This window comes from Rummeliibacillus sp. SL167 (assembly GCF_007896505.1).
GTDB lineage: Bacteria > Bacillota > Bacilli > Bacillales_A > Planococcaceae > Rummeliibacillus > Rummeliibacillus suwonensis.
Map to the genome: position 1 here is coordinate 871,119 of NZ_VCBM01000001.1, position 57,671 is coordinate 928,789.

Consider the following 57,671-nt stretch of genomic DNA (forward strand, 5'->3'; position numbering starts at 1 on the left):
CCTAAGGGAAATATGCTTCGAAAAATCAATGAACTTGTAGATTTTACTTTTATCCTCGAAGAACTAAAAACAAAATATTGTCTTGATAATGGTCGCAATGCTGAGTCACCCATTCGCATGTTCAAATATCTATTGCTTAAATCCATTTTTGATTTATCAGATGTAGATGTAGTAGAACGTTCTAAATATGATATGTCGTTTAAATATTTCCTCGATATGGCTCCAGAAGATTCTGTGATTGACCCAAGTTCTCTAACAAAATTCCGAAAACTCCGTCTTCCAGATGAGGGTTTATTAGATATGCTAATTGGGAAAACAGTTGAGATTGCATTGGAAAAAGAACTCATTAAAAGTAAATCCATCATCGTGGATGCCACACATACGAAAGCACGTTATCATCAAAAATCACCGAAAGAATTTTTACAAGAAAAATCCAAAACTGTTCGAAAAGCTGTCTATCAAATCGATGAATCGATGAAAGTGAAATTTCCACCGAAAACTCCTTCTAACGAAGTGAAGGAGGAATTGGATTATTGCCGTCAAGTTATTACTGTTATTGAAACAGAACCACACATAGCTGAGATTCCTGCCGTTAAGGAAAAATTAAATGTGCTAAAGGAAGTAGTAGAAGATTACACAGAACAACTTAGCTATTCCAATGATCCAGATGCACGTGTTGGACACAAAACTGCTGACTCTTCTTTCTTTGGCTACAAAACGCATATTGCGATGAGTGATGAACGAATTATTACAGCTGCTATTGTGACAACAGGAGAAAAAAGTGATGGAAAATACCTACAAGAGTTAATTGAAAAAAGCCAAGAAACAGGGATGAAAGTGGAGACAGTCATTGGAGACACAGCTTATTCTGAAAAAGATAATATCCGCTATGCAAAGGAAAATAATTTTGAATTAGTATCAAAGTTAAACCCACAAATTACACAAGGCGCTCGAACGAAAGAAGAAGAATTTGAATTTAATAAAGATGCAGGGATGTATGTTTGTAGAGCTGGTCATATGGCCATTCGGAAAGCACGAACAAATAAGAAAAACGTAGGAAAAAATCAAAGACAAACTTATTATTTTGATATTGAAAAATGTAAAGTTTGTCCTTACAGTGAAGGTTGTTTTAAAGAAGGGTCAAAAAGTAAGACTTATTCTACGACAATCAAATCAACGGAACACAAAGACCAGGAAGTATTTCAAGAAACCGATGAATTTAAAAGAAAAGCAAAATCTCGCTATAAAATTGAAGCGAAAAATAGTGAACTCAAACATAGACATGGGTATGATACAGCATCATCATCAGGTCTATTTGGCATGGAGATTCAAGGAGCTACAGCGATATTTGTAGTCAACCTCAAGCGAATACTAAAACTTCTGAGCGAAAAAGAGTAAAAAAGAGAGGAAGAAAAAGGCAAATTATCGTCCAAATAAGACGGCAATTTGCCTTTTTTGTATTGAATTTCATTTACACAACTAAAAAACGTAATTTTTTCAGTGCCCTCACAAAAAGCACAGAGTACATTTGTTCTGTGCTTTTTTATGTAGGATGCAACTTGAGCTTCTTTAACGACTGCTCTATTTTTTTTCTTGAAGCAATGCACGAATATCCTTTAGTACGTCTTCAGTTGTTTCAACTGCTGCCTCTTCAACAATTTCTTCTTGTTTCTTTTTGAAATGTAGTTTTGAAATTAATCGGATGAAGATGAATATAGAAAATGCAATGATAAAAAAGTCAAATGTATTTTGAATGAAATTACCATACATAATGCCGTGATAATGTAAACTTTTAAAATCTACTTTCCCTATTAAAAGCCCTATAATAGGCATAATGATATCTGCTACCAATGAAGAAACAATTTTACCAAAAGCACTTCCAATAACAACCCCGACTGCTAGGTCCACAACATTTCCCTTCAAAGCGAATTTTTTAAAATCTTCCCACATATGTAATTACCTCCTAAACATATTAATTTTCACTATAAATAAGGTATATTTATAAAATACTTATCCATAGTAGCAAAAATTTTCAATACATACTAGATACAAAAGGTAGAAAGTAGGTTATTTTATCTTTTCATGTTAACATAAGTAATTAGTGGTAAGGAAAGTTGAATTATAGAATTGGGGTTTTTATATGAATAAAGTTTTTGTGGCAATCCTACTTGCAACTGCTTTAGCGGCAATAGAGGGAACGATTGTATCGACAGCCATTCCAAGCATTACGGCTGACCTATCTGGCGTTGAACTAATTAGTTGGATCTATTCTGCTTATCTATTAACATCGGCGATTTCTGCCATTATTTTTGGAAAGCTAGCTGATTTATTGGGGCGAAAAAAAATAATCATAGCTGGGATTACGATTTTCTTAATCGGTTCGTTATTATGCGGTATGGCCACATCAATGGGACTTCTCATCGTTTATAGGGCAATTCAAGGTATAGGAGCAGGCTCTATTTTGCCTATTACTTTAACAATGGTTGGAGAGCTTTTTAAAACAGAAAAGGAACGAGCAAAAGGGCAAGGCTATATTAGTATGGTTTGGGGAGTTTCAGGTGTTATAGGTCCTCTCATTGGAGGATTTATCGTGGATCAGTTAACTTGGCATTTCATATTTTTATTGAATATACCTTTTGGGATTGGGACCATCATTTTAATCGCTAAATATTATCAAGAGGAAAAAATCATTTTATCACGAAAAATCGATTATTTAGGCGCGTCTTTTTTTTCAATTGGTATGATGGCATTGCTTTACTCACTTATAGAGGGAAGTAATACTCAGCAATGGACAACCATTACACAATGTATACTCTATATAACTGCCATTGTATTTCTTGGTATCTTTATCTTTGTTGAAAATAGGACAGATGAACCAATTATTCCACTCACATTATTTAAAAATAAACGGTTGAATGTCATAAATGGTTTAACTTTATTTTGTATGGCGATTGTTATCGGTATTTCAGCATACTTACCGATCTATGCGCAATCTGTATTAGGAAAAAATGCAACAGAGGCGGGACTCATGCTCACTCCTCTTTCTGTTATGTGGACGGTTGGCGCCATTTTATCCAGTCAATTAGTTGGGTGGATAACAAATAAAAGGATCATCCAAATCGGGACCATCTTGTTGGTCATTTCAACGACGATGTTAATGTTTTTATCTTCTACCACAAGTCCGCTCTTTGTATTTCTTGCTACGGGAATTTTAGGAACAGGAATGGGTTTTATCGCACCAATGCTTATTATTGCAGTCCAAGCATCTTCTACAGAAGAACAATTAGGTACAGCTATTGGGCTAAATTCTTTTATCAATACGTTTAGTCAATCGATTGGTGCAGCTATTTTCGGCGTATTGTTTAATATCACAACGAGTCATCCATTAAAAGAAATCGATGCAGAATCTATTAATCTAAATGGTTCATTTGATCATACTTTGTTTTCTGCTCAACAAATTCATCGGATTATCGAAATTATAGCTGGAGGAATACGTTCTGTTTATACTGGTTCATTTGTTTTCGCGGTTATTGCATTCATATTAGCGATATTTATTTCAATAAAACAATCTGAAGAAAACGAATGAGATAGAACTGTCCGAAAAGTGGATGAAGTGCAATTCAACGTTGATTTGAATTGTACTTTTTTGTTTTTAATGATCAATTATGGATACAGTCGGATGTTTTCTTCTTTTATCCCGCGTTAACGGGCAGTAAGACTCCTACCTCTCAAGGTTTAGAGAAAAACGAGAAAGATAGGTGGGAGATCAACTGCCGCATGCGCCCGATTGGTTTGGGACAACAAGATGTTGGTCACTCAGGTGTTGTCACAGGACGTGGCGCTTTTAACCTGAGTTCCTCTATTTCAGTGGGGGATGAAGAAAACCCCCACTGATGGAAGCTTTACTTTATTGGCTGCTTTTTATAAAAATGCGAACGTTTTAGAATATATCATTTTAATATTGAGCAGCGAAAAACAATTAGTCCTCGAAAATACATACATTTTTTCGTGCAGTGTTGTTGATGTAGCGAAGCAAATCTAGAGTTCTTCACAAAAAAGCTTGAGCTGAATCCCCAAAGAAGGGGTTTAATGACAGCGTCTAAAAGCATTGTGTCCTGTGACACGGCTTTGTACCTGACATCATTGAGATAAATTGAAACCAATCTCTATTGAAATCCTCAACCAAAGTGAAATAGCTAAATCTGAATATTAAAAATGATGTGTGTTAAATTGTTCGTATTTATAAGCTGAAATATATTTATGAAATAGCTCCGCTTTCAAAAATACAAGAAAAATAGGCTTCTGAAAATATTTTGTTACGTTTAACAGAAAAGAAAATGTTGCTAACATAATTGTGTAAAAACTAGTTAAATTATGTCAGATGGAAATTTCGAAATTAAATTAATTAATTCATTTTTCTAAAAATTTAATTTTAAACAAAAAATAGAAAAAGTCTAACTTATACGGGATAAAAACGTATACAAACAGTATTCAAAATTCGAAATTAGTTGACAATTCTAAAAATACTGTTGACTTCGATGGAAATACGTACTATGATAGCAACAATTTAATAAATGTTTTTTAGGCGAGTAGCTGATAAACATTTTATTGTAATTTACAGAAAGAAGTGAGAGTGTGGGGGAGCAGTTAATTTTTCTTGATGGAAATTTAGTGAAAAGGGAAGACGCTAAAGTTTCTGTTTATGATCATGGTTTTTTATATGGCGATGGTGTTTTTGAGGGAATTCGTTCATACAATGGCAATGTCTTTCACTTACAAGAACATTTAGTTCGCTTGTACGAATCAGCAAAGTCAATTTTACTTACCATTCCTTACACGATTGAGGAAATGACCGAAATTGTGAAGGATACCTTAAAAGCAAATAAATTACGCAGTGCATACATTCGTATGATTGTATCTCGTGGTGTAGGAAATTTGGGAATCGATCCATCAACATGCAAAAGAGGAGCAAGTGTCATTGTTATTGCAGAACCACTTGCATTATTCCCAGCTGAATTATACGAAACAGGTATTTCAATTATCTCTGCATCAAGCAGACGGAATCGATCTGACGTGTTAAGTCCTAAAACAAAAACATTAAATTATTTAAATAATATACTTGTAAAGCTTGAAGCGACACAGGCTGGTGTTTCTGAGGCATTGATGATGAATGATGAAGGGTATGTAGCAGAAGGTTCTGGGGATAATATCTTTATCGTCAAAGGTAAAAAATTGATAACACCACCAGGATATATTGGTGCGTTAGAAGGTATTACTCGTAATGCTATTTTAGATGTTGCGAAAAAACGCGGATATATTGCTGAAGAGGGCGTATTTACAAGACATGATGTTTATGTTGCAGATGAAGTTTTTTTAACAGGAACAGCTGCCGAAGTCATCTCAGTAGTAAATGTTGACGGCCGAGTAATTGGTGACGGAAAACCAGGAAAGGTAACAAAAGATATTTTAGAAGGTTTCCGTGAAATCGTTGAAAAAGAAGGCGTCAAAGTATACGAAGAAGAAGCTACAGTAAAATAAGGGGCGTTTCATAATGAGAAGTGACATGATTAAGAGAGGAGTCGATCGAGCTCCACACCGCAGTTTATTATACGCTGCTGGTGTTAAAACGAAAGATTTAGATAAACCATTTATCGGAGTTTGTAACTCATATATTGATATCATTCCAGGGCACGTTCATCTTCAAAAATTTGGTGAAGTGGTTAAACAAGCAATTCGTGAGGCAGGTGGCATTCCATTTGAATTCAATACCATTGGTGTTGATGATGGTATTGCGATGGGACATATCGGAATGCGTTATTCGTTGCCGAGTCGTGAGCTAATCGCGGATTCAGCAGAGACAGTTATTAATGCGCATTGGTTCGATGGCGTTTTTTATATTCCTAACTGTGATAAAATCACACCAGGAATGTTAATGGCAGCTGTTCGAACGAATGTACCTTCCGTATTTGTTTCCGGTGGTCCTATGGAAGCTGGCCATTTATCTACAGGTGAACAGTTATCGCTCACTTCTGTTTTTGAAGGTGTTGGTTCCTATAAAAGTGGATTGATGACTGCGGAAAAATTAAAAGAAATTGAAGAAAGTGCATGCCCAACTTGTGGCTCATGTTCAGGAATGTTCACAGCGAACTCTATGAACTCATTGATGGAAATGCTCGGAATGGCTTTACCAGGTAATGGTACAATTGTTGCTACATCGGAAGAAAGATATGAACTGGTGAAAGAAGCAGCAAAACATTTAATACGAATGGTTAAAGAGGATATTAAACCTCGTGATATTATTACAAAAGAAACAATTGATGATGCATTTGCACTCGATATGGCGATGGGCGGTTCAACAAACACCGTTTTACATACACTAGCTATTGCAAATGAAGCAGAAATTGACTATAACATCGAAGATATCAACGAGGTTGCCAAGCGTGTTCCTTATCTAGCTAAGATAATGCCAGCATCAAGTTATTCTATGAATGATGTTCATCTTGCTGGTGGTATTAGTGCTATTATCAATGAGTTGTGTAAGATTCCGGGTGCTATTCATAAAGATCGCATAACGGTTTCAGGAAAAACCATCGAGGAACAAGTGAAGGGACATGAAATTACGAATACAGAAGTTATTCGTACAAAAGACAATCCTTATAGTCCGGTAGGTGGTTTGTCCGTCTTGTTTGGTAACATTGCTCCAGATGGGGCAGTTATTAAAGTAGGGGCAGTTGACCCATCCATTCGTGATTTTACTGGAGAAGCAATTGTATTTGATTCTCAAGAGGAAGCACAAGCAAGAATTGATGATGGTACTGTTCAAAAAGGACATGTCGTGGTTATACGATATGAAGGTCCAAAAGGTGGACCGGGAATGCCAGAAATGCTTGCACCTACCTCTGCGATTATGGGACGTGGTTTAGGGAAGGACGTCGCATTGATCACAGATGGTCGTTTCTCGGGAGCTTCTCGTGGTATTTCAATCGGTCATATTTCCCCAGAAGCTGCTGAAGGCGGTCCAATAGCATTAGTTGAAAATGGTGATAAGATAGCCATTGATCTAACGAAAAGGACAATAGAATTACTTGTCCCAGCTGAAGTTTTAGCTGAAAGAAGAGCAAATTTAAAACCATTTGAACCAAAGATTAAAAAAGGTTATTTAGCTCGTTATTCAAAATTAGTGACTTCCGCTTCTACAGGTGGAGTTATGAAAATATAATTTCAAATCCAATAAACAATAAAACGTTGATGAGGTTAAAGGTATTAGAACTTTGTATTTACAGAGAATCGGGTTGCTGAGAACCGATGATACAACTAATACTGACATCCCCTCGGAGTGAACTACTAAACGCTAACGCAATTAGGTAGTTTCGGGCGCATACTTTTGTGCTCGTTAAGCAAAGAATAGATTGTTCTATTCATGAGGTAGTCATTTTTTGACTATAAAAATAGGGTGGTACCATGGAAGCTTTTTTCATCCCTACGCAAAGGTCTTCTTTTGCGTGGATGAAAAAGCTTTTTTTATTAATAAAAATCAAATTTCCTAGGGAGGAGTTCAATGATGAATGCACAAGTTCCGCTAAAGAAACAACAACCTGCGACTGATCAAGAAGTTGATCATGAATGTAAAGCCAGTAAAACGGGTGCTGAGATTTTTGTCGAATCGTTACAAAACCAAGGCGTTGAAATAATATTTGGATACCCAGGTGGAGCCGTCTTACCTTTGTATGATGCGCTTTACCGTAATCCGGTTAAGCATATTCTTGCTCGTCATGAACAAGGTGCTATTCACGCAGCAGAAGGTTATGCACGAGTATCAGGTAAAACAGGGGTAGTCATTGCTACTTCTGGTCCAGGAGCTACTAATTTAGTTACTGGAATAACTGATGCTATGATGGATTCTTTACCACTCGTTGTCTTTACTGGTCAAGTTGCAACAACTGTTGTTGGTACGGATGCTTTCCAAGAAGCAGATATTGTCGGAATCACGCAACCAATTACAAAACATAATTATCAAGTAAAAAATGTTCAGGACTTACCACGAATCATCAAAGAAGCTTTTCATATAGCTTCAACAGGTCGTAAAGGTCCAGTTGTCGTTGATATTCCGAAAAATATTGCAAATGCTATTTTCGATTCGAATGCAGTAGAAGAAGCAACAATCAACTTACCGGGATATCAACCAACATTGCATCCAAATTATTTGCAAATAAAAAAAGCCGTATCATTACTCAGTGAAGCAAAGCAACCACTTCTATTAGTAGGTGCTGGTGTTTTAGCAGCTGATGCTTCAAAAGAATTAACTGAATTTGTGGAAAAATACAATTTCCCAGTAGTGAATACACTATTAGGACTTGGTAGCATTGATGGAAATCATGAACTTTTCCTTGGAATGGCTGGTATGCATGGAACATTTACAGCCAATATGGCTATTAATAATTGCGATGTACTTCTAAACATTGGTTCTCGATTTGATGATCGCTTAACCGGTAACCTAAAGAAATTTGCACCAAATGCAAAAGTCATTCACATCGATATTGATCCGGCTGAAATCGGTAAAAACGTACCGACTGAAATTCCAATTGTAGCTGATGCTAAAGAAGCACTACTCGCATTATTAGAGCAAACATTTGAGGTACAGGATTTAACACTTTGGCATGAATATTTACATGAATGCCAGGAAGAGTATCCACTTTGGTATGATGATGATGGCGATGGGACGATCTATCCTCAATATGCAGTTGAAACAATCCATCGTTTAACGAATGGTGAAGCAACTATTGTGACGGATGTTGGTCAACATCAAATGTGGACAGCACAATACTATCCATTTAAAAAAGATCATCATTGGGTAACATCCGGTGGTTTAGGAACGATGGGCTTTGGTTTCCCAGCAGCCATTGGTGCACAATTTGCTCATCCTGATGAAAAGGTTATAGCCATCGTTGGTGATGCAGGGTTCCAAATGACCATGCAAGAACTCGCATTATTGAAAGAATTCAAATTGCCAGTAAAAATTTTCATCTTAAATAACAGTTGCTTAGGAATGGTTCGCCAATGGCAAGAAACATTCTATGAAGAACGTTATTCCTCTTCATTGGTACCAGTACAACCAGACTTCGTCAAACTTGCTGATTCTTATGGAATCAAAGGCTACAAAGTAGAAAAAGTGGACGACATGGAAGCTGTATTCAAAGAAGCGATCGAATCAGATGAACCTGTTTTGGTAGACTGCCGAGTGAAAGAACTAACATTAGTAAATCCAATGGTAGCACCAGGAAAAGGACTATCTGAAATGATTGGAGTGAAAAAAGGATGAAAAGAGTAATTACTGTTACCGTTATAAACCAAAGTGGTGTTTTAAACCGTGTTACAGGTCTATTAATGAAACGTCAATTCAATATAGAAAGCATCACTGTTGGTCATACCGAGCAACAAGGTGTTTCAAAAATGACGTTCATCGTCAATGTTGAAGATGAAGCAAAAATTGAACAGCTTGTAAAGCAGTTATCCAAACAAATTGACGTTATCAAAGTTAACGATATTACGGATAAATCTATCGTTATGAGAGAACTGGCACTTATTAAAGTAGTGGCTCCACCGAATTTGCGTGCCGAAATCAATTCAATTGTTGATCCTTTCCGCGGTTCCATCATTGATATGGGAAAAAATGTTGTCACTTATCAAATCGTTGGTAATCCAGAAAAGATCGATGCATTTATCGAATTGATTCGGCCGTATGGCATCAAAGAACTGACTCGTACAGGTGTAACTGCATTTGTACGTGATGCTCAATTGAAGCCATCACCGCAACTTTCGATTTTACAATAAAAATAAAAAAACTAAAAAACCCAGGGGGAATTTAAAATGGCAAAATTGTATTATAACCAAGACATCGATGAAAAGGTATTAGAAGGTAAAAAAATCGCAATCATCGGATACGGTTCACAAGGTCATGCACATGCGCAAAACTTAAAAGAATCTGGTTACGATGTAGTAGTTGGTATCCGTCCAGGAAAATCAGCTGAAAGAGCAAAAAATGATGGACTTCCTGTAAAAACTGTTAAAGAAGCAGCCGCTGAAGCTGATATCATCATGATCTTACTTCCAGATGAAAAACAAAAAGCAGTTTATGAAGAAGAAATTGCCCCAGGTCTTGAAGCTGGAAACGCATTAGTATTTGCCCATGGTTTTAACATTCACTTTAAACAAATCGTACCGCCAGCAGATGTAGATGTATTCTTAGTAGCACCAAAAGGTCCAGGACATTTAGTACGTCGCACATATGTTTCTGGTGCTGGTGTTCCTGCATTAGTCGGTGTTTATCAAGATCCAACTGGTCAAGCAAAGGCACTTGGTTTGGCTTATGCAAAAGGTATTGGTGGAGCTCGCGCAGGTGTTCTTGAAACAACATTTAGAGAAGAAACAGAAACAGATCTATTTGGAGAACAAGCAGTACTTTGTGGTGGTGTAACTCACTTAATTAAAGCTGGCTTTGAAACATTAGTTGAAGCAGGTTATGAACCAGAAAGTGCTTACTTCGAATGTCTTCACGAAATGAAACTAATCGTTGATTTGATCTACGAAGGAGGTTTCTCTAACATGCGTTACTCTATCTCTGATACTGCTGAATGGGGCGATTATGTATCAGGTCCACGTGTGATCACTGAAGATGTAAAAGCAAACATGAAGGCTGTTTTAACGGATATCCAAAACGGTAAGTTTGCGAAAGAATGGATCCAAGAAAATGAAACAGGTCGTCCAAAATACAATGCGATCAAAAAGGCTGAAGCTGAACATCCAATTGAAAAAGTGGGCGAAGAATTACGTGCAATGATGCCATTTGTAGGTAAAAAATTGAACAAAGAAACTGTTGGTACAAAAGCATAATCTTGACTCAACCCTGATAAATGAATGTCTTATTCTATAACTTAAAGAAGCAGCTTCCACTGCTTCTTTAAGTAAATTATGCGGAAAATATAATGAATATTAGTATGTATAGGTTTATGAATTAGAAGCAGTTTAGTATCTGAGGAGGAGTTACTGTGGAGAAAAAAGTTACCGTTTTACCTGGTGATGGGATTGGACCTGAAGTTGTTGCTTCTGCGGTTAAAGTGCTACAAGCTATCGGCAAAAAATTCCACCATACGTTTCATATTGCATATGCTACGATTGGAGGTGCTGCCATCGATCAGCATGGGGATCCACTTCCACAAGAAACAATTGAATTATGTGAAGAAAGTGATGCCGTTCTTTTAGGGGCAGTTGGTGGTCCAAAATGGGATCATAATCCAGCTGAGCTAAGACCTGAAAAAGGATTATTACGTATTCGCAAGCATTTTGATTTGTTTTCAAATTTGCGTCCCGTTCAGGCTATTCCATCACTCATAAAATCTTCTCCTCTGAAAGATGATTTAGTAAAAGAAGTTGATTTGCTGATCGTACGTGAATTGACAGGTGGCTTATATTTTGGTGAGCCACGTAAGCGTACAAACGAAGAAGCAATAGATTCATTAGTATACAGTCGTCTTGAAATTGAACGCATTGTTGAAAATGCATTTGAATTAGCTCGCGTTCGAAGAGGAAAACTAACATCTGTGGATAAAGCGAATGTCCTTGAAACATCACGTTTGTGGAGACAAATCGTTGATGAGAAAAAAGCACAATATCCAGATGTAGAAGTTGAACATAGTTTAGTTGACTCAACAGCTATGAAGCTGATTACAAATCCGGGAGCCTATGATGTTCTTGTCACAGAAAATATGTTTGGAGATATTTTAAGTGATGAGGCCTCTGTTATAACAGGATCTTTAGGAGTCCTTCCTTCTGCAAGTATTCGCTCTGATAATTTCGGATTATATGAACCAGTTCATGGTTCAGCACCTGAAATCGCAGGAAAAGGTATTGCTAATCCAGCTGCGACCATTTTATCAGTTGCTATGATGCTACGTTATTCATTTGGCTTAAAAGAAGAAGCAACAGAAATCGAACATGCGGTTAATGCCGCCTTTAATGATGGTTTCTTCACATCAGATTTAGCGACTTCTGGAAACCAAGCTTTAACCACAGATGAATGGACAGAAAAAGTTTTAAATAAAATAGATCCTAGCTTTGTGTCAGACAGTATTATAACTACTTATATTTAGAAAAGAAAATAGGTGAAGAATAATGGGGAAAAATATTATAGAAAAAGTATGGGACCAACATGTAGTATATCACGAAGATGGAAAACCAGATTTACTCTACATCGATCTTCATTTGCTTCATGAAGTAACGTCTCCACAAGCTTTTGAGGGGCTTCGCCTAAACCATCGAAACGTTCGTCGACCAGATCTTTGTTTTGCCACAATGGATCATAACGTACCTACAAAAAACTTACCGATCATTAATGACCCAATTGCCAAGACACAAATTAATACATTAGCCAAAAACTGTGAAGAATTTGGTGTTCCATTAGCAGATATGGGGCATCCAGATCAAGGAATCGTACATGTTATTGGTCCACAACTTGGTTTAACTCAACCAGGCAAAACGATTGTATGTGGTGATTCCCATACATCAACTCATGGTGCTTTCGGTGCCATTGCATTTGGTATCGGTACTAGTGAAGTGGAACATGTATTATCAACGCAAACACTTTGGCAAAGTAAACCAAAGACGATGCAAATTCACGTAAAAGGTGAGCTTGGCTTTGGCGTAACGGCTAAAGATATCATTCTTGCTATTATCGCGAAATTTGGTATTGATGTAGGTACTGGACATATTGTTGAATTTACGGGTGATGCGATCCATAAATTATCAATGGAGGAACGTATGACAATTTGTAATATGTCCATTGAAGCGGGAGCAAAAGCTGGTTTAATAAGCCCTGATGAGATTACTGTTGACTACATTAAAGGACGCAAGTATGCACCACAAGGAGACAAATTTGAGGAAGCTAAAAAATACTGGTTATCACTTGCTTCTGATCCAGATGCGACCTATAATAAAACGCTTGTGATTGAAACATCAGAAATTGAACCGTTTGTAACATGGGGTACGAATCCTTCAATGGGAAGCGGTGTGTCAAAAACAGTTCCTTATGCTTCCAATTACACAGAAGAATCAGATAAACAGGCATTGAAAAAAGCATTAACATATATGGATTTACAAGAAGGTACACCATTAACGGATATTGAAATCCAACATGTCTTTATCGGATCTTGTACAAATTCACGTTTACATGATTTGCGTGCCGCAGCTAATGTTATTAAAGGAAAGCATGTTCATCCAAATGTTCGTGCGATTGTCGTTCCAGGCTCTCATTCAGTGAAAAAGCTAGCTGAAGAGGAAGGAATCGATAAAATATTCAAGGATGCTGGTTTTGAATGGCGTGAATCAGGATGTAGTATGTGTCTTGCAATGAATGAGGATGTTGTACCAGCTGGTGAACGATGTGCTTCAACATCGAACCGTAATTTCGAAGGACGTCAAGGTACAGGGGCAAGAACCCATCTTGTAAGCCCTCCGATGGCTGCAGCTGCCGCAATTGCTGGTCACTTTGTAGATGTTCGCGAAATCATGAATGTACCTGTGTGATGGAGGTGTAAAATATGGAACCTATTAATATCGTAAAAAGTGTCGTCACACCCTTAAATCGCAAAAATGTCGACACGGACCAAATTATTTCAAAAGAATTTTTAAAACGGATTGAACGAACAGGTTTTGGTCAGTTTGTCTTTTACCACTGGCGTTTCGATCAAGACGGGCAGCCAATAGAAGATTTTGTTTTAAACCAACCTAAGTATAAGGGCTCTAAAATCTTAGTGGCTCATGAAAATTTTGGTTGTGGATCATCTCGTGAACATGCTCCATGGGCCATTTTAGACTATGGTTTCAACGTGGTTGTTGCACCAAGTTTTGCGGATATTTTTCATAATAACTGCTTCAAAAATGGTATTTTGCCTATTGAATTGAAAGTATCGGAAATTGAAGAATTATTAGCAAAAGGTGAACAATCAGTATTGGAGGCAGAAGTAAATCTTCAAAACCAAACGTTAACAGCTGATGGGAAAGTTTATCATTTTGAAATAAATCCTTATTATAAGGAAATGCTTTTAAACGGTTGGGATGAAATTGCATTAACCTTTAAATATGAAGATTATATTAAAGATTATGAAAAAAAGCGTGTACAATTTAGTTAACAAGATCCAACAAATAATAGCTATTTAGGAGACTAAGAAATTAGTTTTCCTAAATAGTTTTTTTGCTTTGAGGGATAAACATATAGGTAGCCACTATATAAATGGTTTTTCATATATTTCCATTTTGCTATGTTGTTGCATTATGGAAAACTAAAACTTATCTATGGTAACATGGGAATGAAACAGTTACAGATGATGCGAGCAGTGAAAATCATGTATAGTCGGTTACACTATGAATGTTTAAAGGTTATGGAGTATTACAATTGTCATCGCATATTAACAGATCGTAAGAACTCATTTCAAGGGGGAAATAAAAATTTGGAAGAAAGTAGGAGCCATTGTATATATCCCACTTTATCCCGCTTTAACGGGCAGTATAAAATATCATTTCAAGATTCAAGTAAACTTTTTTGAGCGATTGCTCCAACTGGTACATAAAAAGTTTTTTAATAGATGAATCAATTTCATAATGCAAAATTTAGATGGAAAACACGAACATTTCGAATCAACATGAACATTAATATTCAGAAGTTTTTGTTCCGCTCCAGACGGCGCTTTCCACGGGCTTGGCTTCAATCTCCTCGTCACTACGTTCCTGCGGGGCTTTCAGCTCAAGCTTTTCCCGTAGGACTTTGAATAAACTTCCTGAACTAACACCGCACGAAGAAAGTGCATGCATTTTCGAGGAGTCGCCGTCTTCCGCTCCACAACTATCAAAATTAGTTATTCTTAAATGTTCATATTTTTTAAAAAGAAAATGATTTATGAAATTGATTCAGATGAATAATATAATAAAAAATGCTCACTCTAAGAGGTGTATTTTAAGTGGATGACTATTTATGACATGACTCATTATAGCTTTAAAGAAAAGGGGAGGAGATTATGAATTCGATTCTTTTCTATGATGGCGACTGTGGATTTTGCCAAAAATCTGTACAGTTCGTTTTAAAATATGAAAGAAAGCCTACTTTGATATTTGCATCATTGCAGGGAGAGATAGCAGCAACATTATTGTCTCCAAATTTAACACAAAATCTCGACTCCGTTGTTGTTTATCACAACGGAAAAATATTAACAGAATCTAACGCAGTATTGTTTATTGTAAAAAAATTAAAATTTCCTTTTTTCTTGTTCTTTCTTTTAAAAATAGTTCCGGTTTCTATACGTGATCATTGTTATCAAATTATTTCTAAAAATCGTCATAAATTCACAAAATCGAGAAAAAATTGTGAAATTCCTAAAGAAAATACTCGTAAACGCTTTCTAGATTGATGGTCATTCAAAAAAATTATAACAAAGTATAATTTTAATGTTATTTACTTATGTATCTTTTTCGATTATTATTATGTGTGGAGAAAAGTAGCTCATATAAAGCCTTTTCATTAGTTAATTTAGAGGGGGAACCAAACAATGGCAAACAACAACTTGCATAACAGTCGTTCTTCATTCGAAGTTAACGGTAAAACTTACAACTTTTATCGTTTAGCTGCAATTGAAGAAGCTGGCATCGCAAAAGTTTCACGCCTTCCTTATTCAATTAAGGTATTACTTGAATCTGTATTACGTCAATATGACGGCTATGTCATCAAAGAAGAACATGTGGATAACCTAGCCAATTGGGGTAAAGATGTAATTGGCAAAGCTGAAGTACCTTTTAAACCATCTCGCGTAGTTTTACAAGACTTCACTGGTGTACCAGTAGTTGTTGACTTAACATCACTACGTACAGCAATGAAAGAAATGGGTGGAGATCCAAATGAAATCAACCCAGCTATCCCAGTCGATCTTGTTATTGACCACTCAGTGCAAGTAGACAAATACGGTAGTGCTTCTGCATTACAAGCAAATATGGACCTTGAATTTGAACGTAACGCTGAACGTTACAACTTCTTAAAATGGGCACAAACTGCTTATGATAACTTCCGTGCTGTCCCACCAGCAACTGGTATCGTTCACCAAGTAAACTTGGAATACTTAGCTCCAGTTGTTCATGTTAACGAAGGCACTGATGGCACATTCGAAACATTCCCAGACTCAGTTGTAGGTACTGACTCACATACTACAATGATCAACGGTCTTGGTGTTCTTGGATGGGGCGTTGGTGGTATTGAAGCTGAAGCTGGTATGCTTGGACAACCTTCATACTTCCCAGTTCCAGAAGTTATTGGTGTAAAACTTGTTGGTAAACTTCCAAGTGGCTCAACTGCTACAGACTTAGCACTTAAAGTGACACAAGAATTACGTAAAAAAGGCGTTGTAGGTAAATTTGTTGAGTTCTTCGGACCTGGCGTACCTGAACTTCCTTTAGCTGACCGTGCAACAATTTCTAACATGGCTCCAGAATATGGCGCAACTTGTGGTTACTTTGCAATTGATAACGTTTCACTCGATTACATGCGTTTGACTGGTCGCGATGAAGAACACATTCAAGTTGTAGAAGCTTACTTAAAAGCTAATAATATGTTCTTTGATCCAGCATTAGAACCAACTTACACAGATGTATTAGAAATTAATTTGGCAGAAATTGAAACAAACCTTTCTGGTCCAAAACGTCCACAAGATTTGATTCCACTTTCTAACATGAAAAAACGCTACCATGAAGTTGTTGTAGCACCATCTGGTGTTCAAGGCTTCGGTTTAACAGAAGATGAATTCACTAAAACAGCAACTGCTAAATTTGCTGACGGTGACGTTGTAATTCCTGCAGGAGCTGTTGGAATTGCTGCTATCACTTCTTGTACAAATACTTCAAACCCATATGTTTTAATCGCTGCAGGTCTTGTTGCGAAAAAAGCGGTTGAAAAAGGTTTATCTGTTCCAAAATGGGTTAAAACTTCATTGGCACCAGGATCTAAAGTTGTAACTGGTTACTTAAAAGACTCTGGTTTACAACAATATTTAGATACTCTTGGCTTTAACCTTGTAGGTTATGGTTGTACTACATGTATTGGTAACTCAGGTCCATTACTTCCTGAAATCGAAGAAGCTATTAAATCAAACGATCTATTCGTAACTTCCGTACTTTCAGGTAACCGTAACTTTGAAGGTCGTGTACACCCATTAGTAAAAGCGAACTACTTAGCTTCACCACCATTGGTTGTTGCTTACGCATTAGCTGGTACTGTTGACGTAGACCTTAAAAATGATTCATTTGGTAAAGACAAAGATGGCAAAGACGTATTCTTTGATGATATCTGGCCATCATCTGATGAAGTAAATTCAGTATTAGATAAAGTCGTTACTCGTGAATTGTTCCAAAAAGAATATGAAACAGTGTTCAATGCGAATGAAAAATGGAATGCAATCGAAATTTCAACTGATTCATTATATGAATTTGATGAAAAATCAACTTACATCCAAAACCCACCATTCTTCCAACACTTGTCTGCTAAACCTGAAGCTATTCAAGAGCTTTCTGGCTTACGCGTGTTAGCTAAATTTGGTGACTCTATCACAACTGACCACATCTCTCCTGCAGGTGCAATCGGTAAAGACACCCCTGCTGGTAAATACTTACGCGAAAAAGGTGTAGAACCACGTAACTTCAACTCTTATGGTTCTCGTCGTGGTAACCACGAAGTAATGATGCGCGGTACATTTGCGAACATCCGTATCCGTAACCAAATCGCTCCAGGTACAGAAGGTGGTTTCACAACTTACTGGCCAACAGGCGAAGTTGAATACATCTATGATGCAGCTATGAAATATGCTAAAAACCACACTGGCTTAGCCGTACTTGCTGGTAAAGATTACGGTATGGGTTCTTCACGTGACTGGGCAGCTAAAGGTACTAACCTTCTAGGTGTTAAAACAGTTATTGCTGAATCTTATGAACGTATTCACCGTTCTAACTTAGTGATGATGGGCGTTCTTCCATTACAATTTGTTGATGGTCAAAACGCTGAATCCCTAGGTTTAACTGGTGAAGAAACATTTGCAGTTAATATCACAGATGATGTAAAGCCTCGTGATATTTTAACTGTAACAGCAACTGCTAAAGATGGTTCTACAAAACAATTCAAAGCACTTGCTCGCTTTGACTCAGAAGTTGAAGTAGACTACTACCGTAATGGTGGTATCCTACAAATGGTATTACGTCATAAATTAGAAAAATAAGTTTATGATTGAAGTTTCGATACATGTGTACAAATAATTGTGCACATGTATTTTTTTGCTAACGAAAACTTTGATAAAGGTGCCTATCGTTTCTTTAATAAGTGACTTGAGAAGTGTATGATAAAGAAGAGTCTACCAAATAATTGGTTTAATCCCATATTAGTAGGAAGTGAAAAGTAAAACATTCAGGTGCGTGAAGCTTCACTTTATTAAATGACTCAAAATGTAATGAGGTGATATGTTTACATGATAAAACAAAGAAAAAGATTCATTTTATACTCAACCAGTTTCATGTTGTCCATGGGGTTACTATCTATTCATGCATTTGCGACTGATCAGAATAATCAGGAGAACATAAAAGTTTCAAATTCTGCTGAAGATTATTCAAATGTTCAAGAATTGTCGGATGATAGTGCTGAATTACCTAATACAACTGACAGTGAATTTCAAAATGTACTTCATTTTGCGAAAATAGGGAAAGATTCTATCCTTGTCACACCAGAATCCTTACAGCCGACAAATGTGACATTGCCTGCAAGTGATTGTACATATAGCGTTGAGCAATCAAAAAATGAAAATTATTATGCAGTGCAAATTGGTGGGCATACATATTGGATTCAAAGTGAAAATTTAGTGGGTTCTAATGATCAACCAGAAGTGTTGACAAGAAAACGTAATTTAAAGATCAAAACAAAAAATAATTTTAAAATATATGAATCAAAAGACAGTCATTCGAAAATTTTAGTGATCGGGACCAATGCTACAACTTTCAAAGTTTTGGACATAGCCCCCAATTATTATGTTGTGTCAGTAGCAGGCGTAAAGGGATATATCCCTTTTAACCAAGTAAATATAACTTATAAGAAAAATAGCTATGTAGAAGTAGCGACAAATTCTGTCAAATTATATAAGGCTGTGAAAGGAAAATATAAAGCGATAGGCACATTGATGAATGGGGCTGTTGTTAAAATAGCGAAATCTACAGCTAAGTATCATACCATTCAAATTGGTCATGAAGCCTATATGATACCCAAAAACGGTACGATCCCTACAGAAAAATCTGCTTCGCTAGGCAAATTGTTAAAAGCTACCTATCCTGTTTCATTAACAGTGAGTTCGACAAATTCCGTTTATTCCTCAAAAGGAAGTAAAATAGGAACCATTTCTAAAGGTCAAGTTGTTTCCCTTAAAGGATTGAAGGGGAATAAAGGAATTATCGATTTTATGGGGCAATCTGGGTATGTTAATCTGAAATACTACAATCATTCCAATATGGTCAACCCTACTAAAAATATTACTTATGGAATGTACAATTATTATCTTCGTGTAGTTGCACAGTTATATCCTGAATTTACGAAGATTGAAAAGATAGGGTATTCCGTACAGGGACGCTCTATCTATGCATTACGTGTTGGCAATGGAAAAAAAGAAATCTTAATGGATGCAGCTATCCATGCAAGGGAACATATGACGACAAATGTTTTAATGGAAATGATCGATAATTATACGGTCGCTTATCGTAAGGGTTCTTCTTTCGCAGGATATAATGTCAAAAGCACATTGAATAAAACCAGTATTTGGTTTGTCCCAATGATGAATCCTGATGGTGTTACACTTGTTCAAAAGGGGATAAATTCAATAGATTCAAAGTATAGAGCACGTCTTAAACAATACAATCACGGCAGTAGCAATTTTAAACGCTGGAAAGCAAATGGCCGTGGAGTCGATTTAAATCGAAATTTCGATGGATTATGGAAGTATTTAGCTTACACATCCAAATCCTACATGGATTATAAAGGACCATCCGTATTTTCTGAACCAGAAGCACGGTCGTTAAAAGCTTTTGTACGCCGTCATCATTTTAAAACAAATTTATCGTATCATTCATCTGGACAAATTGTTTATTGGTTCAATTTCCAAAAAGGATCTAACTTAAAAAGAGATTTAAAACTAGCCAAAAGTGTTGCTAAAGTAACAGGATATTCAGTGGTACCACCATTGTATTATAGAGGATCAGGGTCTTCTGCAGATTGGTTTATTATCAATCAAAAGAAACCTGGTTTGACGATAGAAATTGCACCATACGCTGGGAATGGTCCAGTGCCACATCGCTATTGGAACAGTGTTTGGTATAAAAATAAGTCGATTGGCTTGTTTGGGGCAAAAGAAGCTAGTAAAAGGTAATTTACCTTGTTTTAGCATCAACAGACAGTTAGATTTAGTACAAAATAGTAAATAGATGCGAGAAATCGACCATCTGTGAAATCTGATGTGTTTTTTGCTGCCACTAACGCTAGCGAGTAATGAAGAGAACCCCCCATTGTGTTTATCTCGCTTTAACGGGTAGTAAGATCCCATCTCAAGATACAGACAGAAACGAGAAAGATAGATAGGAGATTAACTGCCCGTAAAAGTCCTATTGCGCTTTAGCTAACTATCAGTGGGGGATGAAGAAAACTCCAACTGATGGAAGCTTCACCTTTATTTATATAAGCCTTCAATGATTTAGAATTTGAATCATTGAAGGCTTTTTTGCTCCACATTTAAGTATAAAGATATGAGTAAGGAAAGAAAATATCCAATGAGGATAAAGAAATCTCTCATTGAGTGAAGTTTTACTCTATCAAAAAAATATTCATATAAGATTTTTAAATGGAAATTCGCTATACTAAGGAAAGAGGTGAAAGAAATGTTTGTTAGTGAAAAAGAAATTGAAATTCGTTATGCAGAAACCGATCAAATGGGTGTCGTATATCATGCTAATTATGTGATCTGGCTGGAATTAGGAAGGACTCAACTGATTCGTGATCTTGGCTTTTCAGTTATAAAATTTGAAGCAGATGGCTATGTTTCACCTGTTATGAATGTAAACATTCGCTATAAAGCAGCCATGCGCTATGGAGAAAAAGCAATCATCCGTACTTGGGTGAAATCACAAGACCGCATGCGTACAGTTTATGCTTATGAAATTTTACATACTGATGGTACAATCGCTGCTACTGCGACTTCTGAACATATCGTAGTAAAAAAAGAGAATTTCCGACCAGTTGCGTTCAATCGTGTAGATGAAGTTTGGTACAATAAGTATAAAGAAATCGCAGAAATACAAGATTAATCATTGATAAAAAAGAATGGAACAAGAAATTTTCCAAAATGATGAATAGGCGCAATAAGAAGAGCACAGAATGTTTTCCATCAACATTCTGTGCTCTGTTTTTTCATGTATTCAAACAATGGCGTGTTACTATTTATCTATATTCATAGCGAAGTTCGTCGCGTTCTTTGTCGAAGTCTACGATTAAGTCGTGACCATTAAAAAGCCAAACGTCATCTTCTTCGATAAAGAAAGTGACACCATTATGTTGTAAAACCGTTGAAGGATTCAAGGGATCATCTTTGCTCATGCCAAGTGAAAAGCCTTCGTGAAAGGGATTAGCTCCTCCATATCGTGCATAAAAGCGAATAAAATCACCTGCTTCGACTTCCATTTCATCATAAAACCAATTTAGAGCTTGATCCGTCATCACAATTTTCATGTGAACACTCCTTTTTCACTATAACCAAGTAACTTTAGGTTCTGTACCGTTTTTAATCCGTGAAATATTTGAACGATGGCGATAGAATATAAAGACTACAAGTATCGTAATAATGATCAAAAGTAGATATTCTTGTTGTAAGATAGCATAGACAAGCGCATAAATAAAAGCTACGATTGCTGCAAACATAGAAGCTAGGCTGACCATTTTATATACTTTTAGACAAAGTAAAAAAGCAATGACTAATAAAATAAAGATTGGCCAATGATAACCGAGTAGTATGCCTGCTGAAGTAGCAACGGCTTTACCACCTCGAAAGCCAGCAAAAATAGGAAACATGTGTCCGAATACTGCCACAACACCTGCAATAAGAGGATGTACACCACTGTTAGAAAAAACAGCTAATGTTGGTAAAAGGGTAGCAACTGTTCCTTTTAAAATATCCATCAAGGTGACGACAATGCCTGCTTTTTTTCCTAGCACACGGAATGTATTGGTTGCACCTAAATTGCCACTACCGTGCTTGCGGATATCTGTTTTATAAAAAATTTGGCCGATCCATAGACCTGAAGGAATCGAACCTATTAAATAGGCTAAAACCAAAACGAGAATAATATCCATAAAAAAACTCCCTCTTACTTTTAGTAGTTGGTACTATTATAATGTATTAATAGTTTATCATGAATCCTAATAAAGATCACACAATTGTCAACTTTATATCCTTTACCATCATATTCTTATTTTGATTTCGTTTCAACGTTTGATACAATAAATGCTGAATGTATATAAAATGCAAAAGTTGACAGTTCTAATCATTGTGTTTAATATGGATAAAAGTAGAACGGGTGTTTGTATTTAGGGGGAATTTTTTTGACAAGTAAACAGACAATCACGTCTTACAATGAAGATGATATTCAAGTATTAGAAGGATTAGAGGCAGTTAGAAAGCGTCCCGGTATGTATATCGGCTCTACAGATAGCCGTGGATTGCATCATCTCGTATATGAAATTGTTGATAATGCCGTAGATGAAGTACTAGCTGGTTTTGGCAATCATATCATTGTAAAGATTCATGCTGACCAAAGTATTAGCGTGCGTGACTATGGCCGAGGTATTCCTACAGGTATGCATAAAACTGGTAAACCAACTCCGGAAGTGATTTTCACCGTATTACATGCGGGTGGGAAATTTGGTCAAGGTGGTTATAAAACGAGTGGTGGATTACATGGTGTAGGTGCATCTGTAGTGAATGCGTTATCTTCATGGCTAGAAGTCATCATTTATCGTGATGGTAGCAAGTATCGTATGCGCTTTGAAAACGGTGGTAAACCTGTAACAACATTAGAGAAAGTTGGTTCTACAAAAGAAACAGGTGCATTTATTCATTTCAAGCCGGACGATACAATTTTTTCTACTAGTAAATATAATTTTGACATATTAGCAGAACGTCTACGTGAGTCAGCATTTTTACTAAAAAATTTAAAAATCGAGTTAATCGAAGAAGCAACAGAACGCCATGAAATCTATCACTATGAAAATGGTATTGAAGCGTTTGTAGCTTATTTGAATGAGGAAAAAGATGTCCTTCATCCTGTTAAATATGTTGAAGGTGTGCAAGATGAAATTGAAGTAGAATTTGCATTCCAGTTCAACGATGGTTATTCAGAAACCATTTTGTCTTTCGTCAATAATGTGCGAACTCGTGATGGCGGTACTCATGAAACAGGAGCAAAGGCTGCAATGACTCGCGTATTCAACGATTATGCTAGAAAAATTGGTCTACTAAAAGAAAAAGATAAGAATTTAGACGGTTCAGATATACGTGAAGGTCTTGCAGCTATTATTTCTGTTCGGATTCCAGAAAATCTGTTACAGTTTGAAGGACAAACAAAGGGAAAACTGGGTACGTCAGAAGCACGTAGTTCAGTGGATGCTGTTATTTCTCAGAAGCTGATGTATATCTTAGAAGAAAATGCAGAGCTGAGTGCTTCACTTGTACGAAAAGCAATTCGTGCACAACAGGTTCGTGAAGCGGCGAGAAAGGCGAGAGAAGATGCCAGAAACGGTAAGAAGTCCAAAAAACAAAGCACGATTTTATCTGGTAAGTTAACGCCAGCTCAGTCTAAAAACGCTGCGAAAAATGAATTGTATTTAGTCGAAGGGGACTCTGCGGGTGGATCAGCAAAACAGGGAAGGGATCGCACATTCCAAGCCATTTTGCCGCTCCGAGGAAAAGTGATCAATACAGAAAAGGCAAAATTGCAAGATATCATGAAGAATGAAGAAATTTCTACGATTATCCACGCAATTGGAGCGGGTGTTGGATCTGACTTCAATGTTGAAGATTCAGCGTATGATAAAGTGATCATTATGACCGATGCAGATACCGATGGTGCACATATACAAGTACTATTGTTGACATTCTTTTTCCGTTATATGAAACCACTTGTGGAAGCCGGAAAAGTGTATATTGCGTTACCACCACTATATAAGGTATCAAAGGGTACTGGTCGTAAAGAGGTTGTAGAATATGCATGGACAGAAAAGGATTTGCAACAAGCGATTAAAAAAATCGGTAAAGGATATATTCTACAAAGATACAAAGGTCTTGGTGAAATGAATGCCGAACAACTTTGGGAAACAACGATGAATCCAGAAACACGAACGCTGGTACGCGTTAAAATCAATGATGTAGATCGTGCTGAAAAAGGTGTAGCTACATTAATGGGAGACAAAGTTGAGCCACGTCGTAAATGGATTGAATCACATGTGGATTTTGGTCTTGAAGAAGATAACAATATTTTAGAAAGTGAATTTATTACAAAAGAGGAGGAAGAGCTTAAATGACACAATCAGAGAAATTTCAAGACTTGCTCTTAGAAGAAGTCATCGGTGATCGTTTCGGTCGATATAGTAAATATATTATTCAAGATCGTGCTCTTCCGGATGCAAGAGATGGGCTTAAGCCTGTGCAACGCCGTATTTTATATGCAATGTTTATGGAAGGCAACACGCATGATAAGCCATTTCGTAAATCTGCTAAAACAGTAGGGAATGTAATTGGTAACTATCATCCACATGGTGATAGTTCCGTTTACGAAGCAATGGTACGCATGAGTCAAGATTGGAAAGCACGTCATATGCTGATCGAAATGCATGGTAATAACGGGTCAGTTGATGGGGATCCCCCAGCAGCAATGCGTTATACAGAAGCACGTTTATCTCCGATTGCTGCTGAAATGTTACGTGATATTCAAAAGGAAACAGTTGATTTTGTTCCAAACTTCGATGACCAAGATATGGAGCCAACTGTATTGCCTTCACGTTTTCCTAACTTATTAGTCAATGGTTCTACAGGTATTTCTGCTGGTTATGCCACAGATATCCCACCTCATAATTTAGAAGAAGTTTTGGATGCTGTATTAATGCGTATGAAAAAGCCGAATGCAACGGTAGAAGAATTGATGACAGTCATTAAAGGTCCAGATTTCCCAACAGGTGGAGTCATTCAAGGGATTGATGGTATTAAAAAGGCTTATGAAACAGGTAGAGGTAAAATAATTGTCCGTGCAAAATCTGAAATCGAGCCGTTAAAAGGTTCAAAAGAGCAAATTGTTATTACGGAAATACCTTACGAAGTCAATAAGGCAAATCTTGTGAAGAAAATGGATGAGATGCGTCTAGACAAACGTTTAGAGGGAATTGCAGAAGTACGCGATGAATCTGACCGTTCCGGCTTACGCATTGTTGTCGAGTTGAAAAAGGATGTTAGTGGCGAACCGATTTTAAAATATTTATTAAAAAATACAGATTTGCAAGTAACGTATAATTTCAACATGATTGCCATTTATAACCGTCGTCCTACGATGATGAGTTTACCACTTCTTTTAGATGCCTACATTGCACACCAAAAAGAAGTGGTCACTAGACGTTCCAAATTTGACTTGAAAAAGGCAAAAGATCGTTTACATATCGTTGAAGGGTTGATGAAAGCTCTATCTATATTAGACGAAGTCATTGCAACTATCCGCGCTTCAAAAGATAAAAAAGATGCGAAAAGCAACTTGCAACAAAGATTTGCCTTTACAGAAGTTCAAGCAGAGGCAATTGTTTCTTTACAATTATATCGTTTGACCAATACAGATATTACAGAATTACGTGAAGAACAAGCAGAACTTGAAAAGAAAATTATACAATTACAAAGTATTTTAGATAGTGATGCAAAGTTGATAAAGGTACTTCAAAAAGAATTGGAAGAAGTAAAAAGACGATTTGCTGAGCAAAGACGATCTCTTATCCAAGAGGAAATAGAAGAGATCAAATTAGATATGGAAGTATTGATCCCAAGTGAAGATGTAGTCGTCACTGTGACACAAGATGGTTATATTAAACGTACAAGTATTCGCTCATACAACGCGTCAAACGGAAAAGATTTTGCCATCAAAGAATCTGACCATTTGCTGTATGAATCAACGCTAAATACACAGCAGCATTTATTGTTATTTACAGATAAAGGACATTATATATTCCAACCGGTGCACGAATTGCCAGATATTCGCTGGAAAGATCTAGGCCAACATATATCAAGTATTGTACCGCTGGATGCGAATGAAAAAATTATTAATGCTTGTGGTGTAGCTGACTTTAAAGTAGACCAATACGTTTTAACTATTACGAAAAATGGTCAAATCAAACGTACGGCTTTAGCTGAGTTCTTTGTACAACGCTATACAAAACCGCTTAAAATGATGAATGTTAAAAAAGATGATGTGGTCATTTTTGCGGGCATCGTCGAACCAACAGTTGAAGTTTATTTAACAACTTACTGTAGCTATGCCATCCGCTTTAAGCTTGACGAGATACAAGTAACGGGTATCAAAACAGCTGGTGTAAAAGCGATGAATTTAAAAGACGGTGACTTTATACAAGTAGCTAATGTCATTCCAGAGCATCATAAAGGAAAAGTAATGATCGTGACACAACGCGGAGCAGTCAAGAAGATGGCTTTGGATGAAGTGGAATTAGGGAATCGTGCACTACGTGGTGTGTTAACTCTTCGTGAATTGAAGAAAAATCCACATCGAATTTGTGCAGTCGTATACGTAGAAGAAGGGGAAGGCATTCTCATCACTACTGAAAAAGGCGTGCAAGAAGAGCTAAGGGAAGACCAATATCGTTTAGCAGATCGATTCTCAAATGGCTCCTATGCAGTCGATGTTGATACAGACGGTGAAATTATTCATGTACAAAAAGTTCCTGCAATAAAAGAGTCATGACATCGTGCTGGCAATCAGATATGCAGATTTAGTTATGATTATGCCAATTTAGTTTAAAAACTTGCATAAAAGATGTAACCAAAACGTTATTTTAATACGGAACAACACATACAAACTTCACATGGTGTGGATGAAAAAAACTCCCACTATGTGAAGTTTGATTTTATTTTAGGATGATATGGTCGATTTTTAACGTTTTTCAGGCATCCTCATCCTATGGGGTATTATGGGTATGTAAGAACGATTACTAGTACGTGAGCTATTTCATTTCAATAAATATGCAAAATGATGTAACGATAACACCTATTGACAGTTCGTTCAAGAAAACTGTCAATAGGTGTTTTAAATTTGGCCGAATTTATAAAAATAGGAAAAGAGAAATAAATGGATCTACATGAAGAACAAACCAAAGAACCAAATACTATGTCTTCATCAGAAAATATAGTAGTTCTTTGATCATGAAAACGTTTTATACAAATATATGTTAGATTTTATAACATTATATAAATAAATTCTGAAAATTCTATTGACTATTATTTTTTAATGTGTAAAATATAAATTAACAACAAACGTGTTATGAAAACTGACATAAGTTTGTTTGGAAAAATAACATAAGAAATGAGGTTGATATTCATGGATGCAACGTATCTTATGAATAGCTTGTGGACGATGGTTGCGGCAGTTTTAGTTATTTTAATGATTGGCGGATTCATATTATTAGAAGCCGGTTCCACAAGAATGAAAAATGCTGGTCATGTAGCCGGCAAAACGATTTTCACTTTTGGTTTAGCATCATTAGTATTCTGGGCGTTAGGCTACGGTTTGATATTTGGAGGTAATGCAAACTTCTTTACAGGAATGACGGACTTTTTCTACTCTGGAGATCAAGTAAAAGATGCTGGTCTAGCAACGACAGTCTTCTTCGTATTCCAATTAGCATTTGCTGCTATTTCTATAACAATTGCTCTTGGTGGTTTTGCAGAACGTGCGAAATTTTCAGCATATGTTGTTTTCACGATCTTATTTGGTATTTTAGTTTATCCCGTAATCGCTCACTGGATCTGGGGAGGCGGTTGGTTAGCTGAACATGGTAAACAAGACTTTGCAGGATCTACTGTCGTTCACTTAACAGGTGCTATGGCAGCATTAGCAGCAACAATCGTTTTAAAACCTCGTATTGGTAAATTTAATAAAGATGGTTCTTCTAATAACATTGCAGGTCATAACCAAGTGTATACTGCACTAGCAGTACTATTACTTTGGGTTGGCTGGTTCGGATTTAACGCAGGTAGTACAGTATCAGTAGAAGATGGATTCTTTGGATTCGTTGCACTTAACACAAACCTTGCTGCAGCGGCTGGTGCAGTAGCGGCAACTTTAATTTCATGGATCGTACTAGGTAAACCTGATATTCCTACACTTTTAAACGGTGCTTTAGCTGGATTAGTCGCCATTACTGCATCCTGTGCATTTGTTGATGTTTGGGCTTCAGTTGTAATTGGTTTCATCGCAGGTATCTTAACTTTCTATAGTGCTCGCTTCTTAGAAAGCAGAAAAATCGACGATCCAATCTTTGCCGTATCTGTTCATGGTATCCCAGGTATATGGGGAACATTATCAACTGGTTTCTTTGCTACAAAGGAATTAGCTACTGTCGGTAAACCAGGATTATTCTATGGTGGCGGTCTTCACCAATTGGGTGTACAGTTTACAGGTGTTCTTGTTTCAGGACTATATGCATTCGTCATTTCTTTCTTAATTCTTTGGGTAATGAAGAAAGTCATGGGAGGAATTCGTGTTACTGAAGAAGAAGAAATTATGGGGTTAGATATTAGCGAACATGGTAGTTATGGTTATCCAGAACAAATGGTAACACAACAAAAAGATACAAATGTTACCGCTAGTAAAACTCACGTAAGTTCATAAGTAAAAAGCCTATTTTTAGGCTTTTTACAAAAAGGAAGTGCTTCTTTTGAACACTGGGGTGTTAACATATGAGTCCATTAAAGAATGGAAAGAGCAAAATATTTCTACATTTAAAAATGATTTAATAGGTCTTAATTCATTCCATGATCAAATTATGCGGAAAGTGTTAAAGGTGGCAATTGAAAAATTAAACAAAGGGGAGCCACCTTGCGACTTTTCATGGTTTGTAACAGGAAGCGGTGGCAGATTTGAACAAGGTTTCATTAGTGATCAAGATCACGGCATGATCTATATGGAAGATTCTGAAGAATGTCATCTCTATTTTAAAGCTCTTGGGGAAGAGCTTGCGGATGGTCTTGCATTTGTGGGATATCCGTATTGTAAGGGGTATATTATGAGTTCGAATCCGCTGTGGTGCAAATCTTTTCAGGGGTGGAAAGAACAATTGCTTGCCTGGATGGAATCTGAAAGTTGGGGAGCGATCCGCTATTTACAAATATTTTATGATGCTAGAGTCATAGAGGGTGAAGAGCCATATATCAAGCAGTTGAAAACCGTCATCTATGACTATCAATTAAAGCATCCAAAACTATTAAAACGATTTTTAGCAAATATAATGCATATAAAAAATATCATTGGACCTTTGGGACAAATTTTGGTGGAACGTTACGGTACATATCAAGGTTGTATAGATTTGAAGTATTCAGCCTTTGTTCCGTATGTGAATGCGATACGAATATTGGCAATTAAAGAAGGAATATATGAAACTTCAACACTTGCACGTATTTCTCGGTTAACTCAACAAAAGGAATATGGTCAATTGCTTCAAAATTGTGAACAAAATTTCGAACTTTTATTAAAGTATAGGCTATCTTTATATAAAGTAAATGATTATTCAGACACACATTATTTAAGAATTGCAGGTCTTGAAAAAGAGAAAAAAAAGCAAATCAAGCAAATTCTTAAAACGGGTGTAAGAATTCATGACGAAGTAATCGAGCTTATTGAAAAAGGGTGTTAATTATGGCTTTTGAACCGTTTCAGCAGTTGTTAAGATCCATACAAGGTAAACGGAATTCAGGAGGTTTAGGGGAAGTTCAAAATGCTCAGCAAATTGCATTTTTGAGAGGCTTGCAAAAAGAAATACAGCCGGAAGAAGCTTTAACAATCCCTTTAACGGAACTAAATGTAGTCGTTTTTGATATTGAAACGACAGGTTTTCATCCAGAAAAGGGAGATGAAATATTATCAATTGGTGCCATTAGGATGAACGGTTCAAATATTCTTGAAGACGAAACCTTTTATTCACTCATGCATTCTGAAAAGAATATTCCACTTGAAATCATAAAACTGACGGGTATTACAAATGAGGCCATTCAATCTGCTCCTCCAGCAGCAAATGTCTTTCTTGAATTTCTTGAATTTGTAAAAGATTCAACACTTGTTGCCCATCATGCAAATCATGAGCGAAGTTTTATGAAATATGCAAGTAATCATTATTTTAGAACACCTTTTAAGTACCGAATAGTGGATACAGCATTTTTGTTCAAAATAGTGGAACGAAACTTGAGTATTGTTAAGTTAGAAGATTTTTGTTCTCATAATCATATACCGATTATTAATCGACATCACGCTTTAGGTGATGCAGTATTGACCGCGAAATTATGGAGCCTTTATATTGAAAGAGCCAAAAAGATTGGTTGTGAAAATTTGCAAGATGTTTATGATCGATTTGCAAGATTACAGTAGCCTCCTCTAAGCTTTTTGTATAGGATAAAGTATATATTTAATACCAATAATTGAAGTAAAAGTGATAAAATAGGAATGTATTGTCTAAAAAGCAGAGATTCCGTTTTATCATGATAAACAGAGCGCAGAATGTTGTTTAATCAGTATTCTGTGCTTTTTGTATGTGGATCGCATTTTCTTTTTGAAAACTTCTTGGCTATAGCTGGATTGAAGTAGTGGAGATGTGCTTGATGCATGATTGGCAAAGGTCCGAATAGAACATTAAAGAGTGGGGCAAAGTAATTTATATTTGTATTGCCTGAAGATTGATCCTATCAGGGATTCTATGCTATATAGAACAAAATAGCGCTTATTAGTGTCACAATAATTCTGCTTTATGATATAATATAATTACTATTTAATGTAAATAGTGAAACTACCGAAAGGAAGTGATTTTTTGTTAACTCTCAACATTCATAAGGACGATCGATTTTATATTGTGGAGTATGTTTCTAAAGTGGGAGAACGTATTGATCATCAGCATTATTCTAAGGATTCCCTCTTTGAGAGCATTTATAAGCTCGGTCGGCATACTCACATCAACAACGTCCACTTTTGCATCCCACGCGATTTAAGCCATTCTTTGTTATCATTTTTATCTATTGAATTTCCAGGAGAACTTTATGAACACAAAATTACGATCAACGATTAGCCTGTCTTTTACAAATCTCAAAAAATTAGTACAGTAAACAGATGATCTGACTTATTTTTTTAGATCATCTGTTTTATTATTATTTATCCGCATTAACTGGCAGTAAGACCCCCCTCAAGATATAGAGAGAAACGCAAAATAGGGACAGATGCGGGAATAACTGCCGCATGCGCTCGATTGGTTCGAGCCAACAAGATGTTGGTCCCTCAGTTGTTGCCACAGGACGTGGCGCTTTTCACTTCCGTTCCTCTATTTCAATGAGGAAGAAAACCCCAGCTGATGGAACCCTCACTTTAACGAACATCCTTTAATTGTTTATATATGGATAAATTGACTTTAAATTTGTTAAGAACTACAATTAGCTTATAAAAGATATAGCACTCAATGACTTCAATGGCTAATAAAATGACGAAATAGATAATCTATGATTGAACGAACTTATTAGAGGTGGTTATCATGGGAAACAATTTATTATCAATAGATTGGGATTATTTTATTTCATTAGACAACAAAAATTGTGTATCAACTATTGAAAACAAAAAAACAGTAAATGATTTGTGGTATAAGCGATATTTTCAATTTAAATCGGAAGGTAAAGATCTTCAAAAACGATATCAACTTTCTGAAGAGGCCGATGAGTTTTGGGGGAAGATGAAGAAAATTTTTGAGTTTGATTCGCATGTTCATATATTTGTTTCAGATTCACATGCTTTATCTTATAAAATTGCACAGATGTATAATTGTGATAATGTATACCTTTTTGACGCTCATTCTGATTTGGGTTACGGGGGTCTACCATCTCTTGAGTTTGAGTTGAATTGTGCAAACTGGTTAGGAAAATTACTAAAAAACAAAAAAGTAAAAGAAGCCCATATCATTTATGGTCCATATACGGCTGAAAAGCCTGAAAATTTCCAACAAATGAACGAATTATATCATATTGAATATCCAACAATAAATGATTTAGATGAAAAGACGAAAATATCAGCTATTCATATTTGTCGTTCAGGTGCTTGGACGCCACCATGGTTAGATGGAAAATTTATTGAATTTATTCGTAAAATAGGTTTTTCTTATACCATGCTTGAATGTCAGAAACGAAATTGGAATCCAACTTCTCTAACCTATGCAGATCAATTGCAATATTTGATGACATAAACGAATCCATATCTTTTTTCCTGTGGCAACGACTTTTGGATCAACATCGTGTTGCCCCGAAGCGGCTGAGCGTTCGCATTCGGAAAAGCGAGCAAGCCGTAGCGAAAATCAGCATATACACTATATTTTGTGTGCAAAATTAGATTATCAACATACTTAATAAAAAATTTTGAAGCATTTTTTTAAAAGATACTGTAGTATAACAGTATAGATTTTGACGTATATCTGTATCAGCTGTTCAAAATTATTTAATCACAGAAAATTACAGTTAATTATTAGCAAATTAATGATAATCCTTAATAAATAAACGTATTTTAAAAGTGGCAGGTTTTTCTGAATAGAGAAACTTAGTCGCTTTTTTATTTAGATAAGTCCTAAACTGAATAGAACAGTTTTAATTTATACATATTTAATTTTTAAATTACACAATAATTAGATCATTCAAAACTGAAATTTATCCCCAAAAACGATTTGACAGTTTTCGTGAAATCAATTATTATTAGCCTCAGCATGAATAAAGTTGCTCTTATTAATAACCGTTGAGACGAGGGGTCTAAGATACGGTGGCAAACCAGACTGATCAAAATCAGATTTTGGGGCTCAACCTGAGCGCAAAATGTACGAAGTTTTGTGAACGATAAGAGGATAAGCAGTTGATACTAATCGAAGCTTTCCTTCTAATGGTTGGAGAGCTTTTTTCTATGCTAAAAATAACATTTTTTAGTTGAGGTGTTTAATATTGACTGTTTTTATTTTATTGCCATCTAAGTTTGTTTTGAAATTATATTTTCATAAAATTCAAAAATATTTTACAAATCATATTCTTGAAATGATTTCAACACCCTATTATTCAAAATTAGTTCGCAAATCGATTGTGGAGGGCATTGAATAATGAATAGCATTCAAGAACAAACCCAAATCAGAGAATTTGCTCAAGCACAAGAAAGAATGCCATTATTTGAAACATTAGTAGATTATGCCAAAAAGGATGTAACACCTTTTGATGTTCCTGGTCATAAAATGGGTGCGCAGGCAAGTCCCTTAAAAAATATACTTGGTGAAATGACGATGAAAATGGATGTCAACTCCATGAAAGAGTTAGATTTACTAAGTCATCCCGAATCGGTTATTAAAGAAGCACAGCAGCTGGCGGCCAATGCTTTTGGGGCAGATCAAGCATACTTTTTAGTGAATGGTACAACATCAGGTATTTTAGCGATGATTTTAGCTACTTGTAAACCTGATGATGTATTAATTGTGCCTCGGAATTGTCATAAATCCGTTATGAATGGCTTAATTTTAAGTGGGGCAAAACCTGTTTTTATTGAACCAGAAGTAGATGTACACTTCGGGATTTCACATGGGATTTCAGTAAAAAGTGTGACGAAAACTTTATCCGCATATCCGGAAGCAAAAGCAATCTTAGTAACATATCCGACTTACTTTGGTTCGATGAATGATTTAAGGGCGATTTGCAGGTTAGCGCATGATCGGGATATTACTGTGATTGTGGATAGCGCACATGGTGCACATCTGCCATTTATGCCAGGTCAAATAGATCCAATTGTCGCAGGTGCCGATATCGTTACAATGAGTATGCATAAAACAGGAGGATCGCTGACTCAAAGTTCGATTTTATTTTTGAATGAAGGCCGTGTCTCAGCGAAAACTATGCAAAAAACGTTGAACATGTTACAGACAACAAGTGCGAACTATCTATTGATGAGTTCCTTAGACGTTGCAAGACATGACCTTGCATTGTACGGGTATGATCGCTATAAAGATTTAAAACCACTTGTAGAAAAGGCAATTCATGATATCGAACAGCATACATGCTTTGAAGTGCTAAAAAATGATTATGTAAAAAAACAGAATATGCATGCTTATGATTGGACTAAAATGGTGATTCGTGTGAACGACAGCGGGTTAACAGGTTTTGAAGTATATACACTGCTAAAAGAAAAGTACCAAATTCAAATGGAATTAGCTGAAGGCTATGTAGTTATGGCTGTGGTTACGACAGCTGATGATGAGGAATCGTTGAAAAAATTAGTATATGCCCTTTGTGAGATCGATCGTTTATACGGCAGAAAAATACCGATCTATTCGACCAATGTAACACCTACTCATCCCAATAAATTATTGTTGAGTCCAAGGGATGCATACTATGCCGAGCATGAATTGTTACCAATCGATATGGCACTTGGAAAAATCAGTGCGGATTTGTTGATGATTTATCCTCCAGGTATTCCACTTGTCATTCCAGGAGAATTAATATCAGAAGATGTTATTCAACAATATCACTACTACTCTAAAACATTCGGTAATGTTCTGACCGAATCTGCTTTAAAGCATCATATTACGGTAGTGAAACCATCAATTACGCCTCCAGCGTAATTGCGTCCGGATTTTTTTCGAGCTTGCTCGAAAAACTCCTCTTCAAAATCCGTGACATCCGCCGGAGGCTTTATCTTGATTCGGCAGGCATTTGCACATCTGCTGAATTAGGAAAAACAGCATTCATCCCACCACCTATAGAGATGGGAGTTTTTTGCTGAATCCATATAAAAACATCGAAGCAAATGAAGGAGTAATTAACATATGCAAAATAAGCCATTAAATGTATCAACATTCATTGGATGTGACCATCAATATGAAGAGTCTAGTCTTGTACTTTTCGGTATTCCATTTGATGGGACGACAAGCTTTAGACCGGGCACTCGTTTTGCGATGCAAGCGATTCGCCCGGACTCCTATGGATTAGAAACTTATTCACCTTATTTGGATCGTGATTTAGAAGAGATCGCTATTTATGATAGTGGAGATTTAGAACTGCCTCTTGGAAATACGCAAAAAACAATGGATGAAATCTTAACATTTAGTCGTTCACTTGTTTTTGATAACAAAAAATTTGTAATGGTTGGGGGAGAGCATTTAGTCAGCTATCCAACTATTCAAGCAGTTTATGAAAAGTATCCAGATTTGCATGTGATCCATATTGATGCACACACTGATTTGCGAGAAGAATATATGGGAGAAAAACTATCGCATGCCTCCATTATTCGTCGTTGTCATGAATTTTTGGGAGATGGACGAATCTTTCAATTTGGTATTCGTTCAGGTTTAAAAGAAGAATTTGAATGGTCCAAAGAACATACTTATATGGAGCGCTTTACGATTGATACTTTAGGTGAAGTGGTAGAAAAGCTAGAAAATGTTCCTACATATATTACGATTGACTTGGATGTACTAGATCCCGGTACATTTCCAGGGACAGGAACACCTGAACCGGGTGGTATAACGTATAAAGAGCTATTAATTGGTATTCAGCAATTACAAAAGTTAAACCATATTGTTGCAGCAGATGTCGTAGAATTATCTCCATCCTATGATCCATCTGGTGCATCGACAGCCGTTGCATGTAAAACGATTCGCGAAATGTTGTTAACGGTTGGAAAATAAAGAACTATTCAAGTGGGGCTTCACCATATTAGATACTTGTTGAAATAAGTATATGTATTAGCTAGGCAGGTTGATCCATTTATAACAAAACTGAAATGTTGATTTATCAGCATTTTGGTTTTTTCATTTTAAAACTGTATAGTTGAATAAATCAAAACTCACACAAGATAGGAAATATTCAAAAAAATAAATATTGCCCGAGGAATAAGGAAAAACGACAAAAATCTCGTATTTAATTGATTTTATTCGACAAAGATATTATTTTTACGTTTCAAATGAAAATTCATATCATATTTTTCGAAAAAAAGCACATTCTTACGTAAAAAGACTTTAGTTTTTAAAAATTTATGTTATTATATTTATAAATATTAATTCATATATATTCATGATTTGCAGTTTACCCGTATTATTATGCAATAATTTGAGCACTCGATGAGAGAATATATATAAACAACTATAGAATGGAGCTTTTTAGTATGAAAAAGAAATGGTTATTTGCAGCAGCCGCTGTATTATCACTATCACTAGCAGGATGTGGATCTAATTCAGATAAAACTGCGACTGACAACAACAATGATCAAGACAACAAAAAAGTATTAGTAATGGGAACATCAGCAGATTTTGCCCCATTTGAATATATCGATTCAGCAAAATCAGATGAAATCATCGGATTTGATGTAGATTTAGCGAAAGCAGTTACGAAAAAAATGGGTTATCAATTGAAAATTCAAGATATGGAATTCAATAGTTTAATCCCAGCTGTACAATCTAAAAAAATTGATTTTGCCATGGCTGGTATTACACCAAACGAAAAACGTGCGAAAGTGGTAGATTTCACGGATTCGTATTACGATACAGTAGATTATATTATTACGAAAAAAGGCGCTACTTTTAACGGCATTGATGATTTAAAAGGTAAAAAAATTGGTGCACAAGTTTCTTCTATTGAAGAAGATACAGCAAACACGATTAAGGATAAATTAAAAACTGTAAAAGTAGAAACTCGTGACCGTGTACCTGAATTGATACAAGAAGTGAAACTTGGAAGACTTGATGCCATCGTGCTAGAAGATATCGTTGCCAAAAACTATGTTAAGCAAAATAATGATTTAAAATACTCAGCCATTGAAGGCGTTGAAAATCAAAAAAAGGCAGCAGCATTTCCTAAAGGCAGTAAATTGGTTACAGAATTCAACAAAGCTGTAAAAGAATTAGATGATGCTGGAGAAATCGATAAAATGAGAGCAAAATGGTTCAAGGTTGAGTAACAGGAGAAAGAGGTTCTAAAGATGAATTTGGATTTTACGCCAATTATGCCATCGATCCCTTATATCATTAAAGGGATTGTCGTTACATTAGAAATTGCAGCAATTGCATGTGTATTAGGTTTTATTCTCGGGGTTTTGCTGTCACTTGTTAAATTGAGTGGCATCAGATTCCTTAAATGGCTGGCTGATTTCTATACTTCTGTATTTCGTGGTACACCACTTGTTTTGCAATTGATCATCATTTACATGGGGATTCCGCAAATGTTCCCGAATATTGAGATTGAACCTATGCCTGCCGCTATTCTTGCTTTCTCTTTAAACTCAGCGGCTTATATCTCTGAAATCATTCGAGGTGGCATAATGGCAGTTGATAAAGGCCAAAGCGAGGCAGCACAAGCTTTAGGTGTCTCTTATGCTAGTATGATGAAAGATATTATTTTGCCACAAGCGTTAAAAAATATTATTCCGGCTTTAATGAATGAATTTATTTCATTGACAAAAGAATCAGCCATCGTGACGGTAATCGGTGCTTTAGATATAATGCGCCGTGCATATATTGTGGGTGGTGCGACATTCCACTATATTGAGCCATTGCTCATTGCTGGGGTCATCTACTATTTGATCGTGTTAGTGCTATCATATGCTGGTAAATTGGTTGAGAAAAGGATGAGAATAGGTGATTAATGTACAAGATTTGCATAAATCGTATGGCAAAAACGATGTGCTAAAAGGTATTTCAACAACGATTCAAGATGGCGAGGTTATCGCAATCATCGGTCCTTCTGGTTCAGGTAAATCAACCTTTTTACGATGCATCAACTTACTCGAAACACCGACTAGTGGTAAAATCATCATCAATGGTCAAGATGTGACAGAGAAAAAAACAAACTTGATGAAGGTCCGTGAAAAAGTAGGCATGGTATTTCAGCATTTCCATTTGTTCCCGCATAAAACGGTCATGGAAAATCTAACATATGCTCCGATGAAAGTAAGAAAGCTGACGAAAGCAGAAGCTGAAAAAAGTGGTGAAGAGCTTTTAAAGCAAGTTGGTTTATATGATAAAAAGGATGAATATCCAAGCCGTCTATCAGGTGGTCAAAAACAACGTGTTGCGATTGCAAGAGCTTTAGCAATGCAACCAGATATTATGTTATTTGATGAACCAACATCAGCGCTTGATCCAGAGATGGTAAAAGAAGTTCTTGATGTTATGAAATCTTTAACGAAAACAGGGATGACGATGTTGATCGTCACGCATGAGATGGGATTTGCTCGTGAAGTGGCTGATCGAATTTTCTTTATAGACAATGGTCAGTTAATCGAAGATACAGCTCCACAAGCGTTTTTCAAAAATCCATCCACTCAACGTGCGAAGGACTTCTTGGATAAAGTATTGAATATATAGATAGACTTTGATATAACAAGTGTTTTTAATATAAATTGTGTTTGTTTTTAATGTTAAAAGGAAAGCAACCAATTTGGTACGTTCAATAAGAAATTTATATCTTTTGAAAAAGGCATGGCTGAATATTTCGGCTATGTCTTTTTCGTATTCTTGCATGGATATATTAACCACCTAGTGTAGTTATCAACAATTTGAATGTTCTGATGACTGCATCCATTCATTTTTTAGCTTTGAATACAAGCGGAAAATATGCGCTAATTGAACTGCTATCTTAGAACAAGATTGATTTGCAAAATGAATTGGATTGCTCGTTTAATGGTATAATTAAGGAAAAACTTCCTTGTTGATTAAACGAAAAATTAGATTGTACAAAAGGAGGAATAAAGATTTGAAACTTTTCCATGGAAGTAATGTAGAAGTTATGCATCCAAAAATTCGACCTAATTTACGAGCATTGGACTTTGGAGCTGGTTTTTATCTAACTTCAAGTGAAGAACAAGCAACAAGATGGGCAAAAATTGTTTCGCGTCGGAGAAGAACCGGAAAACCTACGTTGAACATCTACACAATCGATAAATCAAAAATAAGTGAATTAAACATACTCCAATTTAAAACTGCTGATGCAGATTGGCTGGATTTTGTTGTAAATAACCGTAAAGAACAACTACTTGAAAATCCTTATGACTTAGTGATTGGTCCAGTTGCAAATGACTCGACTTTGCCTGTGATTGATGATTATATAGATGATAAATATACAAAGGAAGAAGCGGTACGACGTTTACTACCTCAAAACTTGACTGATCAATATGCTTTCTTAACAGTTAAGGCACTTGATTTATTGATATTTGAAAGGAGTGAGCCTAGATGACCAAAATTCCTGCAAGAACAATTGATTTCTTTGACAGACAAGTTACGCAATTAATGATTGAAAAGTATGGCTTTAATGATATGGAGGCCATTCGTTCTTTTCTTAAGTCAGAAACTTATAAGATGTTAATTGATCCTGAACTTGAAATTTATAAGTTGAGTCCACGTATTGTTTTTGACATGTGGGAAAGTGAACGAGTTACAGGTAATCCTCGAAACTCGCAATATTTAAGGAGTGATGAAGATGAGTAAACAAGCTGATTTTTTCATCTATCTTATTGAGCGATATGCGGAAAACAAGAAAACCACTGCTCAGAAAGTGCTTGAGCAGTGGGATTCTCTGGATTTGACGAACTTAATCTATGATATGTACGAATTATACCATGTGGAACGTTTAGAAAATGCATTTGATGATATCGATAAATTGGTGTCGCAAAAACAAGGCTAAGAATGAAACTATCAAAATTCCGTTTAGCGAGGAAATCAGGCAAGAATATTACTTGAACCAATCATCAATGACCGTGGCATTGAAGTGGATAAGACATTTGTCAAACAAGCACTCAAGCTAGATGAGTTATCGAAAAGGGTATTGTGGAACGTTTAAAAAAAATTACAGGTCCTGAAAATCCTAATTCCGTCACGCAGTTCCATGATTTTTTTGGAATAAGATGGATTTAAATGTAACTTTCCTGATTTTATGTTGATAAATTTGACTATGATGAAGAATAAGCGAAAACAACCACACTTGGTATCAAAGACCTTGTGTGGTTGTTTTGTTCTCACTTGAGCAACATATTTGGGGTGACTGACTTTATACCTAAGAAAAATTTTGACTCGCAGCAAGTTTTTCAAATTTATCCCGCGTTAACGGGCAGTAAGACCCCCATCTCAAGGTTTAGAGAGAAACGAGAAAGATAGGTGGGGATCAACTGCCCGTAAAAGCCCGATTGGTTCGGGACAACAGGATGTTGGTCACTCAGGTGTTGCCATAGGACGTGGCGCTTTTAACCTGAGTTCCTTTCCCTCACTGGAGAATAAGGAAAACCCCCACTGATGGAAGCTTTACTTTATAGATGATTGTTGAGTTCTTTAATTCAATGCTCCTTAATTTTAACTAATTTGATACAATAATAGTAGTCAAAAAGTGAGGGAGTTGGGTACACCATGATTAAACAAAATACATGTTCTAAAAACCATCAAACCATTGATTTGGAAGGAGATACAGATTTCTTAGTAAAAGATTTTTTAGATCATGCGGGCATCAGCTATACATATCCAAAAACGAATATCAATGAAATAGATCAAGCTCTAAATGGGGAAAGCCAATCTACGTTAATGGGAGAAAAAGCAGAGTTTATTTTTGTCAGTGGAAACCATTTATTTATCGTTCAGCGCAAATTGTCCAATGACAAGTTAGAATCTCTAAAAGATGGTCAAGTAGATACCACTCTTCCAGCAAGAAGCGAATACGCTGTAAATGGGGCTGTTCATTTTGCCAAGCTCATCATTGATAAAAAGATCAACTATAAAGAAGTAATTGCAATAGGGGTTACTGGCACCTCACATTATTATCAAATCCAACCCTATTATGTGACGGATACAGAAATCCGTAAGTTAGATGATGTCAAATCATTCGATGATTTTTCAGAAACGAATATTGATGAATACTGGCGAGTAGCTATAGACGGCGAGATGCCAAAAATTGAACGTGAGTTACGTGAAGTTCAACAGGTAGCAAAAGAGCTGCATGAAGATCTGCGAAACTATGGGAATCTTGAAGGGGAACGTAAAGCCACAGTCATTAGTGCGATCTTATTGGCATTAGAAGAAGAAACGTTTGACCTAAAACAGTTAAGGGGCTATGACAAAGAGGGACAGCGTGATGGGGATAAAATATTTAACGCGATTAAAACATTCATCGAAAATCTAGATTGGAACGGGCGATACGAAAAATATGGCGTACTGCTTGATTCATTTCGGTCTATTCGAACAGATCCAATTCTCAATACGATCAATTCTAGCCTAAATATGACACCGCTTCACTACTACGCTAACAAGTTAAAAGATCAAGTAGTGGATTTGATCAAGTCTAACAATGACATCGATATTTTGGGGAATTTTTATGGAGAGTTTGTTCGCTATGGTAGTAGCGATGGCAACACACTAGGCATCGTATTGACACCAAGACATATCACTTCACTAATGGCTGAATTGATCGATGTTAAACCCTTTGACTATGTATTGGATCCAGCTTGTGGCACAGGTGCTTTCTTAATCTCAGCTATGCAACGTATGATTTCAGATGTTGAAAACAATAAAAGTTTATCTCATTCTGAGAAAGAAGAACAGATCCGTGAGATTAAACAACATCACTTGTTTGGAATTGAGTTGCAGGCAAAGCTTTTCACGATTGCAACAACAAATATGATCCTTCACGGTGATGGTAAATCCAACCTTATTAAAGGTGATATGTTCCACGTTGAAGATAAGGAACATCTGCAAGGTAATCTGATTACTAAAGTATTGATGAACCCTGCTTATAGTCAAGCAAAGACGAAAAATCTAAAACATCTAAGCGAGATCAATTTTATTAGACATGCTTTAGCAATGATGAAGCCCAATGGGAAACTAGCAGCCATTGTGCCGATTAGTACAATGGTAGGGAAATCAAAAGAAGAAAAGCAATATAAAAAACAAATACTTGAGAAAAACACCTTAGAAACTGTTATTACGCTCAATACGAGTACTTTTCATAGTGTTGGCGTGAATCCTTGCATTTGTATCTTTACATCCGGTATTCCGCATGACCCACAAAAACGTGTAAACTTTGTTGATTTTACTGATGATGGCTATGAGGTTAGAAAACATGTTGGACTGATGGGGAATGGCTCGGAAAAAAGTAAGCGCCAACATTTGCTAGATGTGTTAAAGGGTAATGCGGACGATAATACTAGATTTATCGTAAAAACGACGATTGAGCCAGAGGATGAATGGCTACACGGTTTCTATTATTTTAATGATGAGCTACCAACAGATAAAGACTTTGAAACGACAATAGCAGATTATTTAACATTCCAATTTGACATGTATTCTCATGGAAGAGGATACTTATTTGAAGGATGTGATTCAGATGATGAGCATTGATTTAAATAGCCATAAATGGGCTGAGTTCTCTCTTGGGGATACAGAGTTATTCGATTTGCATGCCACATTAAATGGTGTTGATAAAAACAAACTCATTCATACAACAAAAAAGTTACATCCATACATTACTCGCTCTGATAAAAACAACGGTTTAGATATGTTTATTTCCAAACAAAAACAACAGATGAATAAAGGAAATGTGATTAGTATCGGTCTTGATACACAGACGGTCTTTTATCAACCTTATGATTTTTATACTGGACAAAATATTCAAATATTAAAAACGCCAGTGATGAATAAAGAAATTGCTTTTTTCTTGATCCCACTTATCAAGAAACAATTGGAAACATTAAGTTGGGGCGGTAATGGAGCGACTCTTGGTAGACTGAAGAAGAAAAGGATCATGCTGCCAGTAGATGATCATGATGAGCCAGATTGGAAATTCATGGAGTATTATATTCATATGAAAACCAAGCAAATCAATAATCAAATACAACTTCCTCATTCAAATAATATCACAGATAAACATAGCTTGTTGGATGCCGATTGGGGAGAATTCAGTTTAGGAGATCGAAAATACTTCGATATCCTAAGTGGTGTACGCCTTACTAAAAAAGATATGCATGAAGGTTCTAGGCCGTTTGTTGGTGCAACAGATGGTAATAATGGTATTACTGCATGGACTTCAGATGTCAACAGCAGCTTAGATGAAAATGTATTAGGTGTCAACTACAATGGAAGTGTTGTTGAAAATCACTATCATCCGTACGAAGCTATTTTTTCTGATGATGTTAAACGGATAAAACTTCAAATCGATCATGCCAATAAATATCATTACCTCTTTCTGAAAACCATTATTCTTCAGCAAAAGGAAAAGTATGCCTATGGCTATAAGTTTAGTGCAACACGTATGAATGCTCAAAAAATTATGCTGCCAGTCAAGCAAGGGGAACCTGATTGGGCATTTATGGAGCAGTTCATGCGACAAAAAGAACAGGAAGTATTGCAGAATTCAAGGACACTATTTGAAAATCTATGAGGTGCAAAAATTGATCATCCGACCAGTAAAAATAGAAGACTTTTATCCCGCTTTAATGGGCAGTAAGACCCCCCACCTCAAGATTTAGAGAGAAACGAGAAAGATAGGTGGGGGAACAACTGCCCCTAAAAGTCCGATTGGTTTAGCTAACCATCAGTGGGGGGTGAAGAAAACCCCCACTGATGGAAGCTTCACTTTATCAAATAATGGAAATAGAGAAACTTTGCTTCACAAAGGAAGAAGCGGCAACGGACGTAGCATTTGTTAACCGAATCCACATGATCCCAGATAGCTTTTTAGTAGCAGAGGAAGATGGAGAAATTAGAGGATATGTGAACGGCCCTGTAATGGAAACTACATATATTACAGATGACCTTTTTAGTGAAACAAAGGAAAATCCCAAAACAGGAGGAGTTCAAAGTATTCTAGGATTAGCTGTCCATCCCACACATCAACAAAAGGGGATTGCCACAGTGTTATTAGCATATCTCGAAAATAATGCGAGGATGAAGAATCGCACAGCGGTTACTTTAACATGTCTAGAAAGATTAATCAGTTTTTATGAGAAGCATGGCTATGAGAACAAAGGAATTTCTCAATCTAAACATGGTGGGGAAGTCTGGTATAACATGACAAAGGTGCTGTGATTGACCATCGGTATGGACAAGGAGTGAAGCGGTTTTAAAATGGGTATCTGTTTGTTGTGAAGTTTTGTAAATAGAGTATTCTCAATATAGTAGAGGTGATTTTATGAAACGGAATCTAAAAAAACTAGGTCAAATGATTTTAGGGACAAGCATGGCGGCATTATTAATCATCACATTAATTCCAGAAAAGGCACATGCTGAGTTAAAAAAAGATGATTATGAGTTTAGGAAGACATGTGCGATTGTAATTGATAGTAATAAAAATAATATTACTAAACATCAACCAAAAGCTACCGCAACAGGTGCATGTTCTGATTATTTACGAGGATATTATTTCAAAGATAAATGGGATAAATATTATACAATAACAATTGGCTTTTTCAAGGTGAAGTACAGTGGTGAACCTTTTATCATCGATACTGATACAAAAGCAGTTGTATATTTGACGAATTCATCTAAGAAACCTGATAGGATATAATAATGCTGCGTATAATCGTTATTTTAGCCATGGCTTATAAACTCCTGTTCATCGGGTTGTAGATAATAAGTTCATTAAATTGATTCTCCTATCAAAGATTATGTATAATTAGTGCATATTGATTACATTGGAGGATTCTGAATGAGTATATATAATTATTTGGTTCAAAAACCTAATGGTGAGATTTTATCAATGCAAACATTTAAAGGAAAGATCATGCTCATCGTAAATACAGCTAGTAAATGCAGATTTACATATCAATTTGAAGAACTTCAAAAACTATACGATCGTTATCAAGCTAAAGATTTTGTCATACTTGGATTCCCGTGCAATCAGTTTGGCGATCAAAATCCAGAAGATGGAACAGACTCAAATATTTTCTGCCAACGCAATTATGGTGTTGCATTCCCAATGTTTGAAAAAGTAGAAGTTAATGGGGATAAAACCGTTCCATTATTTAATTATTTAAAGCATGAAGTACCTTATCGAGAATTAAGTGATGAATCGATTGAAGAAAAAGTTTTAAAGATGAAATTAAAAGAAGAATATCCAGAATACTTAATTGGAAATAATATTCGATGGAATTTCACCAAATTTTTGGTCGCAAGTAATGGAGAGGTTATAAAAAGATTTGAGCCAACAGATTCAATACTTGATATTGAAAAAGAAGTTGACAACCAAATAGCTAGTGCTATTCATTGATAAGGGGATATATGTATTGACATTCATCATAAATGGTGAAAATCTGCTCGAATGGCTAATCTTCACATTGTGTTTACATAAACGTAAATGCCATCATATAAACGAAGGCAATCTTCTGATTTTAAATGAATGGAAGATTGCCTTTTTCTGAATAACACGACCTTCTTTAAAGCCTGAGATGAATCTTTATTCCACAGTAAGACCTTTGCTTCAAGCACAAGTAGTGGGGGAATAAAGAAAGATTCCGCGTTCCAAATTATTTCAGCATATGGAGAAGCTTTTGTTTTTCTTTTAAATATTCTTCCTCAGTGATGTCCTCTTTTAATAATAGTCCTGCCAATCTTTGAATTTCTTGCATCATTTCTTCTGTTGAATATTGTTTGTTTTCAGAAGAAACTTGTGATGGTTGTTTATCTGATGACATAGCATTCCCTCATTTCATGGCGCAGGTGTCCAAAATATATACTACATTATAGTACATTGGTGATCATAAGAGTACAAATTTCTCCTTGCTAAAAAGTCGTCTAAGTATTCTAAATATAGAACTGTATACACTGCTCAGTCAAATTTGATCTGATCGCTTTTAGATAAAGTAAAGCCTCCATCAGTAGTGGGGGTCTTACTGCCTCTTAATGCGGGATAAAATATTAAGCTGTGATAGTTCCTTGTTACGCAATATATTCTGGCTTCCCTGAAGTGCTTGCTTCTCCATCGATTGCACGGTTTTGCGCACCAGTAGGATCAAACTCTTTTTCACTTTTTGAAATAACGACTGTAGCTACGCCATTCCCAATAAGATTTGTAACGGCACGGGCTTCAGACATAAAGCGGTCGACACCGATTAATAATGCGATCCCTTCAACTGGGATCATTGGGAAAGCAGCTAATGTAGCGGCAAGTGTCACAAAACCAGAACCTGTTACGCCAGCAGCACCTTTAGACGTTAACATTAAAATACCAAGTAAAGTGATTTGCTGCCAAATAGACATTGGAACATCATATGCCTGTGCGATAAACATAGCGGCCATTGAAAGATAGATGGAAGTACCATCAAGATTAAAAGAATAGCCGGTTGGCACCACAAGACCTACAACCTGTTTGGAACATCCATAATTCTCCAACTTACGCATCATGGATGGGAGTGCTGATTCTGAAGAAGAAGTGCCGACAACTAAGAAAATTTCTTCTTTGACATAAGCGATGAATTTGAAAATATTAAAGCCATAGAATTTGGCAATAGAACCAAGTACTAAAGCGATGAACAAGAACATCGTAATATATACGGCTATCATTAATAGACCGAGAGATTTTAATGATTCGAGACCAAAATTACCGATTGTATAGGCCATTGCACCAAATGCACCAATCGGCGACAGCCTCATCACCATATTGATGATTTTAAAGAAAATTTCTGAAGCTTGTTCGCATAGTTTCATCACTGGTTTTACAGTTTCACCAAGAGAAGCGGCAGCAACTCCAAAAAGAACGGCACTAAACAATACAGGCAATAATTGTCCAGCTGCTAGAGAGCCAAAGAAGTTATCAGGCACAATACTCATGATAAATGGTACTAGTCCATGTTCTGTTTCAGCAGCAGCTGTTGTATAAGCAGAAACATCTCCACCTTTTGCTGCGGATGTATCTAACCCATGTCCAGGATTAATGACGTGTACAACGATTAAGCCAATCGCAAGTGCAATGGTTGAGACAACTTCAAAATAGATTAATGCTTTTCCACCAATTTTACCGACTTTCTTTAAATTGCCCATGCTACCGATACCAATGACAACTGTTAAGAAGATAATGGGTGCGATCAGCATTTTAATCAATTTAATAAAAACATCTGCTAATATTTTCAGCTGTACACTGAATTCAGGGAAAATGGCCCCAACAACGATCCCAATGATAATGGCTGTAATCACCTGAAATGTTAGACTCTTAAAATTGAATTTCATCAATTCGCCTTCTTTCTATCAAAATTTATTTTTTCTTTATTCCATCATAAATAAAAAGAAAACGTTTACAATATTATGGTTTTAAAAGTCATTAAGGTTTTTTTGGTCTTAAAAGAGCAAAGCCATTAAAATGTTGATATATAAGGACTCCTTGAAACTTATAGCATGACATTGATATTCATAACTGTTTTAAAAAATGAATTTTGTCTATTTTGTACTTCTACAAAAAATGAATTATTTAAATATTTTTATATACCTCGATAGTCTATATATAAAAAATAATCTAAAAGCATTAAGCGAATATAGAAAAAATGAGTTTTGACACATGGTAATAGGTATTATATACTATCTGTAATACATCTTTAAAAGGGGTTAGGGATCATTATGAATTTAAGGGTAAAGTTAATCGTTTCACATAGCGTTATCAATGCGCTGAGTATTATCATTATCATCATTAGTGTTATCCAGTTAAGCAGAATGAATGGAAATTATACAAAAATCATCGATACAGAAATGCAACAAATTGTACAAATCGGAGATATCAGAAAAAATATTGCTTTGCAAACATTATATAATCGTACATATTTAGCTGATCCATCTTATGACAATCAGCAAAAACTTGAAAAAACATTAGAAGAAACGAACGCATCCATTGAGCAGCTTTCAAAAGAAATCGGTCAAAGCTATCAAACAACCATAGCTAAAGCGAAGACCGCGCAAAGTGATATTATGGGCTATAATCAAAAAGTCATACAAAATATAAACAATGAACAAAAGGACACGGCTAAGGATATTGCTTATGGCGCAACATATGATGTAAGCAATCAATTACTTGATTATATGGATCAATTAAAAAAAGACAAATTAAAATCTGTTGATAAAGTAAAATATGAAGCAACGCAAAGTTCTAAACATACGAAAGAATTCATGTTATCGATGATTGGCGTATTGTGTTTTGTTGTTTTTGTAGAGGTATTCTATTTAAGACATCGAATCATTCAGCCATTGACGAAGATCACTCATCAGGTACAACTGCTTGCAAAAGGAGATTTGACCAGTCAAGATATTTCAGTAAAAACAAAGGACGAAATAAAAATTCTGGCGGAGTCCTTTAAAGAACTTAAAAAGTCTCTACGTTCTTTAATTGGAAATACAAAGGAAAATTCAGCGATGCTCGCTACGACGTCTGAACAGTTGAAAAGCAATGTGACACAAGTTGATGAGTTATCAAATTCCATTTCAAATCGAATTGACAATATAACTAGAGCAGTGCTTGAAAATGTTGATTCGGCAAAGGATAGTTCCAAAGCAACCAATGAAACAGCCATTGGCGTACAACAAATTGCGGAAGAAACATCCAGTTTGCAAGATCAAGCGGTGACGACGCAGACATTGGCAGAGGATGGGATTCAGACAATAACTAATGCAAACGAACAAATGGCTGTTATTCATCAATCTACGCAACAAGTTCGAGATTTAATGGATGAATTGAATAAAGAAATAAATGACATCAATAAGTTTTCGAATATTATTACCGAATTGACTGATCAAACCAATCTTTTAGCGTTAAATGCTGCCATCGAAGCGGCACGAGCTGGAGAACATGGAAAAGGTTTTGCTGTCGTAGCAGATGAAGTAAAAAAATTAGCTGAGGAATCGAATCGTTCAGTGGAACAAATTGTTGAAATAACACAAAGTATCGTTAGTAAAACAAAAGGTGTAGAAAAAGCAGTTGATACAGGGCTTTTAAATGTTCAAGATGGTGTGAGACTTCTAGAAGAAGCGGGGGGAAGCTTCAGCAAAATTACGGAAGCGGTTGTAAACATAACAGATCGTATTTCGAATATTTCTGCAGTAACTGAACAAATCTCTGCTTCTGCAGAGGAAGTGGCAGCAAATGTGAATCATGTGTCTTCAACATCTGAAAATACCGCTGATAAGATCCAACAGATCAATGATTCTGTTCATGGACAAGTGACAACTCTCGATGACATTAATGATATTTCAAAAGATTTAACAGAAAAAGCGGAAGAGTTACAACAAAGCATTCAACAATATAAATTATCATAAAAAACGAGCCTTCCTATCTATTTTAAAGATAAGAAGGCTTTTTTGTATCGTTTGATAGGCCTTATTAACGGAAAAGGTTTTACTGTCGTAGCAGATGAAGCCAAAAATAGCTGACAAATCGAATCGTTCAATGGAAGATAAGGTGGAGTCTTTCTAGTTTGCATGATCGTTTTTTGTTATGATTATGGAAGAATACTTAATAAGGAGTCCTCCTATGACATTCAATATTTTATTAATAGAGGATGATGAGGCTATTTCTAAACTCATCCAAAAGCATTTTTTACAGTGGGATATGCAAGCGGAAGTGCCTAACGATTTTAAAAATGTGATTAGCACCTTTCATAAAATCCAGCCGCAGCTTGTTATTATCGATATTCAGTTGCCCGCTTTTGATGGATTCCATTGGTGTCGTGAAATACGTTCCATCTCAAAAGTACCGATTCTATTTTTATCATCAAGAGATCAGCCAATGGATATGGTGATGGCGATGCAAATGGGTGCAGACGATTATATCCAAAAACCTTTTAATATGGATGTATTACTAGCAAAAGTACAAGCCATTTTGCGAAGAACCTATGATTATACAGAAGAAACCGTAGAGCATGTTATTTGGAATGGCGCAACAATCGATTATTCAATGAGCTCTGTTACGAAAGATAATCAAACGATCGAACTCACTAAAAACGAGCAGTTTATCCTCCGTATACTTTTAGAGCATAAAGACCAAATTGTATCCAGAGATGATTTAATGCGAAAATTATGGGACGATGAACGTTTTGTTAATGACAATACTTTAACCGTTAATGTGAATCGTTTAAGAGGTAAATTGGAAGAACTTTCTTTAACCAATGTCATTATCACCAAAAAAGGATTAGGTTATATGGCAGTTACAAAGGATGTGCCACATTGATTCTATTGTTTTTAAGAGAGAGGCTTGCTTGGATTCTTTTCTTTGTATTTTGCATGATTTGGATGAACATCCTCTTATATTTAGATGTTGAGTTTTCCAATATTTCAACAACCTATCTCAATGCAACGCTTCTTTTTTTCTTTATGTGTTTCCTGGTCTGGCGCTATATAAAAGAAATGAAATTAGTGAAAAGTATCACAAATAAGCCCCAAGAATTCCATCGGATCGATGAGCTCATTTTGACAAAGCTGCATGAGTCAGCATTAGAACTGGAACGATATAAGAATGAGCTAACGATCCAATTTTCAGAAGATCGGGATCAGCATTTAGCATGGATTCATGAAGTAAAAACACCTTTAACAGCTATGAAGTTGATGATAGAGGATTTGCCTGTTGCAACAAGAAAGCCTTTAGAGCTTGAATGGCTTCGAATCCACCTCTTGCTTGATCAAACATTGCACACTTTGAGAATTGCTAATATCGAGCAGGATACAGTCTTCGATCAATTTTCTCTACATCCAATCGTTTTAAAAGAAATCAAAGAGCTTCAGTCTTGGTGCTTTGCCAAAAACTTAGCGATTGACGTTGCTGATCTTGAAGTATCCGTTTTGTCAGATCAAAAATGGCTTTCCTTCATCATCCGGCAAATTTTATCAAATGCCGTGAAGTATAGCCATAGGGGAGACACGATCACAATCTATGTAACAACTGATGAAAAAGGACATCAACAATTACATATACAAGATACTGGTGAAGGCATCGATCCTGCTGATTTACCACGCATATTCCAAAAATCATTTACAGGTTCAATGGGACGAAAACAAAGTGCCTCTACCGGTATGGGCTTGTATTTAGCACAAAATTCAGCGAAGAAATTAGGAATCTCCATTGATGTCCATTCGATCGTCAACCAAGGAAGTACATTTACATTGACATTCCCGAACTCCAATGATTTTGTCACAACCATTGCAAAGTGACAAAAATGTCATTTTAAAATTCAAATTGTCACGTCAATCGAACGATTCCACATCCTTTTCTTTATAAAATATTAGTAGTAAAAGCAGGAGGGAATCTCATGGGTATATTAAAAGCAAGTAAAATCAAAAAAGTATATGGCAAAAAACTGTTCGCTCAAGAAGTATTAAAAGGGATTGACTTGGAAGTGGAATCGGGAGAATTTGTGGGTATTATGGGCCCATCAGGTTCGGGTAAAACAACTTTACTCAATGTTCTCTGCTCCATTGATCGTCCCACTGAAGGCATCGTTGAAATCAATGGGCAATCATTGCAAAAGATGAAATCCAAGCAGCTATCAACATTTCGTCGGACTGAAATGGGTTTTATTTTTCAAGATTATAATTTACTCGATACATTAACGGTAAAGGAAAACATTCTTTTGCCTTTATCTGTAGGAAAAACGAGTAAGCGAGAGGCTGAAACCCGTTGCCAACAATTAGCTAAACAATTAGGAATTCAAGATATATTAAAAAAATATCCAAATGAAATTTCAGGAGGACAAAAACAGCGGACGGCTGCTGCACGTGCATTGATCATTCAGCCAAGTATTGTTTTTGCCGATGAACCAACTGGTGCTCTTGATTCTAAATCGGCTTCAGCATTGTTAGAAAGCTTAGGAACCTTAAACAAGACAAATCATGTAACCATTATGATGGTCACTCATGATCCAGTGGCAGCAAGCTATTGCAGCCGAGTACTTTTCTTAAAAGACGGACAAATATACACGCAAGTCTATAAAGGCGATAAAACTCGTACTCAATTTTTCCAAGAAATTATGAAAACACAAGGTGTACTGGGCGGTGACGGTTATGAAGCTTAGTACGCTCGTCATCCGTAGTATGCGAAAGAATATTAAACACTATTATCTCTACTTTTTCGCTCTTATTTTTAGTGCAGCTTTATATTTTTCGTTTGTAACCTTACAGCATAATGAGGCAGTTGTGAAATTAACGCACTCCAGTATGAAAGGAGAAGCTGGTTTTAAGGTTGGTTCGATTTTGTTAGTAATCATCGTATTTTTCTTTGTTTTCTATGCCAATCAATTATTTTTAAAAAGACGTAGCAAGGAAATTGGTTTATACCAAATGATAGGTATTCCAAAGCCAACCATTTCATACATGCTGACAATTGAGAATATGGTCCTCTGGATTGGCGCAACAGCCATTGGTATTCTAGTTGGATTTTTCTTCTCTCGTTTTTTCGCTTTGATTTTCCTGAAGGTGATCAACACAAAAAGAGAGGTAACACTTGACTTTTCGACTGCAGCTCTATTTCAAACCATACTAGTATTTGCCTTGTTATTAGCGATTGTTTTACTTCAAACCATGTGGGTCGTTCATCGTACGTCTTTATTAGATCTATTTAAAGCAACAAGTAAAGCAGAACAAAAGATGAAAAAGATGAATCCACTACAAATCCTATTAGGTATTGTGGGAATGGGATTGATCATTTACGGTTATTATCTATCTACCGTTCTTTTTGAAATGGACAAAACAATCACTTTAAAAGACTTATATATAAAAATGGGTACGATATTAGGCAGCGTTATTATAGGAACTTTTTTGACATTTCGATATTCGATCGCATTTATCATGAACATGATTCGAATTTCCAAAAATGGTCACTTGTCTTTAAATGATGTACTAGCAGTTACCCCCATCATGCATCGAATGAAGAGCAATGCATTATCGCTTTCGATTATTACGTTGATGACTGCAATGGCGTTAGCGATTCTGTCTCTATCTTATATTTCCTATTATTCTGTTGATGCTCAAACAGAAAATTATATGCCATATGATCTGGCTATACTTAATCACAAGGGGGAACAAAAATTTGAAAATGCATTACAAAAAGAGAATATTGACTATAAAAAATATGATTTTGACCTTCTAAATGCCAAAATCGATACGACCCCTTTGTTAGAGGAAAAGTTAAATGAAGATCTTGTCAAAAATATTTCTATGGATAATATCGTCATTAAAGAAAGTGATGCAAAGAAAATTTTCCCCAAAATCCAATTAGCTAAAAATGAGGCTATCATGGCAGGGTATAGTGATGTTTTTCGAAAATTCATGCCATTGAAGATTGGGAAAAGTATGATCGTGTATGTGGGGAAAGAAAAACACAAAGTAAAACTGATGGAGATAGAAAAACAAGCTAGCATATCATCGCAAATTACTTATGGAAATCCAGCTATTATTATTCAAGACGAGTTGTTTTATCAATTACAAAAAAATACATCCGTTCAGAAAAAGACAATATGGAAATCTTTCGTAGGGTATAACATTACAAAGCCAAGTCAGATGGAGGAAGCAATATCCTTGTATAAGAAAGCCACTAATAATGGTACATTTAAAATGGGCGAACAAGATGGTGTTACAACAATGATCCAAATCGATGCGAAAGATGAATTATATAAACAAGACCTTGAGAACGTGGGGCTTATCATCTTTATAACTGGCTTTTTAGGATCGGCATTCTTAATCGCAACGGGCAGTATTCTTTACTTTAAGCAAATGACAGAAGCAGAAGAGGAACGAGATTCGTTTATGACGTTGCGTAAAATTGGCTTTTCAACGGATGATATTATGAAAGGTATCTATCGTAAACAGTTATTCAGTTTTGGATTACCTTTACTAATAGGAATTTTCCATAGCTATTTCGCAGTAAAATCTGGTTGGATGTTCTTTGGGTCAGAATTAGTCGTACCACTCCTAATTACAATGGGCATCTACATCCTTTTATATTCAATCTTTGCAATTTTAACCTCTAATTATTATCGAAAGATCATTAAAGAAATATTATAATAAAAATAGCATATTGAGATCTGCCTTCAGCTGTAGACAAAACCGAAAATTTGGCGTTTGTCTACAGCTTTTTTACGCTTTATCATGTTGATCGAGAACTTATTTCTTTATTATAATGAATAATATTCCAGTAAATGGTGGACGTTGAATGTTACGGATTTTGAAAAGCAGTCTTTCGAGCAAGCTTGAAAAAATCTGGATACCATTACACTTAGGTGTAATGGATTAGAAAGGAGAAATCAGAGTGGAATCTCTATGTATCTTTTTTTGTTTGGCTATTACGTTGCATAATTTAGAAGAGACCATTTGGCTGCCTAAGTGGTCACAAAATGGTTCGAAGTTTCAAAAAAATGTTTCAGCAAAGGAATTCCATTTCGCTGTTATTGTTATAACGATGTTAGCCTATCTATCCTCCTTTTCGTATACATATTTTCCTGAAAGTCATATCGTAAAATGGGTATTTGTAGGTTTTGTAGGCTCCATGATTCTTAATGCGATTTTTCCGCACCTTGTTGTAACGATCCTCACGAGACAGTATGCACCTGGTCTAATGACAGGAATCTTGCTTATGATTCCTATCAATTCCTTCATTATAATCAAAATGTTTAATAATCAGCTGATTAGATGGAGTGATTTCATCATTTCTACGGTAATGGTTGGCGTCAGTCTATTGCTACTAATACCACTCCTTTTTAAAATTGGAAGGAAAATCATCCTTTAAAATGATCAGTAGGGAATCAACTGCCTATAGAAACTAAAGTGGGGATGAATAAGCTCCCCACTTTACGGAGTTGGTAAGTCTATTTAGTTAATATCTGCAAATATCATGGTCTTAATAATATTTTTCCTGTGCTCATTCGACTCTCAAGAAAATCATGCGCTTTTGCACCATCTGCAAGAGGGAAGACAGTAGGGGATTGAAGCTGAAGTTTTCCTTCAATGATCCAATCAAACAATTGCTTAGACCGCTTTTGACGTTCTTCAAATGAAGTAAGGACATTCCACAAATCGCCACCTGTTAACGTTTTAGAAGTATCCATTAACATGCGGGGATCGATTGGAGAAGGATCTCCTCCTGACATTCCATAAAATACGACTGTACCACCTATACGAGCTGCTCTCAAACTGTCATCAAGTGTAGAGCCTACCGAATCATAAACGACATCTACACCCTTGCCGTTCGTGGATTCCATAACGGATTCCAACCAATGGCTATCATATGTAAAAGCAAGATCAGCACCAATTTTTAATGCCTTAATCGCCTTTTCCTTTGTGGAGGTAAGACTAATCACTTTAGCGCCATATATTTTTGCGATTTGTACTAAATTCTGACCAACGCCACCGGATGCCGCATGCACGATTACTGTATCATTCGGTTGCACTTGATAACTATCTTTGGTTAAATAGTGAGCTGTCAATCCTTGTAAGAGGATAGATGATGCCACATCAAAAGAAATCTTCTCAGGCAATAAGATTAATTTTTCGAATGGAACGGCCACTAATTCTGCATTCGCAAAAGGGGCATCTGCAAACGCTACACGATCTCCAACTTGCACTTGTGTCACATCTTTTCCAATAGCAACTATAATACCAGCACCTTCATAGCCGAGAATATAAGGCGGCTCCCCAGCTAAGTGATAATTTCCTTTTCTTCTATAGATATCAGCAAAATTCAGTCCGATGCTTTTGGTACGAACTAGAACTTCATTGGGGTGAATTTCTGGATTTGGGGTCTCTTCATAATGTAAGACGTTGGAATTGCCAAATTCATTGAAAACAAGTGCTTTCAAAACAAAAAACTCCTTTAGTCATAGAATGTGATTATTGTAACATGATTCATCTTGCTTTAATAGAAAGTAAGCTCACATATTCAACGGGCACATATTCATTGTTCGCCTAGATGGTGAACCGGATCTTCATTATAATTTTGGTCTTTAATTGTGTATCAGTTTGTGGAAGGTACACATCACAAACTAGATCTAATAAAACTATAAAGAAAAGTGGAAATTATTCTATATGTTGTCCTCAATCCCCAAATTATTTTCATCCACAATGACAAATAAAAAAGCTGCAGCAAACTCAAAAAACTTAAAGTTTGCTGCAGCCTAAGCACAATGTTAATCTATTGAATTATTTAAAATTAAACACTTCAGGATCTGGGCCATAATGGAAATCCTCATTCAATGAAGAAATTTTCTCAAGATCTTCTCTTGATAGAGTAAAGTCAAAGATATCTATGTTTTCACGAATACGAGAAGGTGTTATTGACTTCGGAATGGTGATCACATCATTTTGTAAGTCCCATTTTAGAATAATTTGAGCAGTCGATTTGTTATGTTGGTTCGCAATTTCAATAAGTGTCGGATCATTTAAAATTTCACCATTCATAAGAGGGGACCATGCCTCCACTTGAATTCCGTGTTTTTTGCAGAATTCACGGACCTCCACTTGTGTTAGGCGAGGCTGAAATTCAATTTGATTGATCGCTGGCACGATGGTTGCCTGTTCTAGTAATTTTTCAAGATGATGTACATGGAAATTGCTTACACCAATTGTTCTTACACGCTTATTATTGTAAAGTTCTTCAAGTGCTTTATAAACTTCAATGTAACGATCATCTTGTCCTGGCCAGTGTATAATATAAAGATCTAAATAATCTAGGGCTAATTTTTGAAGACTTTCTTCATAGGCTGCTAGTGTTTCATCATATGTGAGTCCATTATTCCAAACTTTCGAAGTGACAAATAATTCATCACGTGTCACAATACCTTCATCAATTGCCTTTTTAATACCACGACCAACACTTACTTCATTTCCGTATATATGTGCGGTATCAATATGTCTGTATCCTTCTTTGATGGCCAATGTAACTTTTTCAGCAAGTTCATCGCTGTCTTTCACTCTAAAAGTCCCATAGCCAACTGCGGGTATTTGTACGCCGTTATTTAATTGTACGATTTCATTTGTCAAAACAATCAATCCTCCTTTTATAGAAACATATTTTACCATGTTACAAATAGAATATCCAAGAATTGATATGAGATTTATAAGATTTATAGAAAATCGTGCGAATTCGAACTAGCATTTGATTAAAAAGTTACTATTGGGAACTTCATATTATTTTCGGCAGTTTGTACCTTTGTATGAGATTTAAGGTCATAATAGTCATGATTATGACACAAGATAAGGTAGATCTATAAATGTTGTTGTTTCCATCAAAAACAAAAGGTGTGATTTTCGTGAAGCCGCAATCAACGAATTCTAT

49 protein-coding genes and 1 other annotated feature (1 of these 50 only partly in view) are annotated in these 57,671 nt (G+C 36.0%); of the genes, 42 read left to right on the forward strand and 7 right to left on the reverse strand.

Features of this window, described 5'->3' with window-relative positions; all coding sequences use genetic code 11:
* On the forward strand, positions 1 to 1,398 hold a 1,398-nt coding region (locus FEZ13_RS03940), incomplete at its 5' end, for an IS1182 family transposase (protein ID WP_146552735.1).
* Between the two features lie 183 nt (positions 1,399 to 1,581).
* On the opposite strand, the gene mscL is transcribed toward FEZ13_RS03940, so the two are convergent.
* Positions 1,582 to 1,950, reverse strand: coding sequence for a large conductance mechanosensitive channel protein MscL (mscL, locus tag FEZ13_RS03945; protein WP_146551550.1), 369 nt, complete (start codon positions 1,948 to 1,950; stop codon positions 1,582 to 1,584).
* A 190-nt stretch (positions 1,951 to 2,140) separates the two neighbouring features.
* Here mscL and FEZ13_RS03950 point away from each other — a divergent pair, with 190 nt between their 5' ends.
* The 13 genes from FEZ13_RS03950 (at position 2,141) to FEZ13_RS04015 (ending at position 21,414) form a co-directional block, all read left to right on the forward strand.
* Complete coding sequence (locus FEZ13_RS03950; RefSeq protein WP_146551551.1) at positions 2,141 to 3,586, forward strand: MFS transporter; 1,446 nt, start codon at positions 2,141 to 2,143, stop codon at positions 3,584 to 3,586.
* 1,049 nt (positions 3,587 to 4,635) lie between these two features.
* Entirely contained in the window at positions 4,636 to 5,538 is a 903-nt protein-coding gene (ilvE, locus tag FEZ13_RS03960; protein WP_146551553.1) for a branched-chain-amino-acid transaminase, read from the forward strand.
* Positions 5,539 to 5,551: 13 nt separating this feature from the next.
* Positions 5,552 to 7,219: a dihydroxy-acid dehydratase gene (ilvD, locus tag FEZ13_RS03965; RefSeq protein WP_146548630.1), complete on the forward strand. Its 1,668-nt coding sequence runs from the start codon at positions 5,552 to 5,554 to the stop codon at positions 7,217 to 7,219.
* Between the two features lie 17 nt (positions 7,220 to 7,236).
* Positions 7,237 to 7,485 (forward strand) — a binding site (T-box leader).
* 76 nt (positions 7,486 to 7,561) lie between these two features.
* Positions 7,562 to 9,319, forward strand: coding sequence for a biosynthetic-type acetolactate synthase large subunit (ilvB, locus tag FEZ13_RS03970; RefSeq protein ID WP_146548631.1), 1,758 nt, complete (start codon positions 7,562 to 7,564; stop codon positions 9,317 to 9,319).
* Entirely contained in the window at positions 9,316 to 9,831 is a 516-nt protein-coding gene (gene ilvN, locus FEZ13_RS03975; protein WP_146548632.1) for an acetolactate synthase small subunit, read from the forward strand. Before ilvB ends, ilvN begins: the two co-directional genes overlap by 4 nt.
* A gap of 36 nt (positions 9,832 to 9,867) precedes the next feature.
* Positions 9,868 to 10,890: a ketol-acid reductoisomerase gene (ilvC, locus tag FEZ13_RS03980; protein WP_146548633.1), complete on the forward strand. Its 1,023-nt coding sequence runs from the start codon at positions 9,868 to 9,870 to the stop codon at positions 10,888 to 10,890.
* Positions 10,891 to 11,045: 155 nt separating this feature from the next.
* Complete coding sequence (gene leuB, locus FEZ13_RS03985; protein ID WP_146548634.1) at positions 11,046 to 12,146, forward strand: 3-isopropylmalate dehydrogenase; 1,101 nt, start codon at positions 11,046 to 11,048, stop codon at positions 12,144 to 12,146.
* 22 nt (positions 12,147 to 12,168) lie between these two features.
* The gene (gene leuC / locus FEZ13_RS03990; protein ID WP_146551554.1) at positions 12,169 to 13,578 is read left to right on the forward strand and encodes a 3-isopropylmalate dehydratase large subunit; all 1,410 of its coding nucleotides are present in this window, start codon (positions 12,169 to 12,171) and stop codon (positions 13,576 to 13,578) included.
* Between the two features lie 14 nt (positions 13,579 to 13,592).
* Complete coding sequence (gene leuD / locus FEZ13_RS03995) at positions 13,593 to 14,183, forward strand: 3-isopropylmalate dehydratase small subunit (RefSeq protein WP_146551555.1); 591 nt, start codon at positions 13,593 to 13,595, stop codon at positions 14,181 to 14,183.
* Between the two features lie 882 nt (positions 14,184 to 15,065).
* Positions 15,066 to 15,455, forward strand: a complete 390-nt coding sequence (locus tag FEZ13_RS04000; RefSeq protein WP_146548637.1) for a thiol-disulfide oxidoreductase DCC family protein — start codon at positions 15,066 to 15,068, stop codon at positions 15,453 to 15,455.
* Positions 15,456 to 15,593: 138 nt separating this feature from the next.
* Positions 15,594 to 18,299, forward strand: coding sequence for an aconitate hydratase AcnA (gene acnA, locus FEZ13_RS04005; RefSeq protein WP_146548638.1), 2,706 nt, complete (start codon positions 15,594 to 15,596; stop codon positions 18,297 to 18,299).
* Between the two features lie 246 nt (positions 18,300 to 18,545).
* Entirely contained in the window at positions 18,546 to 20,483 is a 1,938-nt protein-coding gene (locus FEZ13_RS04010) for a M14 family zinc carboxypeptidase (protein ID WP_146551556.1), read from the forward strand.
* 505 nt (positions 20,484 to 20,988) lie between these two features.
* A complete protein-coding gene (locus FEZ13_RS04015; RefSeq protein WP_146551557.1) occupies positions 20,989 to 21,414 on the forward strand; it encodes an acyl-CoA thioesterase in 426 nt (141 codons plus the stop codon).
* Positions 21,415 to 21,547: 133 nt separating this feature from the next.
* Here the strand turns inward: FEZ13_RS04015 and FEZ13_RS04020 are convergent, their stop codons facing one another.
* Together FEZ13_RS04020 and plsY are read right to left on the reverse strand one after the other, a co-directional pair.
* Entirely contained in the window at positions 21,548 to 21,835 is a 288-nt protein-coding gene (locus FEZ13_RS04020; RefSeq protein WP_146551558.1) for a HesB/YadR/YfhF family protein, read from the reverse strand.
* Between the two features lie 18 nt (positions 21,836 to 21,853).
* Complete coding sequence (plsY, locus tag FEZ13_RS04025) at positions 21,854 to 22,456, reverse strand: glycerol-3-phosphate 1-O-acyltransferase PlsY (protein ID WP_146548642.1); 603 nt, start codon at positions 22,454 to 22,456, stop codon at positions 21,854 to 21,856.
* A 249-nt stretch (positions 22,457 to 22,705) separates the two neighbouring features.
* Between plsY and parE the strand changes: the two genes are divergently transcribed.
* The 21 genes from parE (at position 22,706) to FEZ13_RS04120 (ending at position 45,647) form a co-directional block, all read left to right on the forward strand.
* Positions 22,706 to 24,682, forward strand: a complete 1,977-nt coding sequence (gene parE, locus FEZ13_RS04030) for a DNA topoisomerase IV subunit B (protein ID WP_146551559.1) — start codon at positions 22,706 to 22,708, stop codon at positions 24,680 to 24,682.
* Complete coding sequence (gene parC / locus FEZ13_RS04035) at positions 24,679 to 27,111, forward strand: DNA topoisomerase IV subunit A (protein WP_146551560.1); 2,433 nt, start codon at positions 24,679 to 24,681, stop codon at positions 27,109 to 27,111. The genes parE and parC overlap by 4 nt, the downstream gene beginning before the upstream one ends.
* Before the next feature lie 633 nt (positions 27,112 to 27,744).
* Positions 27,745 to 29,037 carry an ammonium transporter gene (locus tag FEZ13_RS04040; protein ID WP_146551561.1) on the forward strand — a complete coding sequence of 431 codons (1,293 nt, stop codon included), beginning with the start codon at positions 27,745 to 27,747 and terminating at the stop codon, positions 29,035 to 29,037.
* A 37-nt stretch (positions 29,038 to 29,074) separates the two neighbouring features.
* On the forward strand, positions 29,075 to 30,058 hold the full coding sequence (locus tag FEZ13_RS04045; RefSeq protein ID WP_370467610.1) for a DUF294 nucleotidyltransferase-like domain-containing protein: 984 nt from the start codon (positions 29,075 to 29,077) through the stop codon (positions 30,056 to 30,058).
* A 2-nt stretch (positions 30,059 to 30,060) separates the two neighbouring features.
* Positions 30,061 to 30,786, forward strand: a complete 726-nt coding sequence (locus FEZ13_RS04050) for an exonuclease domain-containing protein (protein WP_146548646.1) — start codon at positions 30,061 to 30,063, stop codon at positions 30,784 to 30,786.
* Between the two features lie 858 nt (positions 30,787 to 31,644).
* Positions 31,645 to 31,788 carry a hypothetical protein gene (locus tag FEZ13_RS19340; RefSeq protein WP_186725756.1) on the forward strand — a complete coding sequence of 48 codons (144 nt, stop codon included), beginning with the start codon at positions 31,645 to 31,647 and terminating at the stop codon, positions 31,786 to 31,788.
* 145 nt (positions 31,789 to 31,933) lie between these two features.
* Positions 31,934 to 32,635: an arginase gene (locus FEZ13_RS04055; RefSeq protein WP_146551562.1), complete on the forward strand. Its 702-nt coding sequence runs from the start codon at positions 31,934 to 31,936 to the stop codon at positions 32,633 to 32,635.
* A gap of 739 nt (positions 32,636 to 33,374) precedes the next feature.
* Entirely contained in the window at positions 33,375 to 33,527 is a 153-nt protein-coding gene (locus FEZ13_RS19345) for a hypothetical protein (RefSeq protein WP_186725757.1), read from the forward strand.
* Positions 33,527 to 35,032: an aminotransferase class I/II-fold pyridoxal phosphate-dependent enzyme gene (locus tag FEZ13_RS04060; protein WP_146551563.1), complete on the forward strand. Its 1,506-nt coding sequence runs from the start codon at positions 33,527 to 33,529 to the stop codon at positions 35,030 to 35,032. The genes FEZ13_RS19345 and FEZ13_RS04060 overlap by 1 nt, the downstream gene beginning before the upstream one ends.
* 204 nt (positions 35,033 to 35,236) lie before the next feature.
* Complete coding sequence (speB, locus tag FEZ13_RS04065; protein ID WP_146551564.1) at positions 35,237 to 36,097, forward strand: agmatinase; 861 nt, start codon at positions 35,237 to 35,239, stop codon at positions 36,095 to 36,097.
* Between the two features lie 476 nt (positions 36,098 to 36,573).
* On the forward strand, positions 36,574 to 37,365 hold the full coding sequence (locus FEZ13_RS04070; RefSeq protein ID WP_146548650.1) for a transporter substrate-binding domain-containing protein: 792 nt from the start codon (positions 36,574 to 36,576) through the stop codon (positions 37,363 to 37,365).
* 21 nt (positions 37,366 to 37,386) lie between these two features.
* Entirely contained in the window at positions 37,387 to 38,049 is a 663-nt protein-coding gene (locus FEZ13_RS04075) for an amino acid ABC transporter permease (protein WP_146548651.1), read from the forward strand.
* Positions 38,042 to 38,770, forward strand: a complete 729-nt coding sequence (locus FEZ13_RS04080) for an amino acid ABC transporter ATP-binding protein (protein ID WP_146548652.1) — start codon at positions 38,042 to 38,044, stop codon at positions 38,768 to 38,770. The genes FEZ13_RS04075 and FEZ13_RS04080 overlap by 8 nt, the downstream gene beginning before the upstream one ends.
* Before the next feature lie 388 nt (positions 38,771 to 39,158).
* A complete protein-coding gene (locus FEZ13_RS04085; RefSeq protein ID WP_146551565.1) occupies positions 39,159 to 39,638 on the forward strand; it encodes a DUF3990 domain-containing protein in 480 nt (159 codons plus the stop codon).
* Positions 39,635 to 39,889 (forward strand): hypothetical protein, encoded by a 255-nt coding sequence (locus FEZ13_RS04090; protein WP_146551566.1) that lies wholly within the window; start codon positions 39,635 to 39,637, stop codon positions 39,887 to 39,889. Before FEZ13_RS04085 ends, FEZ13_RS04090 begins: the two co-directional genes overlap by 4 nt.
* Entirely contained in the window at positions 39,882 to 40,085 is a 204-nt protein-coding gene (locus tag FEZ13_RS04095; RefSeq protein ID WP_146548654.1) for a DUF3791 domain-containing protein, read from the forward strand. The genes FEZ13_RS04090 and FEZ13_RS04095 overlap by 8 nt, the downstream gene beginning before the upstream one ends.
* A 716-nt stretch (positions 40,086 to 40,801) precedes the next feature.
* A complete protein-coding gene (locus FEZ13_RS04100) occupies positions 40,802 to 42,781 on the forward strand; it encodes an N-6 DNA methylase (RefSeq protein WP_146548655.1) in 1,980 nt (659 codons plus the stop codon).
* A complete protein-coding gene (locus tag FEZ13_RS04105; RefSeq protein ID WP_186725758.1) occupies positions 42,768 to 43,820 on the forward strand; it encodes a restriction endonuclease subunit S in 1,053 nt (350 codons plus the stop codon). The genes FEZ13_RS04100 and FEZ13_RS04105 overlap by 14 nt, the downstream gene beginning before the upstream one ends.
* A gap of 182 nt (positions 43,821 to 44,002) precedes the next feature.
* Complete coding sequence (locus FEZ13_RS04110) at positions 44,003 to 44,467, forward strand: GNAT family N-acetyltransferase (RefSeq protein ID WP_146551568.1); 465 nt, start codon at positions 44,003 to 44,005, stop codon at positions 44,465 to 44,467.
* A 103-nt stretch (positions 44,468 to 44,570) separates the two neighbouring features.
* Complete coding sequence (locus FEZ13_RS04115) at positions 44,571 to 44,945, forward strand: hypothetical protein (protein WP_146551569.1); 375 nt, start codon at positions 44,571 to 44,573, stop codon at positions 44,943 to 44,945.
* 141 nt (positions 44,946 to 45,086) lie between these two features.
* A complete protein-coding gene (locus FEZ13_RS04120) occupies positions 45,087 to 45,647 on the forward strand; it encodes a glutathione peroxidase (protein ID WP_146551570.1) in 561 nt (186 codons plus the stop codon).
* A gap of 256 nt (positions 45,648 to 45,903) precedes the next feature.
* Here the strand turns inward: FEZ13_RS04120 and FEZ13_RS19350 are convergent, their stop codons facing one another.
* Positions 45,904 to 46,071: a hypothetical protein gene (locus tag FEZ13_RS19350; RefSeq protein ID WP_186725759.1), complete on the reverse strand. Its 168-nt coding sequence runs from the start codon at positions 46,069 to 46,071 to the stop codon at positions 45,904 to 45,906.
* 244 nt (positions 46,072 to 46,315) lie between these two features.
* Positions 46,316 to 47,602, reverse strand: a complete 1,287-nt coding sequence (locus FEZ13_RS04125; protein ID WP_146551571.1) for a dicarboxylate/amino acid:cation symporter — start codon at positions 47,600 to 47,602, stop codon at positions 46,316 to 46,318.
* Between the two features lie 384 nt (positions 47,603 to 47,986).
* Between FEZ13_RS04125 and FEZ13_RS04130 the strand changes: the two genes are divergently transcribed.
* The 6 genes from FEZ13_RS04130 to FEZ13_RS04155 all read left to right on the forward strand — a co-directional run bounded on the left by FEZ13_RS04130 (position 47,987) and on the right by FEZ13_RS04155 (position 55,127).
* The gene (locus tag FEZ13_RS04130; protein WP_146551572.1) at positions 47,987 to 49,672 is read left to right on the forward strand and encodes a methyl-accepting chemotaxis protein; all 1,686 of its coding nucleotides are present in this window, start codon (positions 47,987 to 47,989) and stop codon (positions 49,670 to 49,672) included.
* A gap of 214 nt (positions 49,673 to 49,886) precedes the next feature.
* Positions 49,887 to 50,582 (forward strand): response regulator transcription factor, encoded by a 696-nt coding sequence (locus tag FEZ13_RS04135; protein ID WP_146548661.1) that lies wholly within the window; start codon positions 49,887 to 49,889, stop codon positions 50,580 to 50,582.
* 185 nt (positions 50,583 to 50,767) lie between these two features.
* The gene (locus FEZ13_RS04140; RefSeq protein ID WP_186725760.1) at positions 50,768 to 51,559 is read left to right on the forward strand and encodes a sensor histidine kinase; all 792 of its coding nucleotides are present in this window, start codon (positions 50,768 to 50,770) and stop codon (positions 51,557 to 51,559) included.
* Positions 51,560 to 51,657: 98 nt separating this feature from the next.
* A complete protein-coding gene (locus FEZ13_RS04145) occupies positions 51,658 to 52,419 on the forward strand; it encodes an ABC transporter ATP-binding protein (RefSeq protein ID WP_146551574.1) in 762 nt (253 codons plus the stop codon).
* The gene (locus tag FEZ13_RS04150) at positions 52,409 to 54,406 is read left to right on the forward strand and encodes an ABC transporter permease (protein ID WP_146548664.1); all 1,998 of its coding nucleotides are present in this window, start codon (positions 52,409 to 52,411) and stop codon (positions 54,404 to 54,406) included. Before FEZ13_RS04145 ends, FEZ13_RS04150 begins: the two co-directional genes overlap by 11 nt.
* A gap of 244 nt (positions 54,407 to 54,650) precedes the next feature.
* Positions 54,651 to 55,127, forward strand: coding sequence for an HXXEE domain-containing protein (locus tag FEZ13_RS04155; RefSeq protein WP_146551575.1), 477 nt, complete (start codon positions 54,651 to 54,653; stop codon positions 55,125 to 55,127).
* A 103-nt stretch (positions 55,128 to 55,230) separates the two neighbouring features.
* Here FEZ13_RS04155 and FEZ13_RS04160 read toward each other — a convergent pair whose 3' ends face one another.
* Complete coding sequence (locus FEZ13_RS04160; RefSeq protein WP_146551576.1) at positions 55,231 to 56,196, reverse strand: quinone oxidoreductase family protein; 966 nt, start codon at positions 56,194 to 56,196, stop codon at positions 55,231 to 55,233.
* A 340-nt stretch (positions 56,197 to 56,536) separates the two neighbouring features.
* Positions 56,537 to 57,385, reverse strand: coding sequence for an aldo/keto reductase (locus FEZ13_RS04165; RefSeq protein ID WP_370467611.1), 849 nt, complete (start codon positions 57,383 to 57,385; stop codon positions 56,537 to 56,539).
* A 260-nt stretch (positions 57,386 to 57,645) separates the two neighbouring features.
* Here FEZ13_RS04165 and FEZ13_RS04170 point away from each other — a divergent pair, with 260 nt between their 5' ends.
* Positions 57,646 to 57,671, forward strand: the start of a protein-coding gene (locus FEZ13_RS04170) for a DUF1648 domain-containing protein (protein WP_186725761.1). 469 nt of this gene lie beyond the right edge of the window; the window shows 26 of its 495 coding nt (coding positions 1–26); it begins with the start codon at positions 57,646 to 57,648; its stop codon lies beyond the right edge, outside the window.

Coding starts and splice junctions, on each gene's coding strand:
- mscL (WP_146551550.1), bottom strand. CDS start 1,950: ATGTGGGAAGATTTTAAAAAATTCGCTTTGAAGGGAAATGTTGTGGAC.
- FEZ13_RS03950 (WP_146551551.1), top strand. CDS start 2,141: ATGAATAAAGTTTTTGTGGCAATCCTACTTGCAACTGCTTTAGCGGCA.
- ilvD (WP_146548630.1), top strand. CDS start 5,552: ATGAGAAGTGACATGATTAAGAGAGGAGTCGATCGAGCTCCACACCGC.
- ilvB (WP_146548631.1), top strand. CDS start 7,562: ATGAATGCACAAGTTCCGCTAAAGAAACAACAACCTGCGACTGATCAA.
- ilvN (WP_146548632.1), top strand. CDS start 9,316: ATGAAAAGAGTAATTACTGTTACCGTTATAAACCAAAGTGGTGTTTTA.
- ilvC (WP_146548633.1), top strand. CDS start 9,868: ATGGCAAAATTGTATTATAACCAAGACATCGATGAAAAGGTATTAGAA.
- leuC (WP_146551554.1), top strand. CDS start 12,169: ATGGGGAAAAATATTATAGAAAAAGTATGGGACCAACATGTAGTATAT.
- leuD (WP_146551555.1), top strand. CDS start 13,593: ATGGAACCTATTAATATCGTAAAAAGTGTCGTCACACCCTTAAATCGC.
- FEZ13_RS04000 (WP_146548637.1), top strand. CDS start 15,066: ATGAATTCGATTCTTTTCTATGATGGCGACTGTGGATTTTGCCAAAAA.
- acnA (WP_146548638.1), top strand. CDS start 15,594: ATGGCAAACAACAACTTGCATAACAGTCGTTCTTCATTCGAAGTTAAC.
- FEZ13_RS04010 (WP_146551556.1), top strand. CDS start 18,546: ATGATAAAACAAAGAAAAAGATTCATTTTATACTCAACCAGTTTCATG.
- FEZ13_RS04015 (WP_146551557.1), top strand. CDS start 20,989: ATGTTTGTTAGTGAAAAAGAAATTGAAATTCGTTATGCAGAAACCGAT.
- FEZ13_RS04020 (WP_146551558.1), bottom strand. CDS start 21,835: ATGAAAATTGTGATGACGGATCAAGCTCTAAATTGGTTTTATGATGAA.
- plsY (WP_146548642.1), bottom strand. CDS start 22,456: ATGGATATTATTCTCGTTTTGGTTTTAGCCTATTTAATAGGTTCGATT.
- parC (WP_146551560.1), top strand. CDS start 24,679: ATGACACAATCAGAGAAATTTCAAGACTTGCTCTTAGAAGAAGTCATC.
- FEZ13_RS04040 (WP_146551561.1), top strand. CDS start 27,745: ATGGATGCAACGTATCTTATGAATAGCTTGTGGACGATGGTTGCGGCA.
- FEZ13_RS04050 (WP_146548646.1), top strand. CDS start 30,061: ATGGCTTTTGAACCGTTTCAGCAGTTGTTAAGATCCATACAAGGTAAA.
- FEZ13_RS19340 (WP_186725756.1), top strand. CDS start 31,645: ATGCGCTCGATTGGTTCGAGCCAACAAGATGTTGGTCCCTCAGTTGTT.
- FEZ13_RS04055 (WP_146551562.1), top strand. CDS start 31,934: ATGGGAAACAATTTATTATCAATAGATTGGGATTATTTTATTTCATTA.
- FEZ13_RS04060 (WP_146551563.1), top strand. CDS start 33,527: ATGAATAGCATTCAAGAACAAACCCAAATCAGAGAATTTGCTCAAGCA.
- speB (WP_146551564.1), top strand. CDS start 35,237: ATGCAAAATAAGCCATTAAATGTATCAACATTCATTGGATGTGACCAT.
- FEZ13_RS04070 (WP_146548650.1), top strand. CDS start 36,574: ATGAAAAAGAAATGGTTATTTGCAGCAGCCGCTGTATTATCACTATCA.
- FEZ13_RS04075 (WP_146548651.1), top strand. CDS start 37,387: ATGAATTTGGATTTTACGCCAATTATGCCATCGATCCCTTATATCATT.
- FEZ13_RS04090 (WP_146551566.1), top strand. CDS start 39,635: ATGACCAAAATTCCTGCAAGAACAATTGATTTCTTTGACAGACAAGTT.
- FEZ13_RS04095 (WP_146548654.1), top strand. CDS start 39,882: ATGAGTAAACAAGCTGATTTTTTCATCTATCTTATTGAGCGATATGCG.
- FEZ13_RS04100 (WP_146548655.1), top strand. CDS start 40,802: ATGATTAAACAAAATACATGTTCTAAAAACCATCAAACCATTGATTTG.
- FEZ13_RS04105 (WP_186725758.1), top strand. CDS start 42,768: ATGATGAGCATTGATTTAAATAGCCATAAATGGGCTGAGTTCTCTCTT.
- FEZ13_RS04110 (WP_146551568.1), top strand. CDS start 44,003: ATGGAAGCTTCACTTTATCAAATAATGGAAATAGAGAAACTTTGCTTC.
- FEZ13_RS04115 (WP_146551569.1), top strand. CDS start 44,571: ATGAAACGGAATCTAAAAAAACTAGGTCAAATGATTTTAGGGACAAGC.
- FEZ13_RS04120 (WP_146551570.1), top strand. CDS start 45,087: ATGAGTATATATAATTATTTGGTTCAAAAACCTAATGGTGAGATTTTA.
- FEZ13_RS19350 (WP_186725759.1), bottom strand. CDS start 46,071: ATGTCATCAGATAAACAACCATCACAAGTTTCTTCTGAAAACAAACAA.
- FEZ13_RS04125 (WP_146551571.1), bottom strand. CDS start 47,602: ATGAAATTCAATTTTAAGAGTCTAACATTTCAGGTGATTACAGCCATT.
- FEZ13_RS04130 (WP_146551572.1), top strand. CDS start 47,987: ATGAATTTAAGGGTAAAGTTAATCGTTTCACATAGCGTTATCAATGCG.
- FEZ13_RS04135 (WP_146548661.1), top strand. CDS start 49,887: ATGACATTCAATATTTTATTAATAGAGGATGATGAGGCTATTTCTAAA.
- FEZ13_RS04145 (WP_146551574.1), top strand. CDS start 51,658: ATGGGTATATTAAAAGCAAGTAAAATCAAAAAAGTATATGGCAAAAAA.
- FEZ13_RS04150 (WP_146548664.1), top strand. CDS start 52,409: ATGAAGCTTAGTACGCTCGTCATCCGTAGTATGCGAAAGAATATTAAA.